Raw genomic sequence first — 55,684 nt, forward strand, 5'->3', positions numbered from 1 at the left:
CACTCCGCGGTCTCTTCCGGATCACGATCAGGCAACTGGGCAGTCAACCCACTAAGGATGTGTGAGGTCTCTTCTCCTGCAGCCACGTCCAACCTTCCTTTAGGCGCATCCATCGGCGCCTCAGGTCCGGCAGGGTAACTGCCCGTCGTGAACGCGTCGTGTGCGACATCTCGGTTTCAAACAGCCCGGTCCGATGCGCCGGGCAGGTCTTGTGAGCGCATGGCTGCCCGATGGAATCCGTCGGGGCGATCGCCCTGCAGCCAATGCACTCATGGCCACTCTAGCTTTGACGGCGCTGCTATGCGTAGCCGCGGGCCCGGACGGGCGTTGTATGTCACACCGCGGCGCGTTCCGTGACGGATGCCACGCGATTGTCACAGCTTCGAAACACCCCGGGTGGTGCGGAATATGGTGGATCGCAGGGACAATGGCTTGAAGCACGCGCCCAAAGGGTGTTGGCTGTTAGTAATGGAAGTCACTTCAAAGGAGGAAACGTGAGCGAGGCCGACGCCGCCACATCGGTAAATGTGGCGGAAAGATTGGGTTTCAAAGATGGGGATCTGATTCAGGAACGCGGCTACGACGACGACGTCGATTTCGACTTGCGTGACGACATTGAAGATGTCACGGGTTCAGAGCTGCTGGATGAAGACGACCACGATGTCGTCGACGCTGTGATCTATTGGTGGCGCGACGGCGACGGAGACCTGGTTGATGCACTGATGGATTCGCTCACCACCCTCAAGGAAGGCGGCGTGGTGTGGGTGCTGACCCCCAAATCAGGTCGCGAGAATTATGTTTCACCGGCTGACATCCAGGATGCCGCCCCGACGTCCGGCTTGCACTTGACCACGTCGGCCGGGGTTTCCAAGGACTGGAGCGCCACCCGCCTGGTGGCTAAGAAGAACAAGTGACGGAAGTCCAGGAATCTTCCGCCCTCTCGGTCGTTCCGGAGGTTGGCCTGCCGGCACCGGACTTCGAGTTGTCCAACCAGTACGGTGAGCCGATCCGGCTTTCGGATTTCAGGGGCCGCAACGTAGTAGTGGTGTTTTATCCGTTCGCTTTCTCCGGCATCTGTACAGGCGAGCTCTGCGAAATCCGCGACAACATTGCGTCCTTCGAGGACTCCGACGCGACGGTGCTGGCTGTTTCCGTGGACAGCAAATTCGCTTTGCGGGCCTACGGTGAGAAGGAAGGTTACGGATTCGACCTGCTGGCAGACTTCTGGCCTCATGGCGCCGTCGCTTCGCAGTATGGGGTTTTCGATGCCCAGAGCGGAATGGCACTGAGGGGCACCTTCATCATCGATTCCGAGGGTATCGTGCGCTACGTGGTGGTCAATCCACGTGGCCAGGCGCGGGATCTCGCGGAATATCGCACAGCCCTGTCGGCCCTTTCGAGGACATAGCGTGGCCAACGCACGGCCAGGGGTGGGCATGACAGGGTTTGCCAGCATGGCGCCGGTGTCCGACGATGCTTTGGCCCCGGACGAGGTGGCTGCCCTGAAGGAAGCCTCCGCCGTCCTTGCCGGCAGGCGGTTGGCCATGCTCACGGGCGCCGGACTCAGTACGGATTCCGGCATCCCGGATTACCGTGGTCCGGGCTCGGCTCCGAGGAAGCCCATGACCTACCAGGAGTTCATTGGCAGTGTGGAGAACCGCCGCCGGTACTGGGCCAGGAACCATCTTGGATGGTCGCACCTCCGGCATGCCGATCCAAACGCCGGCCATGCCGCAGTCGCCTTGATGGAGCAGCGCGGTCTCTTGACCGGGCTCGTCACCCAGAACGTTGACAGGCTCCACGAGGACGCAGGAAGCGTCAATGTAGTGGACCTCCATGGGCGGTTCGACCAGGTCATCTGCCTTGACCAAGGACACACGTTTTCCCGAAAGCTGCTTGCGGCCATCCTGGAGGAACTCAATCCGGGTTTCATAGAGGCCGCACTGGAGGCAGGCGTGGTGGAGATGGCCCCTGACGCCGACGCAATCGTCGAGGATCCGGAATTGATCACGTCCTTCGTGGTGGCAGTGTGCCCCGTATGCGGAGGAACCCTGAAGCCCGACTTCGTCTATTTCGGCGAGAACGTCCCCAAGGACAGGGTGGATCGGGCCTATGCCATGGTGGACAGCGCGGACGCCTTGCTCGTTGCCGGGTCGTCGTTGACCGTGATGAGCGGACTGAGGTTCGTTCGGCACGCGTCCAAAGCGGGCAAACCGGTGGTGATCATCAACAGGGGAACCACCCGTGGAGACGGGTTGGCAACGCTCAAGCTTGATCTCGGCGTCAGCGGTGCCCTGGAGTACTTGTCTCGTGATTTGCCTGATCTGCAGGTCCCCGGGAGCACGATTGGTGTTTCCACCGGATGATCAGGTAGAGTCATTGTTCGTTGGTTGGGACGGCAAGGAAAGAAAGCCGCCAGAACCAAGGTAAGGGTCTTTAGCTCAGCTGGTAGAGCGCCACGTTTACACCGTGGATGTCATCGGTTCGATCCCGGTAGGACCCACCGAACAACCCCGTCATTTCACGCTGAACAGCGTGAAATGGCGGGGTTCTTTTGTTTCGGCCGTCTTTGCCTCCCTTTGCCAGGGCGGAGGTCCATCCTCCTAAAATGTCAGGGCCTCCGCTTAGCGTTCTCTTTCATGGAGCACGTCTTTATTCGTAACAACCCCGACGGCACTCCGGCTGCGGTGGTCAGGGGTACCAGGGAATGGCAGATAGCGGTTGATCCCGTGAGGTGGTTTGAGAGGGTTCCGTGGTGGGAGGACGCTCGTCGGATGCCAAGGGGACAAGGGCGCGTGGACATCGAAGTGTGGCAGGTCCAGGTTCGCCTGGGAAGCAACGCCACGTCGATGCTCGCCACCTGGGAGCTTGTGAGGGACGGAGCCGGCGGGGGATGGCGCCTGAGGGGCGGGGAACTGGCCGTCGCCTGACCTTCCCGGCAAATGGATGAGCTCTCCACCGCGACTATTGGGGGATGCCGCGGTGGAGAGCTCGAAAATGAATATACATTGAACTTTTGGGTTTGGAAAGCTGCGCAGTGGCAACTCTGTCTCTGTGTCGGAAACTGCCTGCCACCGCCACGATCGACCCGCTCATCTTGCCACTATGATGGGAATTGTTCAGCAGACTGGACAGCCGGTTGAGATCGACAAAGGAGAATCATGGCCGATTCCCGTACCACCCGCCCGGATGGGCTGGGTTCTTCATCCCCGGCGCCGGCGGTAACCCGCGCGGCAGCAGTACTGGAGGCCCTGGCGGATTCGCCATCGGGTCGCCTGACGCTCAGTGACTTGTCCCGGGAGCTTGGCATCCCCAAGTCGTCCACGTCCAACCTTCTGCTTGCGCTTGAGGAGGCCCGGCTGATCACCCGTCAAGGTGCCGATTTCGCGTTGGGACGCAAGCTGGTGGAGTTGGGCGCCGCCTATCTCAGCCGCCTCGATGAGGTGCAGGAGTTCTACAAGTACTGTGAGCAGGCGCCAACCCTTTCGGGCGAAACGGTCCGGGTGGCCATGCTTGATGGCGACCACGTTATCTACCTGGCACGTTATGAGGGGCACCCCGCCGTCCGATTAACCTCGAACATCGGCGACAAGATGCCTGTTTCACTGTGCGGGGTTGGCAAGGCGCTCATCGCCCAACTGCACGACCATGACATTGAAGCGATGTTCCCCGATGGCTCGGAGCTCCCGGTCATGACTGCGAACTCCCTGCGAACGGCCGAGGAACTCAAGGCCCAGATTTCCACCATCCGCAAACAGGGCTTCGCCTTCGAGGATGAAGAGTCCACCGTGGGAGTTGTCTGCCTGGCCGTGCCGGTACCCACCCATGGTGCGCACGGCCCAAGCCTGGGCCTCTCCGTCACGGCGCTGAAGGCGACCTATTCGGATGAGCAGGGTGCGCTCATGGTCAAGGAACTCAAGGAGCTGGCGCGTTCGCTGGGCAACCCCATGGGCTAGCGCTCGAATACTCGCATTAAATCTGATTACAACCTTGGCATGTGATCCAACTCGCTGTACGCTGTTCAGCATAGTGACCTTGGCGGTTGATGCCATCACTATCTCGCCGGGCCAACGGGGGCCTGGCGTGATGTTGAGGGAGTGCTTGTGATTACTCGAACCAATGCAAAGCTCGCAGCAGAAGCTGACGACGCTGTTGTTGAACCGGAGCAGCTGCGCAGGGCGACGCTGGCCAGTTCCGTAGGCTCCGCCCTGGAGTACTACGACTTCTATATTTATGGCCTGGCTTCTGCTTTGATCTTCGGGCCGTTGTTCTTCTCTCCTCTGGGACCTGACGGGGCATTGATTGCCTCCTTTGCCACCTACGGCGTCGGGTTTGCGGCGCGTCCGTTCGGTGGCTTGTTCTTTGGCTACATTGGAGACCGCTTCGGCCGGAAAATGGTCCTCATCCTGACCATCGCCCTGATGGGTACGGCAAGCTTTGCCATCGGCCTCCTGCCCACGTTCGAGCAGGCCGGAATGCTCGGGGCTGTCCTCCTGGTTACCTTGCGGATCATCCAGGGCCTGGGGGCGGGCGCTGAGCAGGCCGGCGCCACCACGCTCATCTCGGAAGTCGCGCCGCGCCGCCGTCGTGGTTTCTTTGCTTCCCTGCCTTTCGTCGGAATCCAGTTGGGCACCCTGCTCGGAGCCGGAACTTTTGCGCTCATCGCCATGGCAGACAAGTCGGTGTTGCAAGGTTGGCTGTGGCGCGTACCCTTCCTCGCCAGCTTCATCCTCATCGCCGTCGCCATCTTCATTCGCCTCAAGTTGAAGGAAACGCCGGCGTTCCAGGAACTCGAGAAGCACAAGAACGTCGTCAAGAACCCCATCGGCGCACTGTGGAAGCACTCGAAGAAGAACGTCCTGGTGGGAATCGGACTCCGGATGGGGGAGAACGGAAACTCTTCCATCTACTCCGCATTGCTGGTCTCGTTCATGAGCATGCCGGCGGGCGTCTTCGCCGGCAACAACTCCATCGGTCCTGTCGGCCTGCTCATTGCCGCGGGTTTCGCGGCGATCCTGGTGGTAACTTTCGGTGCTTTGTCGGACCGTTTCGGCCGAGTGCCCGTTTACCGCTACGGGGCCCTGTTCCAAGCCATCATTGCCGTTCCCGCCTTTTACCTGGTCACCCTTGGCAACGTCACCTTGGTGTGGGTGGTCATGGCGGTTGGCATTGCGATCGGCGTCCAGTCGATGCTCGGTCCCCAGTGCCCGCTGCTTCCTGAACTGTTCGGATCCCAATACCGCTTCACGGGTGTTGCCATGAGCCGTGAGATCTCGGCTGTCATCGCCGGTGGTGTGGCTCCACTGCTGGGCGCCGTACTGCTTGCGGCAACCAATCATTCCTGGCTGGTCCTCGCTGTGTATTCGTTGGTCCTTGCCCTGATTTCCTTTGTCACCACGTTCTTCACACCGGAAACGGTTGGCCGTGACCTGGTCAGCACGGAAGACGCCAAGTAGCAGCCGAAGCAGTGCAAAAGGCCCCCGCCCCGTGAGGGAGCGGGGGCCTTTTGGCTGCCCTGCTGGCTTAGTAGAAGTGCACCGGGTCCACGAGGTGGGGCAGTTCGCCGCCGTCGATGAACGTGCGCAGGTTGCTGCAGAAGCGCTCGGCGATGAGCCGGTTTTCCGCGGTGCTGAGCGCCGAGGTGTGCGGGGAGACGAGCACCTTCGGGTGGTTCCAGAGCGGGCTGTCCTGGGGAAGCGGCTCGACGGCGAAGACGTCCAGGCAGGCGTAGGAGACCTGTCCGTTGTTGAGGGCTTCGAGGAGCGCGTCCTCGTCCACCACGGTGCCGCGGCCGACGTTGACGAAGACGGCTCCAGGCTTCATGGCCGAGAAAATCTCCGTGCTGAACAGCTTTTCCGTGTAGGGGGTGCCGGGCAGCGTGTTCACCACGGCATCGGCGTCGGCCACCAGCCCGGCGAGCCCTTCGTTGGTGGTCACTTGGTCAATGCCCTCGATGGCTTCGACGGTGCGCTTGGTGCCACTGACCCGCATGCCCAGGGCCCGGGAGATACGGGCTGTTTCCATGCCGATTTCGCCGAGGCCGGCGATGACCACCTTGGAACCGTTGGCAAGCTTGGTAGGCGTACGCAGGGCGGGCCAGACCTTGGCGGCCTGGTCCTGTGCCATCTCGCCGCTGCGCTTGAAGCCATTGAGGATGCCGAAGGCGGAGAATTCTGCGAGGGGCAGTGCGTGGACACCGGCGGAGGTGGTGACGTGGAACTTACGGAGCGTTTCGGTGTCGAGTCCTGACGCCTTGACGGCTCCACCGGCGCCGGCTGCCATGGCATGGATCCACTGCAGGTGCGGGTTGCTTTGGGCTATCCGCGCCAGTCCGGCGGGGCTTTCGTTGGGGAAGCCGTAGAGGACCTGTGCTTTGTTGAGCATGGCCCAGTAGCGTTCCTCCTGCTCAGGGGTGCGCTTGAAGTCCGGGTCGCCGGCGTGGTCGGCGGGGAAACGCTCCGGAGGCAGCAGGTCCGGCTCGTACAGAACCGTCACGGAAGGGTCTATGGCACGGATCTGCTCTACGTACTCAGCCTCGAGGGGTACAGCGATCGCGATGGTAAGTTCATCAGTCGTCATAGTGTTCATCATACTGAATGGAGGCTAGGATATTGAACAGAGTTCCATCATTTGGGCACATCAGCCGAGGCACCAGTGCCTGTTGCACAAGGAAGTGAGGATCGGCTCCATGACGAGTAAGAGCGTGGGATTTGTAGGTTTGGGTCTCATGGGTGGCCCCATGGCCGCCAACATCGCTGCGGCCGGCTGGGACGTGACCGCATGGAACCGCTCGAGCGCAGCGTTCGACGATCTGGACGGCATCGCACGCGCAGAAAGCGTCGCCGATCTGCGTGACCAGCCCACCCTGATCTTCATGCTCCCCGACTTGCCCTTCATCGAGGCTGCCGCCTCCGGCCTGCTCGACTCCTGGCGGGCGGAGCCACCCAAGCCGGGGACCGCCGTCGTCGTCATGAGCAGCGTCTCCCCAACGGAAGTGCAGCGTTTCGGCGAAACCGTGGAAGCGGCCAGCGGCGGCAATGCCGTGGTGGTCGACGCCCCCGTCAGCGGTGGCACGGTGGGTGCCCTCAAAGGAACCCTCGCCATCATGGTGGGTGCCTCCGAGGCGGATTTCCAACGGCTCCAGCCACTCTTCGCCACCATGGGCACCACTGTTCGACGGATGGGTCCCCTGGGGTCGGGCTCGCTCGCCAAGGCGTGCAACCAGCTGATCGTCGGAAGCACGACGGCGGCACTCGCCGAGGCGGCGGAACTCGCCGAACGTTCGGGCATGGATGTGGCAGCGCTCTACGACGTGTTGTCCGGAGGCCTGGCGGGCAGCCGTGTCCTGGAGGTCGTGGGACCCCGGCTCGCGGCCAAGGACTACACGCCCACAGGCCCGGCCAAGTTCATGCACAAGGACCTCGGATTCCTGCTGGACAGTGCCAAGGCAGCAGGTTCCGCGGTTCCCATGGCCACGGCCGCCATTGAACTCTACGCCGAACTGAAGCGGCAGGGCCTGGGGGACCAGGACCTCGCCGTCGTGCGGCAGGCAATAGCCAACCTGGGCGTGGCATCTCCCGCGTCGCAGGCCTCCAACTAAACCGGCACCAACCAAGAAGGAAAACAACGAACCATGAGTGGATTATTCGACCTGACCGGGCGCGTCGCGTTGGTCACAGGCTCCAGCCGCGGCATCGGCAACGCGCTGGCCCGTGGCTTGGCGGATGCCGGGGCGACGGTGGTGCTCAACGGCATCAGCACGGAGCGCCTGGAATCTGCGCACCAGGCCATGGCCGCTGAGTACCCGGAAGGGCGCGTACACAGCCGTGCGTTCGACGTCACCGATGCCGCTTCCGCCGCCGAAGGCGTGGAGTGGATCGAGAAGAACGTCGGTCCCCTTGACATCCTGGTGAACAACGCCGGAATCCAACACCGCGTCCCGATGCTGGACCTGGACGTCAAGGACTGGGACCGGGTCATCACCACGGACCTCACCAGCGCCTTCCTGGTGGGCCGCGAGGCTGCCCGCCACATGATTCCCCGGGGCCAGGGCAAGATCATCAACATTTGCTCCGTCCAGACGGACCTGGCCCGTCCCACCATTGCACCGTACGTCGCTGCCAAGGGTGGCTTGCGCAACCTCACCCGTGCCATGACGGCTGAATGGGCGGCTTCCGGCCTTCAGATCAACGGCATCGCCCCGGGGTACATCCACACTGAAATGACGCAGAACCTGGTTGACGATTCCGACTTCAACTCCTGGATCCTCGGCCGCACGCCGGCCAACCGCTGGGGTACCGTTGCCGACCTGGCAGGCCCCACGGTATGGCTCGCCTCGCAGGCTTCGAACTTCGTCAACGGCCAAACCATCTTTGTCGATGGCGGAATGACGGTGGTGGTCTGATGGGCATCGCACTTCCTTCCTCCGGACCGGCAGTGGTTGCCCACGGCAAGGGCGACCTCCGCATCGAAGACATCCCGCTGGCGACTCCGGCAGCTGACGAGTCGGTCGTGGAGATCGCCTACGGCGGCATCTGCGGATCAGACCTTCACTACTGGCTGCACGGGGCTGCCGGTGAGTCCATCCTCAAGGCACCCATGGTGCTGGGACACGAAATCGTTGGCGTGGTTGTGCAGCAGGCAGCCGACGGAAGCGGTCCGGGCGTCGGTACGCCCGTTGCTGTCCACCCTGCCACTCCGGCACCGGGCGATGTCAGGTACCCCGAGGACCGGCCCAACCTCTCCCCGGGATGTACCTACCTGGGCAGTGCGGCTCGTTACCCCCACACCGATGGCGCCTTCAGCCGCTACGCCAACCTTCCGTCCCGCATGCTGCGCGAATTGCCGGCGTCCCTGGACCTGCGGACAGCCGCCCTGGTTGAGCCGGCGAGCGTCGCGTGGCACGCCGTCGCCCGCGCCGGTGATGTGGCGGGCAAGAGCGCCCTGGTGATCGGCAGCGGTCCGATCGGTGCCTTGACGGTCGCCGTCCTGAAGCGGGCCGGAGCGTCCCGGATTGTCGCCGTCGACATGCATGACAAGCCACTGGAAATCGCCCGGGCCGTGGGCGCCGATGCTGTCCTGAAGGGTGACGACGCCGAGGCAATCGCGGCAGTGGACGCGGACATCGTCGTCGAATCCTCGGGCAGCCACTTCGGTCTCGCGTCAGCCATCAAGGGTGCCACCCGCGGCGGCAAGGTGGTGATGGTGGGTCTCTTGCCATCCGGCCCGCAGCCCGTGTTCATTTCGCTGGCCATCACCCGCGAGCTGGAATTGCTGGGCTCGTTCCGCTTCAACGACGAAATCGACCAGGTCATCGCCGCGTTGGCTGACGGTTCATTGTCGGTGGATCCGGTGGTCACGCACGAGTTCGACCTCGCGCACGGACTGGAAGCGTTCGAAGTCGCCAGGAACTCCGCCGAATCCGGGAAGGTCCTCCTGAACTTCCAGGACTAGTTCCGGGCTACCGGCACGAAGACGCGGGGCTGGCCGTCCCAGCTGGGGGCCAGCTCCGCGATAGTCTGCTTCATGATCCTGCCGGAGGCTTCGCGGGCGCCCTTGCCGTCCCCGGAGTTGATGGCATGGGCAACGTCGATGTGCCACTGCAGTGCTTGCTGCTGCGGGTGCTCGGGCATCAAACCGTGGACCGTCCGGCCCGTCAAGGTCTCCGTTACCTGGCCGATCAGGTTGGCGAACATCTCGTTGCCGGATCCGGAAAGGACCAGGGCGTGGAACCGGATATCCAGGTCCAGGAACGTGGCCATGTCTCCGGCATCGCCGGACTTCTTCATGGCCAGGGAGATGTCCACGAGCTCCTGCCGGAGCGTTGCCGGGGCGTTTCCGGCGGCAAGTTCGGCAGCCACGGGCTCGACGGCGGAACGCAACTCTGCGAGCGACCTCAACTGCGCGCCGCGTCCTTCGCCGGCAAGGCGCCAGCGGATCACCAACGGGTCGAAAGGGTTCCAGCGGTGGGCGGGCAGGACCCGGATGCCTACGCGCTTGATGGTCTCGACAAGGCCGAGGGATTGAAGGACCCGAACGGCTTCGCGCACCACCGAGCGCGATACGTTCAATTCGTCTTCCAAGTGTTCCGCCAGCATGACGTGCCCTGTCGGCAGGGTACCGCCGACGATCCGGGTACCCAGGTGCTCGACGGCGCGGTGGTGGAGGCTGGTTGACATAGAGGTAAGCATAGTGGCGGGCGAAGGTCCTGCGCGCGCAGCGTGCGTGGGTGGCGCCCGGGATCCGATGCCCGGACGGAACGGCCGCAACCTAGACTGTTTATGACGCGGCAGTGTCCCACAACGTGGGCGATGCTTCCGGCCCACGGCTTAAATACGTATGGTTTATTACAGCCCCTGTTTATCAAAATCGCTTCCTGCATGCCCGCAGGACTGACTGCACACGATCGAATTGGAGTTTTGATGTCAGCACACATCGGTGTCACCGGCCTAGCGGTGATGGGCGCCAACCTGGCCCGTAACCTTGCCCGCAACGGCTTCACCGTGGCACTTCACAACCGCTCCGTGGAAAAGACCGACGCCCTGCTGGAGAAGCACGGATCCGAAGGCGACTTCATCCGCACGGAAACGCTGCAGGAACTCGTCGACTCGCTGGAGAAGCCCCGCCGCGTCCTGATCATGGTCAAGGCCGGCGCTCCGGTGGACAACGTGATCGAGCAGCTTGAGCCTTTGCTCGAAGCCGGGGACATCATCATCGACGCCGGCAACTCGCACTACGAGGACACCCGCCGCCGCGAAGCTGCCCTGGCCAAGAAGGACCTGCACTTCGTGGGCGTTGGCGTCTCCGGCGGTGAGGAAGGTGCCCTGAACGGCCCGTCCATCATGCCTGGCGGTTCCCGCGAGTCCTACGATGCCCTTGGCCCGCTGCTGGAGAAGATCTCCGCCAAGGTCGACGGCGAACCGTGCTGCGCGTGGGTGGGCACCGATGGTGCCGGCCACTTCGTGAAGATGGTCCACAACGGCATCGAGTACGCCGACATGCAGGTCATTGGCGAAGCGTTCGACCTCCTGCGTTCCGGTGCAGGCATTGAGCCGGCCGAGCAGTCCAAGATCTTCGCTGAGTGGAACAAGGGCGACCTGTCCTCCTTCCTGATCGAAATCTCCGCCGAGGTCCTGGGCCACGTCGATGCCAAGACCGGCAAGCCGTTCGTTGACGTCGTGGTGGACGCTGCCGGCCAGAAGGGCACCGGCCGCTGGACGGTCATTTCCGCCCTGGAACTCGGTTCGCCGGTTTCGGGCATTGCCGAGTCCGTGTTCGCCCGGGCCCTGTCGTCCCAGGCAGAACAGCGCAAGCTGGGCCAGGAACTGCTCGCCGGTGAGGAAGCCGCCGTCGAAATCCCCGAGACGTTCATTGAGGACGTCCGCCAGGCGCTGTACGCCTCCAAGCTGGTCTCCTACGCCCAGGGCCTGGACATGCTGACCTCCGCCGCGAAGGAATACGGCTGGGACCTCAAGCTGGACGAGATCGCCTCCCTGTGGCGTGCAGGCTGCATCATCCGTGCGGAACTGCTCAAGGACATCACCAAGGCCTACGCAGCCGAAGAGAAGCCGGCCAACCTGCTGTTCGCGCCGGCGTTCACCAAGGCCATCGCCGAAGTCCTTCCGGCCTGGCGCCGCGTGGTGGCCACCGCTGTCCAGCTGGGCATTCCGGTACCGGTGTTCTCCTCCTCGCTCGCGTACTACGACGGCCTGCGCCGCAAGCGCGTTGCCGCTGCCCTGATCCAGGGCCAGCGCGACCTCTTCGGTGCACACACCTACGGCCGCGTAGACGCCGAAGGCACGTTCCACACCCTGTGGGGCGAAGACAAGTCCGAAATCTCGGCCGTCGACACCCACTGATTGCAAAACCGCCGAAGGCCGGTTCCTCCCTTATAGGCTGGGAGGAACCGGCCTTTGCCGTATTCAGGGTTGAGGAGCACCAGATGAGCGAACCCACCGCCTTTGTCACGGGCGCTTCCACCGGAATCGGCTACGCAGCTGCCTTGGCCTTGCGAACGGCCGGTTTCACCGTCTACGCAGGGGCCCGACGAGTGGAGAAGATGGAGCCGCTGAAGGTTCAGGGCATCCACGTCCTTTCCCTGGACGTCACCGACGACGCATCGATGGTGTCCGCAGTCCGTCACGTGGAGAATGCGCAAGGACAGGTGGATGTCCTGGTGAACAATGCCGGCTACGGGTCCTACGGCTCCTTGGAAGAAGTCCCGCTCTCCGAGGGCCGGCGGCAGTTCGAGGTCAACGTCGTGGGCCTGGCACGGATGTCCCAGCTGGTCATTCCGGGTATGCGGCGAAAGGGCGCCGGCCGGATCATCAATATCTCATCCATCGGCGGGAAGATGTACGAGCCACTCGGCGCCTGGTATCACGGGACCAAGTTCGCCGTGGAGGGCATGAGCGATTCATTGCGCCTGGAACTTAAACCGCACGGCATCGATGTGGTGATCATCGAACCGTCCGGAACGGACACGGAGTGGGGAACCATCGCCGGTGAAGGCCTCATGCTGGCTTCCGGCAGCGGACCCTACAAGGACCAGGCACACGTCATGGCTGCCGCGCTGGCTTCCACCTCGGGGCAGGTGCTGTCCACACCGCCGGACGATGTGGCCAGGGCCGTCGCCAGGGCGGCAACGGCAAAACGCCCCAGGACCCGATACCCGGTGGGCAGGGGAGCCTGGAGCGTCCTGGCGTTGCGAAGGATACTCCCGGACCGTGTGTTCGACACGGTGCTGTGGAATTCCTATCAGAGGTTTGTCCGCTAGATCCGGTACTCGATGTAGTACTCGGCCGGGTCGACGGCGGGCTTGGTTTCGGACTTGGCGTCGCGGTGCCGCCACGTGGCCGGGACGCCGGTGATGATGGACTCCGGCGGAGCGTTCTTGACCACCACTGCATTGGCACCCACGGCGCTGTCCGCGCCAATGGTGATGGGTCCCAGGACCTTGGCGCCTGCGCCGATGGTCACGCGGTCGCCGATGGTGGGGTGGCGCTTGACCTTGGCCAGGGACCGTCCTCCGAGGGTTACCCCGTGGTAGATCATCACGTCGTCGCCGATTTCGGAAGTCTCGCCGATCACCACACCCATGCCGTGGTCAATGAAGAAGCGGCGGCCGATGGTGGCTCCGGGGTGGATCTCGATACCGGTGAGGAAGCGTGCAAGCTGCGAAATCAGGCGGGCCGGGAAGCGGAGGGCCGGGTTCTGCCACAGCTTGTGGGTTAAGCGGTGTGCCCAGATGGCGTGGAGGCCGGAATAGGCAAAAAAGTTCTCAAAAGAGCCTCGAGCCGCCGGGTCGTGTGACCGGGCGGCGTCGAGGTCTTCCTTAAGCCTTGCGAAGAAACTCACAAAGACCTTTCTACAGGAATGAATATTGGCGGGCGAAGAATCAGCCGCGGATATCGTCAAACAGGACAGTGGAGATGTAACGTTCGCCGAAGTCGCAGACCACGGCAACGATCAGCTTGCCTGCGTTTTCCGGGCGCTTGGCCAGTTCCAGTGCGCCCCAGACGATGGCTCCGGAGGAGATACCGCCCAGGATGCCTTCGCGGGCACCGAGTTCGCGCGCAACGCGGACAGAGTCTTCCAAGGTGGCGTCAAGCACTTCGTCGTAGACGTTGGTGTCCAGGATTTCGGGGACGAAGTTTGCTCCGAGGCCTTGGATCTTGTGCGGACCGGGTGCGCCACCGTTGAGGATGGGGGAGTCCTTGGGCTCCACGGCCACGATCTGGACGCCCGGCTTGCGCTCCTTAAGGACCTGCCCGACGCCGGTAATGGTTCCGCCGGTGCCCACGCCGGAGACGAAGATGTCCACTTCGCCGTCGGTGTCGGCCCAGACTTCTTCGGCAGTGGTTTCACGGTGGACCTGCGGGTTGGCCTCGTTGGCGAACTGGCGTGCCCAAATGGAGTTCTCGGTGTTGGCCACGATTTCCTGGGCCTTTTCCACGGCGCCACGCATGCCTTCGGAACCCGGGGTCAGCACGATCTCGGCGCCGTAGGCGCGAAGCATGACACGGCGCTCGGTGGACATGGTCTCCGGCATGGTCAGGATGACCTTGTAACCACGGGCGGCACCAACCAGGGCCAAAGCGATGCCGGTGTTGCCGGACGTACCTTCAACGATGGTTCCGCCAGGCTTCAGGGCGCCGGACTTTTCGGCGGCGTCGATGATGGCTACGCCGATGCGGTCCTTGACGCTGTTGGCCGGGTTGTAGAACTCGAGCTTGACTGCGACAGTGGCGCCAAGTCCTTCGGTAAGGCGGTTCAAGCGGACAAGCGGGGTGCGTCCAACCAGCTGGGTGACGTCGTCGTAGATCCTTGCCATGAAAATGTATGCCTATCTCTCAAGAGGGAATGCTGAGGTCAGCCTAACCAGCAGCGCCGAAACCCTGCTAAGCAATTAGCCATGCAGAGTAATATTTCCGGGCTTTTGCCAGCTTCGGGTTAATAATCACCTGGCAATAGCCCTGGTTGGGGAACTTTGCGTAGTAGTTCTGGTGAATATCCTCGGCTTCGTAGAAGTCGCCCAAGCGGCTGACCTCCGTGACGATCGGATGCTGCCACAGGGACTGCGCACGTTCGATCGCTTCTTCGAAGAGGATCTTCTCCTCGGTGGTGGTGTAGAACATGGACGAGCGGTACTGGGTGCCGACGTCGTATCCCTGGCGGTTCAAGGTGGTGGGGTCGTGCAGGGCGAAGAACATGTCCAGGATGACTTCGGCGGGCACCACGGATTCGTCGAAGGTCACTGCCACCACCTCGGCATGGCCAGTGGTTCCGGAGCAGACCTCGTAGTAGTCGGGATTGCGGAGATGGCCGCCGGTGTAGCCGGAAACGACAGACTGTACGCCGCGGGTTTTCTGGTAGACGGCATCGAGGCACCAGAAGCAGCCGCCGCCAAGTACGAAAGTTTTCATGGTCTCTTCAATGGATCGGACGGACTGATGATTCCCGCAATACCTTACGGGACGGTGACGGAGATCGACAGGATGCTGGGGTTGGTGGCAGGTCACACCCTGACCGATCCGTTGCGGTAGGTAAGAATAAGAGTATGGAAGCAGTAGACACCGCCCATTCCGTTGCGGACTCCAGCGACGACGCCGGAACAGTTGAAGACAACGGTGAACCGACACTGGGCCAGGTGCTCCTGGCTGTGGAGGAACTCTGGCCGGAGTCCCTGGCCGAAGACTGGGATGAGGTTGGCTTGGTTGTCGGGCGGCCTGACTCCCCGGTAACCAAGGTCCTCTTCGCTGTGGATCCGACGCTTGAAGTGATCGACGAGGCCATTGAGTGGGGTGCCGAACTCCTGATTACCCACCATCCCTTGCTGCTCAGGGGCGTGAACTCGGTAGCCGCCACTACTGCCAAAGGCCTGGCCGTCCATCGCCTGATCGAGGCGGGAACCGGGTTGCTGACGGTCCATACCAATGGTGACTCAGCCGTCGGGGGAGTCTCCGATGTGCTGGCGCACGCCTTCGGCCTGGACAACGTCAGCCCGCTGACCACGGCCGCGAACGGCCTGCCCGAGGAAGGCATCGGCAGGGTTGGCGATCTGCCCGAACTCATGACCCTCGGAGATTTTGCCGCCCGGGTTTTCGGCGTGCTGCCGGCCGTTGCAGGGGGCGTGCGCGTGGCGGGTGACAAGGACGGATTGGTGCGGCGCGTTGCGGTGTGCGGCGGCGCCGGTGACAGCCTGTTCGATGCCGTTCGGGCCAACCAGGCCGACGTTTACGTGACTGCCGACATGCGGCACCACCCGGCCTCGGAAGCCCGCGAGGCGGCTGTGAACGACCGGCCATACCTTATTGACGTTTCGCACTTTGCCAGCGAATGGCTGTGGCTGCCGGTGGCCGCCGAAGCGTTGTCGAACGTACTTAAGGATCAAGGACACGATGTGGAGATCCGGGTCAGCAGCGCCAACAGCGATCCCTGGGACTTCATCCTGACTCCCGGCGGGGACTAGCATCAACAAGACAGCGGCCGGCACTGACCAGCGGTGCCGGCAACAGACAGGTGGAGGTAAGCGTGGCGAAGGCAGCACCGGCAGAACAACTCAAATTGCTTGAACTGCAGGGCCTTGATGCCAAGCTGAAGTCGCTGGCGGGCCAGCGGAAGGTACTGGAAAACGATCCCCGCATCACCGACCTGCAGGACGCCCTGAATGTGGCGAACGGCGAACTCGGTGCGGCGAAGCTCGCCGTCCACGATTCCGAGGCGGAGTTGCGGCGTTCGGAAGCGGATGTGGAGCAGGTGGTCAGCCGCATCGAGCGCGACGAAGCCTGGCTCAACAGCGGCACCGGACTGTCCAAGGACCTGGTGGCGCTGCAGAACGACATCGCTTCCCTGAACAAGCGCCGGTCGGACCTGGAAGATGTGGAGTTGGAGATTCTTGAGCGCCTCGACGGGCTCCGCGAACGCCAAGCTGCCCAGCAGGCGATAGTGGATGACATCCAGGGTTCCTTTGGGAGCATCCGGGCCGAACTGGACCAGGAGATTGCCCGCATCGCGTCGGAGGAAGCAGTCGTCCGTGGCGAACGGGCTGCCTTCGCGGAGGCCTTGGACCAGGGCATGGTGGCCATTTATGAGAAGACCATCGCCAAGCGCGGCGTGGGTGCTGCCCGCCTTTTCCATGGAAAGTCTGAAGGCTCGGGGATGACGCTCAGCCCCGGCGACCTCGCCGAAGTCAAGGCCGCGGCCGAGGACGACATCGTCTTCTGCCCCGATTCCGGCTGCATCCTGGTCCGCTCGGCGGAGTGGAACTAGCCCGCCAGGATGATGTTGAGGGCATGCGGCTTGCGGGCCGTGCCCTCAACAAGTTCGCTGGTCCACACCTCGCTGGCTGCCTTCAGGAGTTGGGCGGGGGTGGCGGGAGCTTTTCCGCGCCTGGTCAGCAGGTGCCGGGCCAATTCACCGCGGGTGTGCTTGGCGAAGTGGCTCACCACCGTGCGCTTGCCCTTGGCTTCAGTGAACACGTTGACGGTCACCGTTTGATCTGCCGGTGGCGCCCAAGCGGCCGCATAGGTACTGGACCGGCAGTCAACCAGCAGCTCGCCTTCGGAGCGCTTGGCGAGGGCGGCAGCCAGCTGCGGCTTCCAGTACGAGGCGAGGCGTCCGACGTCGGGCAGTGCGGTTCCCATGGACAGCCGGTAGGCGGGCACATGGTCGCCAAAGCCGATGGCGCCCCACAGGGCGGAAACCACCAGGATTGATTCGGCAGCCTTGCGGCGCTGCGTGGGGGTCAGGCTGTTGTACCCGAGGGCGTCGTACAGGACGCCGGAGTAGACCTGGTGGGCTGGGGCGGCCGGTTCCGAGTGCAGCCTGGTGTTGCGTTCGACGTCGTCACGCAGCGAGGCGCCGACGCCGAGTAACGCGAGGGCGTCTTCATGCGCGCTGACGGTCCCCAGCGCCTCCAGGACCCTGGCCCGGGAGGTGTTCAAGTCCGGGAAGCTCAGCGCCTCCCAGTCGATGGAGGGTCCTTTGGCAGCGGGTGTCTTGCCTTCGGAAGGCGGCAGGAGAATCAGCACCAGTCGATATTACCGGTGTCCGGGCGTGGCTCCCGACGCCGGTAGACTGTACGGCGGATGGGTTGACCAGGCGGCCGCGCGCCACGAAAGTGGCTCGAGGAACGTCCGGGCTCCACAGGGCAGGGTGGTGGGTAACGCCCACTCGGGGTAACCCGCAGGCAAGTGCCACAGAAAACAGACCGCCTGCGCCGACCGGTGCCTGCACCGGTTGGTTGGCAGGTAAGGGTGAAACGGCGGTGTAAGAGACCACCAGCTCCCTGGGTGACCGGGGAGGCTAGGTAAACCCCACCCGGAGCAAGGCCAGACAGGACACGTTCGAGGGCTGCCCGCCCGAGTGTCCGGGTAGGCTGCTGGAGGGCGTCGGCAACGGCGTTCGTAGATGGATGGCCGCCACTCCCTTGCCGGTAACGGCTCGGGATGACAGAACCCGGCGTATCGGTCAACCCATCCACATACCCCCTGTCAGTGGTGGTCGTGCCAGCCGCTGAGTTCTTCGAAGATGGGGACGTCCTCCGCGGTCAGGTTCCAGTACTCCTCGCTCTTGGGCACGGATGCGGCATCCGGCTTGTACGGGGGACTGGTGAAGGAAAGGTGCGGCCTTTCCCATGCCACGTCGCGCCGGACCACGCGGGCGGGTGAACCCACGGCGATGACGTTGTTGGGGATGGTTCCGGTCACGATGCTGCGGAACCCAATCACGGAACCGTCGCCCACGCGTGCGCCGCCCAGGGCCACAGCCTGGGCCCCAAACCACACGTGGTTGCCAATGACAACGTCCCTGGCGGGGTTGACGCGACGGCCCGTGGCGACGTCGAAGATGGGATGCCCATCGTCGGTCCGGAATTGGGTGCTGCTGGCGATCATGACGTCGTCACCGAACATGACTGCGGCTCCCTCCACTGCGCTGACCACGGCGACGCTGGTGGTGGTGAAGTCTGCGCCTGTGCGTACCGTTGAATCCTGGCCGACTCGGACGTTCATGCTGAACGGCGACTTGTTGCTGGGACCGATGACGAGCGTGCCGTTGTCGCAGTCGAAAACGGCCTGCAGCTTGGCAATACGGGCGCCTTCCGCGACGATGATGCGGTTGTTCCTGCCTCGAAAGGTCACCGCGATGCCGGTTTCAATGGCCCTGGAACACTCGATGCTGTTCCCGGACCCATCGCTGTGGTCAGCCAGTACTGAGAGTTTGTTCACCTTGGCAGCGTACCGGGAGCTTTTTGTGCCCTCAGACGCAGCGTTGCCTAGACCGCGACGAGCCTGACGTCGCGGCTGCCAGCATTGATGGTGACCTCCAAGGACTTCACATCAAGGGGGACGGTGGCCAAGTGGCGCAGGTGCAAGGTGCCCCCAACAGGGACCACGTGGTGGCGTGTCGATTCACCGATCACTGATGCTACGGCTGTACCTGCGGGCGCGGAGACCGTAGCCGTCAGCTCACGTGTGGAGCCGGGAATGTTCTGCCGGTACTGCGGATAGGGGATGGCTTCCGCGAAAGGGTTACCTGAATCTGTGACCAGGATGTTGTCGCGATGGGTGCTTGAAGCGTCGGCCGCGCCCAGCCCCGATGCCGTCAAAACCAACAGCGAACCCTGGTCCCTTTGTTCCACGAGATAGTCCAGTATGGCGGTGAACGCCTCCATGGACTGCCGGTCTTTGACGCCCAGGTTGTTGGCGTGCCACATCATGACGATGCCGGCCCTCCACGCCCGGGCCCGGTCCACCAAAGCCGTTGCCCGTCCTGGCTCCGTGTAGAGGTCCAGGCTGTAATGGTTCTGCCCATCCCGCAGCACGCCATCCAGGGGACGGTAATAACTGTCCGGGAGATACCCGGAGGCCAAGGCATGGAAGTCGTGGATCAGCCTGCCAGCTGCTGTTCCGGCCCAGGCTGCCACCGTCCTGGACGGCATATGGCCGTCATAGCGGATGCTGGAACCGCCCGGGGGAGCGAAGCAGTCGATCGGAATGCGGGGCAGGAAGCGGCCGAGATCCTGCAGTGCCCCCACGATTTCCTGGTGCAAGGCGTCGTCCCCGGACGCGTCCCTGTGGGTGGCGCCATGGTTCCACACCTCGCCGCCGTGCTGCAGGCAGTAGTGCTGGATGTTCTGCCAGGTATCGCTTTCGGTGGGTACGCTTCCGATCCGTTGGGTGGTGGTGACCCGCGTGAACGGCAGGTTGCGCTCAACCAGGAGCGGCAGCACTTTGTCCCTGAAGTCGCGTGCGCCGTCGTCGAAACGCAGGGCCACGGCACCCCGGCCGCCTGTGCCGATCCGGCCGCCCTTCCGGGCCAGGAGCGCTTGGCGGAGCAGCTCGCGCCGCACTGGATGAGTCACACCCGGGAGTCTACGCGACACTCGTGTGAGTGATTTCACGCATCCGGGCGGCCACTGCGCCGGGATCCAGCCCTAGAATGGTTACTGAACGTAGAAGTTCTGCCGCCGGGTCTGCGTTCGCAGCCGGCGGATTTTCTTTGCTCTCGTTCAAGGCGCCGTGGGTGGACCGAAGCCCGCAGCGCATGTGCCGCAGGACTACTCCGGGCGGCCGACGCCATCTGCATACGAAGACGTATGTGGTTGACCCAAGGAAGGTAGTTCTGTGAGCCAGACGTCAGATTCTTGTCTTGATAAGTGGATGGGCCGGGAGGCCCTCGCCGAGGCCATGATTCCGGTGATCGGCCGGCTGTACCGGGAAAACAACGTGGTCACCAGCATCCACGGCCGGAGCCTGATCAACAAGTCCACCATGAACATCCTGAAGGCCCACCGCTTCGCCCGCCGGATGAGCAATACAGAGCTGCTGCTCGAAGAGACCGCGCCCCTGCTGAATGCCTTGGCTGAGCTGGAGCTCGGCGCTGCCGCGATCGACATCGCCCGACTGACCGAAAAGTACCGTGCAGAGAACGGCGCTGTCTCCCTGGATGAGTTCCTTCGCGCGGAGTTGGCTGACGTTGTGGGCAAGCGCGGCGCGGACGACCGCACCAGCACCGACGTCGTCCTCTATGGCTTTGGCCGTATCGGACGTCTGCTCGCCCGCCTCCTGATCGAAAAGGCAGGCGGCGGACACGGGCTGCGCCTCCGTGCGATCGTTGTGCGCAAGGGCGCCGAGAACGACCTCGTCAAGCGCGCCAGCCTGCTGCGCCGCGACTCCGTCCACGGTTCCTTCGAAGGCACCATCCGGGTGGACGAGGAAGCCAACACCATCACGGCCAACGGCGTCCAGATCCAGGTGATCTACTCCGACAACCCCGCCACGGTGGACTACACCGCCTTCGGCATCAAGGACGCACTGGTGGTGGACAACACCGGCCGCTGGCGCGACGCAGATGGCCTCTCCCAGCACTTGCAGAGCAAGGGTGTTGCCCGCGTCCTGCTGACCGCCCCCGGCAAGGGCGACCTCAAGAACATCGTGCACGGCATCAACCAGGCCGACATCACCGACGAAGACAAGATCGTCACCGCAGCCTCCTGCACCACCAACGCCATCACCCCCGTGCTGAAGGCCCTGAACGACAAGTTCGGGATTATCCACGGGCACGTGGAGACCGTGCACTCGTTCACGAACGACCAGAACCTGATCGACAACTTCCACAAGGGCGACCGCAGGGGACGCTCCGCTGCCCTGAACATGGTGATCACGGAAACGGGCGCCGCCAAGGCCGTAGCCAAGGCCCTCCCGGAGTTGCAAGGGAAGCTCACCGGCAACGCCATCCGCGTTCCCACGCCGGATGTGTCCATGGCCATCCTCAACCTCAACCTCGCCAACGGCACCACGCGCGATGAAGTGAACGACTACCTCCGCGAGATGTCCCTGCACTCGCAGCTGCGCAAGCAGATCGATTACATCGATTCGCCGGACGTTGTTTCCACTGACTTCGTAGGGTCCCGCCGGGCCGGCATCGTGGACGGGCTCGCCACGATTTCCAACGACAAGAACCTGGTTGTCTACGTCTGGTACGACAACGAGTTCGGCTACTCCTGCCAGGTTGTCCGCGTGATGGAGGAGATGGCCGGCGTCAACCCGCCGTCGTTCCCCGCCCGCGACATCGTGGCCCCCATCGCGGTGCTTGAGGCAGCCAACGCCTAAGCCAAAGTGTTACCTGGGTTTCCCGGCTGGGTTACTGGAATCAGCCGGGAAACCTGCTCACAATGGGGTCATGGAAAATGAATCTACGTTGGAGCACGAAACCACGCTTGAACACGCCTTGGACGTGGCCAAGGCCAACCACAAGCAGGCACAAAAACTGCTGGACCAGGCCGTCGCGGCCAATGCTGCCGGCGATGTCACGGACGAGCGCGTTGAGCAATTGCGGGGACTCCTGGCAGTGGCAGCCGAGGACCTGCAGCGCGTGATGCGCGAGCAATAGGCCAGCTATCCTCCATCCACAGTGTGACTCTCCCTGCACACTGTGGACAGCGGCTTCGTTGTCGGTGTTTTGTCCTACGCTCGAAGGGCAACGTCACCCCGATTGAACGGAGCCCCTTGAGTATTACGTGGTCTGCCTACAAGCGTGCCCGCCGCCGGTCCCGGCAAGCCTGGGCCATCCTCGGGCTGCTGGCCGCCACCGTGGTGGGTGGACTGACGTGGTTTTTTACCGCCGGGCAGTTCGATGCTGTGGGCCCGTGGGTCGCAGGCCCAACGGAGGCGCCTGTCTTTGACGCCGCCTGGATGAAGCCGCTCCCGGGCGCCGTCCGCGTCCAGGCCCAGAAAGCGTCTGAGGCCCTGGACCAGCTCGAGGTGAAGGGCAGGTCGTCGAAGAGCGACTATGACCGCACCGCTTTCGGTCAGGCCTGGCTGGATGTTGACCGCAACGGCTGCGACACCAGGAACGATATCCTCCGCCGCGATCTCGCAGGCGTCGAGTTCACCACTGGTTCCACCTGCAAAATCGCCGCGGGCGAAATGCAGGAGCCCTACACTGGCGCGTTTGTGTCATTCCGGAGGGGCCAGGACACCAGTTCACTCCTCCAGATCGACCATGTGGTGGCGCTGGCCGACGCCTGGCAGAAGGGGGCCAAGCAGTTGTCTGCCCAGCAACGCCAGATGCTGGCCAACGATCCGCTGAACCTGATTGCCGCTGACGGACCCGCAAACGTCAAGAAGGGCGCAGGGGACGCCGCAACCTGGCTGCCTCCCAACAAGAACTTCCGTTGCCATTATGTGGCCCGGCAAATATCGGTGAAAACGGCTTACAAACTGTGGGTCACACAGGCCGAGAAGGACGCGATGAAGCGTGTCCTGGCTTCGTGTCCGGAGCAGCAGGCCATTTACAACGAAAGGTGACCATGCCCCAGTTGCCAGGTGCCGCCGTCGTCGATCCTCTCCAGAACCAAGCGCTGTAGTGAGCTTTCTCGTGGCAGTGCGTCCAAGCCCTCAAGCCCACGGTGCCGGAACGTGAAGTAGACGGCATCGGTTGGTGCGTCCGTGCAGCGGTCCAGGGTGAAACGCCTGGCGAAGGACGCGATGTTGCTCTCCGGAAGGTGGTTCGCCAGGTAGGGATCAAGCATCCATGACTCGCAAGTGGCTGTTGCAACGGGCTTGTCGGGAAAATGGCCGGCGAAGAACAATTTCGCGTCCCTGAAACTGGCGTCAACGGCGGCTGGCGCGAGAGCCCCGGCCTCGGGAATGTGGACGCCCAGCACCCAAGACCTTTCCTGGCCGTCTTCAGCCTCGGGTGGCTGCCGTCGGACCAAGTGAAACTGCAGCCTTCCCAGCCGGAAGAGATTCCCCGCCATGTGCAGGGTCAACCAGGACCAGGTGTCCAGCCCAAACCGGCCGTGGACACGCCTGTTGATGCGCAGTTGGAGTCCCACGTCCGCCAGGGACGCGGCTGACACCTCAGGAGTAATGCCCAAGCCGAGATGATAGGAATGCACCAAAGGCGCGAACCGGAGCAACGCAGTAATCCATTCGGACTCCGTGGGTCCGTTGGAGATGACGCTGTCCGAGGGGAAGGTTCCCAGCCTGGCCTGCAGCGCCTCGAGAGCCTGCTGGACGCCGGGGCCCGGAGTTGCCGCAAGCAGGTCCGCGCATTCCCGCGCATCCTCGCCTGTGATGTCGAGGAGTTGGAACAGCTCCGCGCGGTCTCCGGTTGCCATGGGTTAGTGCCCGAACGGATCGGGGTCGACCCCGGGCATCCAGGTCAGCCCCGGGACTCCCCAGCCGCTCTTCTTCGCCTGCTTCATGGCTTTCTTCGCATAGCGGTCCACGAGGCGGTTGACGTACAGCTTGCCGTCCAGATGGTCGAACTCGTGTTGCATGACGCGGGCGAACCAACCCGTTGCCTCGAACTCGACCGGGTTTCCGTCGCCGTCGAAGCCCTGGACGCGGGCCCACTCGGCCCTCTGGAGAGGGTAGTGCTCACCGGGAAAGGACAAGCAGCCTTCAACATGCTCCTCGGGATCCGGAAGGGCGCCCGACACCTTGGACAGGGTCAGGACGGGGTTGACCAGGACGCCTTGGTCCGGCGCGTCGTCATCATTGGCGTACTTGTAGACGAAGATCCGCTTGCCCACTCCGACCTGGGGTGCTGCCAGGCCCACCCCGTTTGCGGCGTCATTCGTTTCGAACATGTCCGAGATCAGCTGGCGGAGTTCGTCGTCAAAGACGTCCACTTCGCTGGCCCGGCGGTGGAGGACAGGCTCGCCCCAGATGGTGATTGGCAGGACCGTCATGTCTGTACTTCCTTAGTCAGTGGCTGCGACCCCTGGTGACTCCGGCAGGAACCACCAGCGGACCAACAAACAAAGGCCGCACCGGATATCCGGTGCGGCCTTTGGGAACCGGCTTTCCAGCCAATCCCGGTGGGGTGAGCGACGGGGGTTGAACCCGCGACCTCCTGGACCACAACCAGGCGCTCTGCCAACTGAGCTACGCCCACCATGCGCCTCTGGGTCTGACCGTTTGACCGGCTTTCCGTGAAGGCAACGACAAATAGCTTACCTGCTGTTTGGGGGTTCAAAGTCCACTTTTGCCGGTTTCACCGAAAAAACCCCAAAAAATGACGCAGATCACACGTCGTCGGCGGCCTTGAGGGTCTCCGCCGAGGCTGTCGTCTCCTTGGAAATGCGCTGCGCGGTAGCGGTGTCCGGTCCGGGGGCAGGCACAAAGACAGCTTCGCGGTAGTACCGGAGTTCGTCGATGGAGTCCTTGATGTCACCGAGGGCCCGGTGGCCACCATGCTTCGCCGGTGTTTGGAAGTAGGCGCGTGGGAACCAGCGGCGGGAGAGTTCCTTGATGGTGCTGACATCGATGACGCGGTAATGCAGGTGTTCAATCACGTTGGGCATGTCGCGGGCGAGGAACATGCGGTCGGTGCCCACGGAGTTGCCGCCAAGCGGCGCCTTGCGGGGATCCGGAACCCATTTCTCGATGTACTCCAACACCAGGGCTTCGGCCTCGGCCATCGTTTTGCCATGGGGGAGTTCATCAAGGAGCTTGGAGCGTGTATGCATGTCGCGGACGAAGTCGTTCATCTGTTCCAGCGCTGCGTCGTCAGGTTTGATGACGACATCCACGCCATCTCCAAGAATGTTGAGCTCGGAGTCGGTCACGAGCGCCGCTACTTCGATCAAGGCGTCGTTGACGAGGTCCAGGCCGGTCATTTCGCAGTCGATCCAGACGATGCGTTCATTAGTAATAGGCACGCGCCCAGCCTATCGGTCAGGTTCCTGCCAGTGCTCCGATGGTACGATTTTTGGGCACGGCAGTGTCATTTCTTCCTGCTGTGACCCACCTCCGGAGATTCGTAATTCCGTCCCGAAACATCAACGGGCAAACGATTGGATGAAATCACATGACGGTGCCCGTACCCGCCGCCCAGAAGGCCGGGAGAGCTGCGGCGCCCGTGGGGACCGCAGCAGCCGAGGTGGACAACCCCCGTTCCCCGCTCATCGCCGGTTTCATCGGATCCATGTTCCTCGTCTTCGGTTCCCTGGGAGTCGGTTGGCTCGCGCCGGTATCGGAATTGAGGCGGCTGCCGCTGTTTATTTGGATGCGGACCGAGGGCCTCGGTGTTGGGCTGTCAATCGTCCTTCTGGCCATCGGTGGAATGTTGTTGGTCAGGGCATGGCTAAGGCTTGGCCAGCGCGTCAGGGTGTGGGGGCTGGAAGCCCGCAAGGCTACCCTGAAGGCCGTGGTGGCCTGGGGCCTGCCCATGATGTTCACGGTTCCCCTCTTCAGCAGGGATGTGTATGCCTACATTGGCCAGGGCCGCCTCATGGTAGAGGGGATCAACCCCTATGAGAATGGCATCTCCGCCCTGCCCAACTACTTCCAACTGGGCGCCGACAAAATGTGGACCGAGGCGCCCGTTCCGTACGGGCAGTTGTTCCTGTGGATCGAACAATTCGTTGTCTGGGTGACGAATGTCCAACCTGAAGCCTGCATTATGCTGTTCCGGCTCGTGGCGGTGGCAGGCGTCATTCTTTGCATCATCTACGTCCCCAAACTGGCTGAACTCCACGGAGTGAACCCGCACCGCGCACTGTGGCTGACTGCGGCAAACCCCTTGTTCCTGACCAACTTCATTGCGAGCGTCCACAACGATGCCCTGATGATCGGCTTGGCACTTGCCGGATTGTATTACTGCGCAACCCGCAGGGTGGTCCTCGGTATCGCGCTGGTGGCCCTTTCCATCTCGGTCAAGCCGATCACCGTCGTGTTCCTGCCGTTCATTGGATTGTTGTGGGCGGGCAAGGGAGCATCCTGGCCCCGGAAGTTCCTGTTCTGGTTCCTGACGGCGGCCCTGACCCTGGGCATCCTTTACGCCATGGGCCTCGTCAACGGCTACGGGTTCGGTTGGATCAAGGGCCTGTCCGCCCCGGGCAGCGTGTGGATCTGGTATGCCCCCATCGGCCTGATCGGATTGATTGTGGCTTCCATCTTCAACGTCTTCGGACTTGATGGCTGGGGCATGGCCAAGTGGGTGTACGACGCCGGAAAGCTCCTGATGCTTGTTGCTGTGGGGTGGCTGGTGTTCCGCGGAGATTACGACCGGCTGATGCGCCGTCTCACTTTGGCCTTCGCTGCCATCGTGCTGCTGGCACCCATGATCCAGTCCTGGTACGTCGTGTGGCTGATTCCGCTGTTTGCCGTGACCGGGATCCGCAACGACTGGCAGGTCAAGGCGGTGTATTTTGTGGTTTCCTTCTTCATGGTCTACGCCATCTCCGACCAATTGGACGTCTTCCCGTACCTGCAGAGCGAAGATCTTGGCTTGGCGTTGACCCTGGCCCGGAACGCCGCAGCCATCATCGCGTTGCTCTTTGCCGTCTACCTGATCTTTGTGGACCCCAAGACCAAGAGCCTGTTCCGCAAGCGTGACGAGCCGGGGCTCCGCCCCATCATTTGAGGCCGCCCTGGCCCCTTGGCCTTGCGGACAGCAACCGCAGTGCTTCCCGGGTGGAAAGGGGACTGAGCGCGGGAGCGTTCTCGGCCGCGAAAGCCCTCACCCAGGCGGGGTCCGTTTTGCTGAACTCCCGCAGCGCCCAGCCGATGGCCTTGCGGATAAAGAATTCCTTATCCGCAAGATTGGCCTGGATGACCACGGACAGCAACGCGGTGTCAGTCTTCGCTTTGGCGCCAAGTTGCGCCGTGATGGAAGAGCGTCGAATCCACATGTCCCGGTCTGCGGACCACTTGACCAGCAGCGGCCTCATGATCTCCGGATGCGCCAACAACAGGGCTCCAATACGGTGGGCAACGCCGTCCACCAGGTCCCACCAAGCCCCGGTCCTGATGATTTCCTCATACACGGGCAACATGCCTAGATCTTCCTTCACCAGCGGAAGACCCGTCAGGTCGATGGCGGCGTATCGTTCCTCCCGGGCCTCCGCGTTGCGCCACAATTCCAGCACTGCCCGACGGACATCTTCCGGTGACGCGAGCGGAAACTGTTTGGCGGCTTCTTTGGTGATCCGGCGGACTTCGGGGACCCTCACCCCCAGCGATGGCATCTCGGACTTCATGTACGCCTGGGCGCCCCGTCCACGATCGGCGTCCGCCGCCGACCGGAGGGCTGAACGGATCGCCTCAAGGAGTTCGGTGTTGTGCATGCCTCAACTGTAGGACGGGACACCACACATGTTCCTTGGGCGTAGCCCGGCCCGGCATCAAGCCACGGCGTCCGCCAGCTCACCGGTCTCCGTGTTCACCAGCATCCTGTCCGGATCCTCGGATCCTTCCGTGCCAACGGCGTCTTCGCTGTCTGCAGGGGGAGTGGGTCCGTCCATGGCGGATTCCCAGTCCTCGCTGGAGCCATCGGGCCGAGGAGCCGTTGCCCCGGCTGCGAGGTCCAGACGGGTATCCGTTGGGGCCATCTCCGGTGCCGGGGAAGTTGCGCTCATCCGCGTAAAGTTCGCCGAGCCCCACATGAGGTCGTGCCCCACGGCCTCGGCATCCACCTCGGCCACGTGGTAGATCTTGCCCTCGTGCTCCCATTGCCTGAGCCGCAGCCGGCCCACCACAATGACGCGCTGGCCCTTTTTGAGGCTGCAGCCCACGTGCCCGGCCAAGTAGCGGAAGGACTGTACCGTGTACCAATTGGTATTGCCATCCACCCAGGCGTTGTTTGCCCGGTCGTAGCGCCGCTCTGTCGTCCCCAGCCGGAACGAAGCGGTGGATGTGCCGCGGATGGTGGTGGAACTCTTGACTTCCGAAGCTACAAAGCCGCGGAGGGTGATGACGTCGTTCATTTGCGGTCCTTCCCGAAGTGGAGATTGCCTTTCCGGCTCCTTCAGCTTCGGCCAGCCGCAAGCGTCGAGGCACTCCCTCGGGCGCCTATGTGCATAACCGGACCCAGACCGACGTCTGTGGAGGGCCAGTGCCGGCTGGGGCGCGCGTCTGGCGGCCAGGGGAAGGAATGCACTGTAAACTCTTTGTGGCGCCAAACAGCCCATGCTGTCCGGCGATCCCGTACGCCCCAGTAGCTCAGGGGATAGAGCAGCGGCCTTCTAATCCGCCGGTCGGGGGTTCGATTCCCTCCTGGGGCGCAAGCATCCCCCGGAACTCACCACGAGTTCCGGGGGATCGTTGCTCATTGACCCGGCTTCCCCGCCTCAAGAAGCTCTTTGAGGTTCTGCAGGACCATGCCCCATGTGGCGGTGGACTGCTGCACTTCCTCTGTGCTCCTGTTGTTTCCCTGCACGATGGTTACCGACGTTCCCTGACCCGCGTCCGCCAGTCGATACTCAACGGTGTGGTAGTTTTCCGGAGCGTCGGGCAATCCCGTTGAAGGGCTGAAGTGTGTCGTTTTCACGCGTTCCATGGGCTCGAACTCCAGGACGGCGCCTTTGTCCTCGTAGGAGTTGCCGTTGTATTCACCCGAGTAAGTGATGGGATCGCCCACCTTCCACGTGGTCTCCACGTTGGTGCCAAGGAAGTACTTCCTGATGATGGCGGGGTCGGTCAGGGCCCTCCATACGTCCCCGCGCTCCGCCGCGACCGTCACTGTGGCTTCCGCATCCGGAATCTGTGCGTTCACGGTGCGCCTCCTTCGTCCATAGATGCGTCCGTTTGGTCCAAACCCGTAGGTCAGGGCAACGCTACGCCCGAAGGGGCGTCCGCGGAATGGCAGAATGGCTGTGTGATGAATGGGGGAGCACAGTGAACCGGCAAAGCGACACGTCCAAACGGCTGGGCGGGGTCTTGCTGTCCTCGCTGGTGGTTGCTGCGGCACTGACCTCCTGCGCGCCGGCACAGCCCTCCAGCACTATCGCACAGCAGACCATCAACCCAGCGCAGCCTGCCACCGCCCAGGCCGTATCGCCAACCGTCCCGCCGGCATCAACGGCCGCGGGGACAACTGCCGATCCTGCTGTGACGGCAACCGCCCAAACCGTGGAAACTACGCTCAAGAACCTCGTGTCCACCACCCCCAAGCCCAGCCAGGAAGCGGTGCGGGCCGCCTTGGTGGCCGCGGGTATCCCAAAGAACAACATTGAGGTGTCCGCCGGCCGGACACCCACGGGCCTCGATGTCGATGCCATGGAAGCGGCGGCCCTTGCCGGAAGCAGTTGCGTCATGGGACAGATCCGTGATGGTGCCGTCGTGGTGACGGTACTTCCTGTCCTGGCCACTGGAAAATGCTTCATCGGAGACGCCAGATAGCTTCACCCGCTTCGACCGAATGTGAGTTCTGCCCGCCAAGCCACTAGATTTAACGGCATGGCGGAATTCATTTACACGATGACCAAGGCCCGCAAGGCCGTTGGCGACAAACTTATTCTGGACGATGTCAGCATGTCGTTCTTCCCCGGTGCCAAGATCGGCGTCGTTGGCCCGAACGGTGCTGGTAAGTCCACCATCCTCAAGATCATGGCCGGACTGGACACTCCCTCCAATGGTGAGGCCCGCCTGAGCCCCGGTTACACCGTGGGTATCCTCTTGCAGGAACCGCCGCTGAATGAGGAAAAGACGGTCCTGGGCAACGTCCAGGAAGGCGTAGGCGAAATCTACGGCAAGATCCAGCGCTTCAACGAGATCTCCGAAGAAATGGCCAACCCGGACGCCGATTACGACACCCTCCTTGAGGAAATGGGCAAACTCCAGGAAGCCATCGACGCCGCCGACGCCTGGGACATCGATTCCCAGCTCGAGCAGGCGATGGACGCACTGCGCTGCCCGCCGGCCGACTCGGACGTCACCGTCCTGTCCGGTGGTGAGCGTCGTCGCGTGGCGCTGTGCAAGCTCCTCCTCCAGAAGCCGGACCTGCTGCTCCTGGATGAACCCACCAACCACCTCGACGCCGAAAGCGTGCTGTGGCTGGAACAGCACTTGTCCAAGTACCCCGGGGCCGTCCTGGCCGTCACCCACGACCGCTACTTCCTTGACCATGTGGCTGAGTGGATCGCCGAGGTCGACCGCGGACACCTGTACCCCTACGAGGGCAACTACTCCACTTACCTGGAGAAGAAGAAGGCCCGCCTCGAGGTCCAGGGCAAGAAGGACGCCAAGCTCGCCAAGCGCCTCACCGAGGAACTGGAATGGGTCCGCTCCAACGCCAAGGGCCGCCAGACCAAGTCCAAGGCCCGTCTTGCCCGCTACGAGGAGATGGCAGCCGAGGCAGAGCGCACCCGCAAGCTCGACTTCGAAGAGATCCAGATCCCGCCGGGACCGCGCCTGGGCAACCTGGTGATCGAAGCCAAGGACCTGAAGAAGGGCTTCGACGACCGCGTCTTGATCGAAGACCTGTCCTTCTCCCTGCCCCGGAACGGCATCGTGGGCGTCATCGGTCCCAACGGTGTGGGCAAGTCCACGCTGTTCAAGACCATTGTGGGGATGGAACCGCTCGACGGCGGCGACCTCAAGATCGGCGACTCGGTCAAGATTTCCTACGTTGACCAGTCCCGCGGCGGCATCGACCCCAACAAGACCCTGTGGGAAGTTGTTTCCGATGGCCTGGACCACATCCAGGTGGGCCAAGTGGAAATGCCTTCGCGTGCCTACGTTTCTGCCTTTGGCTTCAAGGGTCCGGACCAGCAGAAAAAGGCCGGTGTCCTTTCCGGTGGTGAGCGCAACCGCCTCAATCTGGCCTTGACGTTGAAGCAGGGCGGAAACCTCCTGCTCCTTGACGAACCCACCAACGACCTCGACGTGGAAACGCTGAGCAGCCTTGAGAATGCCTTGCTCGACTTCCCCGGTTGCGCTGTGGTGGTCTCCCACGACCGGTGGTTCCTCGACAGGGTGGCGACGCACATCCTGGCCTACGAAGGCGACGACGAGAACCCCTCCAAGTGGTACTGGTTTGAGGGCAACTTCGAGTCCTACGAGGAGAACAAGGTTGAGCGCCTCGGCCCAGACGCCGCGAAGCCGCACCGTGTGACCCACCGTCGCCTGACCCGCGACTAGGACGCCGGTAACAAAAACGGCCGTCCCGGAACGGGCGGCCGTTTTGTTGTTCCGGGGAAGGCGGAAATCAGGGAATCCGGACCATGCCTTCCTGCGCCACAGTGGCCACGTGCACGCCATCGCGGTTGAAGATGCGGCCCGTGGAAAGTCCGCGGGCGCCCTGGGCGCTGGGGGACTCCTGGACGTAGAGGATCCATTCGTCCACCCGGACCGGGCGGTGCCACCACATGGCGTGGTCCAGGCTGGCCACGCTCATTCCAGGTGTCATCCACGCCAGGCCGTGCTTCCGCAGGATCGGTTCCAGCAGGGTGTAATCGCTCGCGTAGGCCAACGCAGCTACGTGCAACTGTGGATCGTCCGGCAGGGGTCCCATGGTCTTCATCCACACCGCGTTGGTGGCCACGTGCTCCGTGGGCGGTGAGACGTACAGTGCTGGGTCGATGTGCCGAACATCGAAGGGTCGTTCGGAGGACATGTGGCGGGCCAGGGGATGGTCATACCGGGAGAGCAACTCCGCGGTGCTCGGAAGCGATTCCGGATCCGGGATCCCTTCCGGCATGACGGCTTGGTGGTCCAGGCCGTCGTCCTGGACCTGGAAGGACGCGATCATCGAGAGAATCGGCACACCGTCCTGGTAGGCGTGCACCCGGCGGGCAGAGAAGGACCGGCCGTCCCGAAGCCGCTCGACGCCAAAAGTGATGGGTTTGTTGGCGTCTCCGGGGCGCAGGAAATAGCCGTGCATGGAGTGGGCAACGCGCCCGGGGTCCACGGTCCGCATGCCGGCCATCATGGACTGGGCCAGTACCTGTCCACCAAAGACACGGTGCCGGGGTTGCTTCTGGGACGGGCCCAGGAAGATGTCCTCGGTGGTGCGGGCTCCGTCGAAGTCGCCCAAATCCAGCAGGTCGATCAGCACTTCCATGGGATCTCCGGAGGGGGCCTCAGCTTCAAGGCCCGCGTTCGTCTCAGTCATGGTTCGACTCTAGACGGCACCCCAACCCCTCTCAACCGCGGACATGCCGGTAGAGTCGTTGATGTGACAGACGTCTTGACCCAGTCCTTCCGCTTTGCCGACCCCCGCGATCTCACCGATCTGCGCACCTACGTGACGCGTGCCAAGAGCATCGAAGACGGCGCCATCCGGCTGCAGGCAGCAGGCCAGGTGCTGGCCGCCTATGTTTGCGTCCTGCGGCCCCGGATCCTTGGCGAGTCGACTCCTACCGTCCTTGGCCTGCGGACCATGGCGCTGGCTGAGGAGGCAGAGGCCGACGTCACCGTTTCGATCGCTTCGATCCTGGACCGGCTTGCCCGTTCCGGCGCCGACGACGTGGACCTGCCCATCCCGCCGTCCACCGTTTCCGAGTCGTGGGCAGGCGTCGGTGCCCCAAGGAGCGGCTGGGAGGCCCAAGGCCCGGTTTCCGACGCAGAACTGAAGGCCGCCGCCGAGGCCGGAATCGCGGAAGTGGCCGGTGTGGTGCCCGCGATGGCGGGTGCCGCCGTCGTCAATTCTGCGCGTGCGGCAGTTTGGAGCCGCAGCCTTCCCGGCAGGGAGGACATCCCTGCCGGCGCTGCCTTCGCTGCTTTCGCCCTGGGATTCCTCGGCGAGGGCGAACAGCAGCTGTTCCGCAACGGCCGGTGGTTCCGCCTCAGCGGGCCGCGCGGGCACGTGCTGGTCCGCACCGGCGCAGGCCTGGGTTTCCAGAACCAGGGCTAGACGGCTGACGGGCTGTTCACCATGGTGAGCGCTGCCCGCTCCATGTAATCCCACAACGTGCCTTCGTGCAGTGGGGACAAGCCGAGCGAATCCACAGCCGCACGCATGTGGAACAGCCAGCGGTCCTTCGCTTCCGGGGTGACCCTGAACGGCATGTGGCGCATCCGGAGGCGGGGGTGGCCACGCTCCTCGCTGTAGGTGGTTGGCCCACCCCAGTACTGCTCGAGGAACATGAGGAAGCGCCGTTTGGCAGGTTCCAGGTCCTCCTCGGGATACATGGGCCGCAGCAAGGGATCCCCGGCAACGCCGTCGTAAAAGACATCGATGAGCTTCACGAACGTCTGGTGTCCACCCACGGCGTCGTAGAAACTGTCCGTGTAGGCAGGCTGGCTGAAGGGATCGTTGCGCATCAACTGGGGGCGCTCGCCGGCCTGCGGGGATGCTGGCGTCGATGCCGGTTCGCGTCCGGCGGTCATGTCATTCACTGGCCTTCTCCTCAGGCTTCTGGGCGGAACCTATTGCTGCTCCGGCAGGTACTTTGGCGTCTTGGTTGTCATCATCGGGCGTGGGTGCATCCAACGGGACGTAGTCGCCTTGGGACCGGTTGCCTACCCGCAGGATTTCGCCGTTGCGCAGATACCAGATGGCTCCGTCTTCGGCCCGGACACGGGTGATGCGCAGACCCACCGACTCGACCGTGCCGATCACTTCGCTGGTCACGATCACATCGCCGATCCCGTACTGGTCCTCAATCGTGATGAAAATGCCCGCGAGGAAGTCACGGATCAACTGCTGGGCACCGAAACCGATGGCCACACCCAGGATGCCCACGCTGGTCAGCAGGGGAGCGACATCCACGTTCATGTATTTCAGCACGTAGATGATCACGATGACCACCACAATGACGCTCACCAGGCTGGTCAGCAGCGAACCAATGGTTTGCGCACGTTGGGACCGCCGTTCGTGGTCAAGCGCCCGGATGGCGGGTTGGACCCACTTGAAGTGCGGCTTCTTGAAGAGCGAGCTGCCGGCGGCAACCCTTCGGGTGATCCGCAGGATGATGAAGCGCGCCACGGTCCACACCAGCAGGCCAACGCCCACTGTAATGAGGATCGAGACGTAGTCGATCTTTTCCGGCTCGATGGTGAGGGTTTCCATGGGGGGAATGAAGGTCAAGGTCCAATAGCTCCTTGTGGTCGGCCCGTGTTCGCCTGGCGCAGAACACTCTGTCCACTACCAACACTAGCGTCGTAGCGTTGCCGCATGCGCATCCTGGTTCTGGGCGGTACCGCCTTCCTCTCCGCCGAAATCGCCCGTCAGGCCGCGGCCTCCGGGAACCACGTCACCTGCCTGGCGCGGGGCACGTCGGCAGCAGCGCCCGACGGCGTCAGCTGGGTGCGGGCCGATCGCTCCGAGGGCGCGGCAGCCTTTGCGGACGTCTCCGGGCAGTGGGACGCGGTGATTGACGTTTCACGCGACCCCGTCCAGGCGAAGACGGCGCTGGAGGTGTTGGGGCCGGACGCCGGCCACTGGACCTTCGTTTCGAGTTGTTCGGTATATGCAGACCATTCTGTTCCGGGGGCCGATGAGAGCGCTCCACTGCTTGAACCCCTTCCGGCGGGCCAATCCGGCAGCCCGGAAACGTACGGAGAGTCCAAGTCGGCGATTGAGCACATGACCCGTGCCTTGGCAGGGGAGAAAGCCCACATCGTCCGGGCCGGCCTCATCGGCGGACCCGGGGACCCCTCGGACAGGTACGGATATTGGCCCGCGAGGTTGGCGGCAAACACCCAACCCGTCCTGGTTCCGGACATCCCCGCCGCCGCTACACAGATCATCGATGTGCGGGACCTGGCGGCCTGGATCCTGCAGTCGGCAGGACGCGGGCTGGTCGGAACGTACAACGCCATGGGTGACGTGGTGCCGTTTGGTCACTACGTCACGGAATCACAACGTGTGGCCGGCAACCCGGCGGAACTGGAAACAGTGCCGGAGCAATGGCTCGTGGACCACGGCGTAGCCTACTGGGCCGGCCCCGACTCACTTCCACTCTGGCTTCCGCCTGGCCACGAAGGATTCCAGGCCCGGAGCAACGCGGCGGCCATCGCCCAAGGAATGATCCTCCGGCCGTGGCAGGAGACGCTCGGTGACACGCTCGCGGACGAACGCGCCAGGGGCCTGGACCGCGACCGCAGGGCCGGACTCAAACCGCACACCGAACGCAGTCTCGTGTCACTCTGGCGGGCCGAAGCGCCTTAGTCCACTGCCGGCGTCGTGGTTGGCCGGTGCAGCACCGGGAAGTTGACGCTGCGGGCGATGAAGCAGACCTGGTTGGCCTCATGGTGCAGTTGCGGCATCAGCTCTTCGTGGGCCGGATCGGCCAGGGTGACACGTGGCTTCAGCGTCACGTTCTCAAATTGGCCGCTGCCATCGCGGTTGAGCTTCATGAGCCCTTCGGCGTTGTCCTCGTAGGCGGTTACCACCACGCCGTGTTTGACGGCCACGTGCAGGAAGGACAGCATGTGGCACTGCGAAAGTGCAGCCAGGAGAAGTTGTTCCGGGTTGTAGCGTGTCCGGTCTCCGTGGAAGGTGGGGTCCGACGAGCCGCGGAGCGTGGGCAAACCAGGGATCTCCACATCATGGTCCCGTGAGTACCCGCGGTAGGTGGACGTGCCGTCCCCGAGGTTTCCGGTCCACCGGACGGTCAGCGCGTAGTGGTGTTCATTGAGGGCCATGCGGACAGTCTAGCCAGCGGCCGGAGACTGTCCGCACGGACCGTGGCGGACCTTAGCCGACGTCGGCAGCCCGGGCACGCAGTGCCCGCGCCACGGCGTCGCGGTTCTCCAGCATCATGCGGCGCAAGGCGGCGCTGTCCTCGGGGAGTTCGGCAAGAAACGCGTCCGTCCGGTCGACCGTGGCCTGGGTGGTCAACTGGGCAGGATAGAGGCCCACCACGATCTGCTGTGCCAGCGCGTGTGTACGTTCCTTGACGATTCCAGGGACCGCCTCGAAGTACTTCTCCGCGAAGGGTTCAAGGAGGGCCGTGTCAGGTACCCGCATGAAGCCGGCCACCGCCGAAGCCTGCAGGGCGTTGGAGAGCTCTCCCTTGACCACGATCGACTCCCAAGCGGCTTCCTTGGCCTCCGGGGTGGGAATGGCTGCTTTGGCTTGTGCGGCGGCGTTCTGGCCGTTGGACGTGTTGTCCCGCGTCAGCTCTTCGTCGATGCGTTCCTGTCCCTGGCGGCCACCGGCAACCAAAGCCGTCAGCAGTTCCCACCGCATGTCCTGGTCGATGGTGAGTCCCGCCAACGTTTCCGTTCCCTCCAGGAGGGCCTGGATACGGTCCAACTGGGTGTCGCTGCGGGAGATCTGGGCAAACGACTTGGCGAACTGCAGTTGCGCGTCGGATCCCGGTTCCACGACGGAGGCGAGCTCCCAGAGCTTGTCTGCAGCGGCAATGGCCGTTTCCTGCTTGTGCCCGGCGGCCACGAAGTACGTCAACGTCGTGGCGAGCTGGCGGAGCTGGACCAGGATCACGGAGGAATCCGTTTCGTGGGCGATATTGGCCAGGATGAGGTCCACGTAGCCGCGGGCAGGAGTTTCGCCGTCCCGTGCAGCGTCCCAGGCCGAACCCCACACGAGCGTCCGTGGCAGGCTCGAGGCGAAGTCCTTGAGGTGTGCCTTGGCTGTTGCGAGGGATTCGGGATCCAGGCGGACCTTTGCGTAAGCGAGGTCGTCGTCGTTGAGGAGCACCAGGTCCGGGCGGGTGCGTCCCACCAGGCCAGGAACTTCCGTGCGCGCACCGTCGACGTCCAGCTCTTCACGGTGGATCCGCTCCAGCTTTCCGTCCACAAGGTTGTAGAAACCCACGGCCAGGCGGTGCGGACGCAGCGTTGGCTGCTCGGTGATGGCTGTTTGCAGGATGGCAAAGCCCGTGATGATTCCGTCCGCATCGACTGTGAGCTCGGGCGCCAAGGTGTTGACGCCTGCCGTCTCCAGCCACAACCGGCCCCACTGGTCCAGGTCCCGGCCGCTCGCGGCCTCGAGTTCCACCATGAGGTCCTGGAGCTCCGTGTTGGACCAGGCGTGCTTGGCAAAGTACGCCCGCACACCGGCCATGAACTGTCCGGGTCCCACCCACGCCACCAGTTGGCGGAGCACGGAGGCGCCCTTGGCGTAGGTAATGCCGTCGAAGTTGACCTCCACGTCCTGCAGGCTGTTGATCTCGGCGAAGATCGGGTGCGTGGTGGGAAGCTGGTCCTGCCGGTAGGCCCAGGACTTCTCCACCGAGGCGAAGGTGGTCCATGCACGGTCGAACTCAGTGTTTTCCACGGCCGCAAGGTGGGACATGTATTCGGCAAACGACTCATTCAGCCAGAGATCGTTCCACCAGCGCATGGTCACCAGGTCGCCGAACCACATGTGCGCCAGTTCGTGCAGCACCGTGATGGCGCGCCGCTCAACCTGCGCTTCGGTGACTTTGCCGCGGAAGACATAGCCCTCCAGGATGGTCACGGCGCCGGCGTTTTCCATGGCTCCGGCATTGAATTCGGGGACGAAGAGCTGATCGTACTTTTCGAACGGGTAGGGGCAGCCGAACTGGGCCTCGAAGAACTCGAACCCTTGCCGGGTCAGCTCGAAGATGTTCTCCGCGTCCAGGTATTGCATGAGTGACTTGCGGGCAAAGACGCCCAGCGGCACAACGCGGCCGTCGGAGCTTGTGACCTGGGAACGGACGGACTGGTAGGGCCCGGCGATCAACGCGGTGACGTAGGAGGACAACCGTGGCGTGGGGGCGAATTCCCACACCGACCGGGCCGCGCCGTCCTCACCCGCGTCTGCCTGCACAGGCGTCGGAGTGGGGGAGTTGGACACCACGTCCCAGTGGGATGGCGCTGTAATGGTGAACGTGAAGCTCGCCTTGAGGTCCGGCTGCTCGAAAACGGCAAACATCCGCCGGGAGTCCGGGACCTCAAATTGCGTGTAGAGGTACACCTCCCCGTCAACCGGGTCAACGAACCTGTGGAGGCCCTCGCCCGTATTCATATACGGTGCGTCGGCAACGATGGTGAGTTCATTCTCTTCGCCGAGGTTGGGGAGCTGGATGCGCACTCCGTCTGAGACGTCGGATGGTTCCAGTTCGATTCCGTTCAGCGTCACGCTGTGGACTGCGTCCGTAATGGCGTCGATGAATGTTGATGATCCAGCCTGCGCGGAAAAGCGCACCACGGTGGTGGATCCGAAGACTTTGGCGCCCTTGGTCAGGTCCAGGGTGACGTTGTAGGACTCGACGTTGAGCAGTTCCGCGCGCTTCGCGGCTTCGTCGCGGGTCAGGTTAAGGCCTGGCAAGTGTGCCTCCAGAAGATTGGGGTGGCCGGCCGGGATCATGATCCGGTCGCTGGTGTGAAGCCATTCTTTCACTCTGTCGCTTGTTGGCAAGCTTGTTGGCAAGGAGGAGTCCGCACAGTGTCGCCACCACGGAGTAGCGTTTAAGCATGGGAACGTTCCGGGATTCGCTCGACACCCGCGCACTTCGGTTCGCGCTGGCCTTTCCGCTGCTGCTTGCCGTGGGATTCGTGGTGTGCGCCCAAATGTTGCGGAACAGCCTTCCGGATCCCGTCGCCGTGATGTGGAACGCCGACGGCGGCAGTTCCTTCGCGCCGTTCGGAGCCTATGTGGCAGGCGGCGCAGGACTCATCGTCCTGTGCGGTTGGGTCGCCTTCCTCCAGTCCGTTCCCATCTCGCGGCCCGTGGTCATGCGCCGCGTCATGATGGGACTGGGGCTGATGGTCAGCCTGTTCATCACCACGGTCCTGGCGGCGGGCCTTGTGGGGCAGTCCGGAGTCGGCGACGCGAGGTTGTCACATGTCGACCCGATCGTTTTGGCGATGGGCAGTGGCGCCGCGCTCGCGCTGGGTGTGGTGATGATGTTTGCCTTCAAGCCGGATCCCCGGTGGACGCAGGAGGATGACCACGCGCTCGAAGCCGAACGCCTGCGTGCTGCCGATCCCGATCTGGCCCGGGACACGCTCCGGATGTGGGTTCACGCCCGGAGTTCGGTCTTCATCATGATCATCATCTCCGCGCTCTTCCCGGCCGCTTTGATCGCAGTAGCCATTCCATGGCTGGGGGCCTTGCTGGCAGCGGCTGGACTGGTGGGCGCCGGCTTCCTGTTCGCACGCGTCCGTGCGGACAGGGGAGGGCTGCAGGTATTCGCCGGTGGCCTGGTCCCCGTACTGAACGTTCCCGCCGTCGATATTGCCGCGGCGGCTCCCACCGACGTCAAGGCCGCTGACTACGGCGGTTGGGGCTGGCGACACCACGAAGGCGCCACCGCCATGCTGGTCAGCAGCGGGCCGGCCGTCGTCGTTCGACGGCTTAACGGTGGACGGGTGGCACTGAGTGCCGGTACATCGGTTGCCGCGGACAAACTCGCCGGCATCCTCAACCGCGCTGCCGAACGGGCACACCAGGACGGGCAGCCCCAGCAACCGGGCTCGCGGTAACCTAGGTAACGCATCCCTCCCCGCCGCGCCTTGGCCAATGCTGAGCAGTTGCCCAGTGCTGTGCCGCCCGCGCCACAAAGAACGGACTTCCTGTGACTACACCCCGCGTCCACATCGCCACGGACCACGCCGGCATGGAACTCAGCGCCCACCTGGTCAGCCACCTCACCGCCAAGGGCTATGAAGTTGTGGACCACGGACCCAAGGAATACGACGCCCTGGACGACTACCCCTCGTTCTGCATCAACGCAGGCGTAGCCGTGGTGGCGGACCAGGAAGCCGGAGTCCACGCGCTGGGGATCGTGCTGGGTGGCTCCGGAAACGGTGAGCAGATCGCGGCCAACAAGGTCAAGGGCGTGCGCGCGGCGCTCGCCTGGAACCTCTCCACGGCCAAGCTCGCCCGCGAGCACAACGATGCCAACGTGATCGCAGTCGGCGGCCGCCAGCACACGGTTGAGGAAGCAACGGAACTCATCGAGGCCTTCCTGGCGGAACCGTTCAGCAATGACGAGCGCCATGTCCGCCGCATCGGCAAAATCGCGGTCTACGAGACCACCGGCGAAATTGTCGAATAGTGCCTGAAGGGCATTCCATCCACAGGCTGGCGCGTCAGTTCCAGGATGTCTTCGGTGGCCGGCGCCTTCGCGTGAGCAGCCCGCAAGGGCGGTTCGCCGAGGGTGCGGCGCTGCTGGATGGACACGTCATGGTGGACGCGCTTGCCCACGGCAAGCAACTGTTCCTGAAGTTCGACCATGACCTGTTCCTTCATGTGCACCTCGGCCTTTACGGGGCGTGGAACTTCGGGGGAGACAGTTCCTTCGCTGGTGCGTCCAGCATCGGCGCGCCACGACGGATCGGTGAGCGTGAATCCGGGCCGGCCGGTGCAGACACGGACTATTCCGGACCGCCGGAGCCGGTGGGGGCCGTCCGCGTCCGCCTTGTCTCCGACCACGGCTGGGCGGACCTTCGCGGCGCTACGACGTGTGCCGCCATTACGTCGGATGACGCAGCCAAGGTGCTCGGCAGGCTGGGCCCGGACCCCTTGCGGAATGGGCCTGGCGACCGCGATGAGTTCATCCGGCGGCTGCGGAAGCGGAAGACCGCCGTCGCGCTCCTGATGATGGACCAGTCGGTCCTGGCCGGCGTAGGCAACATTTACCGGGCCGAAGTGCTGTTCCGGCAGGCAGTGGACCCGTGGAAGCCCGGCTCTGCCGTGGATACGGGCACCGCCGGCCGCCTGTGGGATGACGCCGTTGCGACCATGTCCGACGGCGTCCGCGACGGCCGGATTGTCACCACGCCGCCGGCACTATGGACAGATGGAGCGGAAACGGCGCCCGACGCCGATGCGCACTTCGTCTACAAACGCGAAGGACTGCCCTGCCGTGCCTGCGGGACGGTAGTGGGCATGGCGGAAATTGGTGCCCGCAAGCTCTACTGGTGCCCTGGCTGCCAGATTTGAACTCCGGAAGTACCAAAAAGAGCCCCGATCCTGAAGGATCGGGGCTCTTTTGTTTTCCCTGGAGGGGAAATTCCCTGGAGGGGACGACGGGAATCGAACCCGCGTAATCAGTTTGGAAGACTGAGGCTTTACCATTAAGCTACGTCCCCGAAAGGATCTCCTGTTCAGGACATCTTCCCGGCGGCTGTTCAAGCCGGGTACAACTAAACCTAATTCCGGCGACGGTGTCAAATGTGCATTCCTGGCCCGCTTGCCCGTAGACTGTCCTGTGCGTTCGGGGTGTAGCTCAGCTTGGCTAGAGCGCCTGCTTTGGGAGCAGGAAGTCGCAGGTTCAAATCCTGTCACCCCGACTCTGTGTTTCGTGTCCATTTCTTGGAACGCGACAGAACCCCATACCCATCAATCCAGGAGTACTTAGACTGTGAAGAGCGCTGTCGAGAACCTCACCGCCACGCGGGTCAAGCTCAATGTTGAGGTTCCCTTTGAGGAACTGAAGCCGAGCATCGATGCCGCGTACAAGACCGTTGCTTCGCAGATCCAGGTTCCCGGATTCCGCAAGGGCAAGGTTCCCTCCAAGCTCATCGACCAGCGCGTCGGTCGCGGATACGTCCTGGAGACTGCCATCAACGATGGCCTGAACGGCTGGTACCAGGCCGCTGTGCAGGAAACCGGCGTTCGCCCGCTGAGCCGCCCCGAGGTTGAGATCACCGAGGTTCCGGACCCGTCCGCAACCGACGGCGAGCTCAAGTTCCAGGTGGAGGTTGACGTCCGCCCCGAGATCGAGCTGCCGGACTACGCAGGCATCAAGGTGGAGGTCGCAGCTGCTGAGTCCTCCGACGCCGACGTCGACAAGGCCCTTGACGAGCTGCGCGGCCGTTTCGGCACGCTGAAGTCCGTCGAGCGTCCTGCCAAGAACGACGACTTCCTCACCATCGACATCACCGCCACGATCGACGGCGAAGAGATCGACTCCGCATCCGGCCTGTCCTACCAGGTTGGCGCCGGCACCATGCTCGAGGGCCTGGACGAGGCCGTAGAGGGCCTGTCCGCTGACGAAGAAGCCATCTTCGACACCACGCTGGTTGGTGGCGACCACGCCGGTGAAGCCGCCCAGGTCAAGGTTGTCGTCAAGGCCGTCAAGGAGCGCGAGCTCCCCGAGGCGAACGATGACTTCGCACAGCTGGCTTCCGAGTTCGACACCCTCGCTGAGCTCCGCGAGGACCTCGCCAAGCAGGCAGCCGACTCCAAGGTTGTCGGCCAGGGCGTCGAGGCCCGTGACAAGGTCCTGGACAAGCTCGTTGAGCTCGTTGAGGTCCCCGTTCCGGATTCGGTTGTGGAAGAGCAGCTGGAATCGCACTTCAACCCGGAGAACGCCCACGGCGAAGGTGACCACGACACCGAGGAGCACCGCGCCGAGGTCAAGGCCAACACCGAGCGTGCGTTCCAGAACGAAATCATCCTTGACGCCATTGCAGACAAGGAAGAAGTCAACGTCAGCCAGAACGAGCTGATCGACTACATCGTCACCACCGCCAGCCAGTACGGCATGGACCCGAACCAGTTCGCCCAGATCATCGATCAGAGCGGCCAGGTTCCCATGATGGTTTCCGAGGTCCGCCGCCGCAAGGCGCTGGCCGTCGTCCTTGGCCAGGCTGAAGTTGTGGACTCCGAAGGCAACAAGGTGGACCTGACCGACTTCGTGCGCCCCGCCGGCGAAGCCGTGGAAGAAGCTCCCGCAGCTGAGGCTGCTGAAGAAGCCGATACCGTTGCCAGCGATGACCCCGCAGCAGTGAAGTTCTAGTTTCAGGCACTAACCGGCCCCGGATCATTCGATCCGGGGCCGGTTTGCTTTAAGGCCGTCCAAGGCGCCGTCCACAAACGTGCGCCGTCAGCGAACAGTGCGATTCCGGCGAACAAATCACCCCTGAATACGGTTAGTGTCCATGTAGTGAAGTTCAGTGATGTCACTGGCACCAGCGAGAGGTAAGTACTTATGTCACAGCAATCAGAGGCTCCCCGGATGGCAACTGTCGATCCCGCGGCCCAGGACAACTACATCTACAACCGCCTGCTGAAAGAGCGCATCATCTGGCTCGGCTCCGAAGTCCGCGATGAGAATGCCAACGCCATTTGCTCACAGCTTCTCCTGCTCTCGGCCGAAGACCCTGAGAAGGACATCTACCTTTACATCAACTCGCCTGGTGGTTCGGTAACGGCAGGCATGGCCATCTACGACACCATGCAGTTCATTCCGAACGACGTCGTCACGGTCGCCACCGGCCTGGCCGCTTCCATGGGGCAGTTCCTGCTTTCCTCCGGCACCAAGGGCAAGCGGTACGCCACCCCCAACGCCCGCATCCTGATGCACCAGCCTTCCGGCGGCATCGGTGGAACGGCCTCGGACATCAAGATCCAGGCTGAGCTGATCCTGCACATGAAGAAGGTCATGGCGGAACTCACCGCCGAGCAGACGGGCCAGACCGTGGAAACCATCCTCAAGGACAATGACCGCGACAAGTGGTTCACGGCCGCGGAAGCACTGGAGTACGGCTTCTTCGACAAGATCTCGGCGCACGCCGGCTCGGTGGCCGGTGGCGGCGGAACTGCCAATCAGTCCGACGCGGCGTCCTCCACCGAAAACTAGCCGGCACCACGAACCACTGAAAACCCAGGAGTAAACAATGAACTACAACTTCGGATGGTCTGCCGGCAACCTCCCCTCCAGCCGCTACGTCCTGCCCCAGTTCGAGGAGCGCACCCCCTACGGCTTCAAGCGCCAGGACCCTTACACCAAGCTGTTCGAGGACCGCATCATCTTCCTCGGCGTACAGGTGGACGACGCCTCTGCTGATGACATCATGGCCCAGTTGCTGGTCCTTGAATCAACGGACCCGGACCGCGACATCACCCTCTACATCAACTCGCCGGGCGGTTCGTTCACGGCAATGACCGCCATTTACGACACCATGCAGTACATCCGTCCGGAGATCCAGACGGTCTGCCTGGGCCAGGCAGCCAGTGCTGCGGCCGTCCTTTTGGCAGCCGGCACCCCTGGCAAGCGCCTTGCCCTCCCGAACGCCCGCGTGCTGATCCACCAGCCGGCACTGTCAGGCGGCCAGGGAGGCCAGGCCTCGGACCTGGAAATCCAGGCCGCGGAGGTCATGCGCATGCGTACGTGGCTTGAGGAGACGCTCGCCCACCACTCCGGCCGCACGGCCGAGCAAGTCAACAACGACATCGAGCGCGACAAAATCCTCACGGCCGAGGAAGCCCGGAACTACGGCCTTATTGACCAGGTACTGGACTCCCGGAAGATCAAGCCCCAGGCAATCGCCCGGTAGCATCCGGAAAACGACGCCGGTGCGGTTCGCGAAATATGGACCGCACCGGCGTTCTGTTTCCACCCAAGCGGCTCATTGTGACCTAGAGTGGAAGAAGTCACGGTGATGCCAACCGCGGTCTGGCCGCACAATGGAGCAAGGCGCGGAGCCCCATCACCCGCACGCAACGAAGGGATTCACACATGGCTCGGATTGGCGAGAGCACGGATCTGCTGAAGTGTTCTTTTTGCGGAAAGAGCCAGAAGCAGGTTCGCAAGCTGATTGCCGGGCCCGGCGTGTACATCTGCGACGAGTGCATTGAACTCTGCAACGAGATCATTGAAGAGGAACTCGCCGAGGTCTCGGACCTGGGCAGCTTCGAACTTCCCAAGCCGCGCGAAATTTTCGACTTCCTGCAGGAATACGTGATCGGCCAGGAGCCGGCCAAGCGGTCGCTGGCTGTAGCTGTCTACAACCACTACAAGCGCATCCAGGCAGGCCATGCACCGAAGACCGGCAGCCTGGGCGAGGGACCGCACCACGAGGACGTGGAGATCGCCAAGTCCAACATCCTGCTGATCGGCCCCACCGGCTGCGGCAAGACCTACCTCGCGCAAACCCTGGCCCGCCGGCTCAACGTACCCTTCGCGGTAGCCGATGCCACGGCCCTCACCGAGGCCGGCTACGTTGGCGAAGACGTCGAAAACATCCTGCTCAAGCTCATCCAGGCCGCTGACTACGACGTCAAGAAGGCCGAGCAAGGCATCATCTACATCGACGAGATCGACAAGATTTCACGCAAGAGCGAGAACCCCTCCATTACCCGTGATGTTTCGGGCGAGGGGGTTCAGCAGGCCTTGCTGAAGATCCTCGAAGGCACAGTGGCCTCAGTGCCTCCGCAGGGCGGCCGCAAGCACCCGCACCAGGAATTCATCCAGATCGACACCACCAACGTGTTGTTCATCGTGGCTGGCGCGTTCGCAGGCCTGGAAGACATCATTGGTTCCCGTTCGGGCCGGAAGGGCATCGGCTTCGGCGCCCCGCTTAACGAGGTCAAGGACAACGTGGATACCTACGGTGAGGTCATGCCGGAGGACCTGCTCAAATTCGGTCTGATCCCGGAGTTCATCGGGCGGCTCCCGGTGATCACCACGGTGTCCAACCTGGACCGTCCCGCCTTGATCCAGATTCTCTCGACGCCCAAGAACGCCCTGGTGAAGCAGTACCAGAAGATGTTCCAGCTCGACGGCGTGGAACTCCAGTTCGACGACGACGCCTTGAACGCCATCGCCGACCAGGCCCTCGAACGTGGAACAGGAGCCCGCGGCTTGCGCGCCATCATGGAAGAAGTCCTGTTGCCGGTCATGTTCGACCTCCCCAGCCGCGACGACATCGCCACCGTGGTCATCACCGAGGACGTGGTGGCCAAGAAGGCCCAGCCAACCATGATTGCCCATGACGTGGTGGCGAAGCGGCGGAATAAGTCCGCCTGACCACCCGTTGCACCAAACAGCGGCCCTGTCCGCTTTTCACGTTTAGCGTGCCCGTTGCCACCTTCCTGAGGAGATTTCCTGTGCCTGAACAGACCGAGCAACCCGTCAACAAGGCCGATTTCTGGTTCGACCCCGCGTGCCCGTTTGCATGGATCACATCCCGCTGGATCGGCGAAGTGGAGCAAGTCCGTGGGATTGAGACCCAGTGGCATGTCATGAGCCTGTCCGTCTTGAATGAGGGCCGCGACTTGCCTGATGACTACCGCGAACTCATGGACAAGAGCTGGGGTCCGGTCAGGGTGATCATCGCGGCGCAGGAGTTGCACGGCAGCGAGTACGTCAAGCCCCTCTATGACGCCATGGGCGAGGAAATCCACCACGAGGGCAACAAGGATCGTCCGTCGGTGATCCGGAAAGCCCTGGCCGAAGTGGGCCTTCCCGCAGAACTGGCGCGCTACGCTGACTCGGACGAATTCGACCCCCAGCTGCGTGCCAGCCACGAGGAAGGAATCTCACTGGTGGGGCAGGACGTAGGAACGCCCGTGGTTGCCTTCAACGGTACGGCTTTCTTCGGCCCCGTCTTGACCCGCATTCCCCGTGGCGAAGACGCCGGTAAGATCTGGGACGCAACCGTGGCACTTGCCGGCTACCCGCATTTCTTCGAGCTCAAGCGCAGCCGCACCGAACGGCCCGAGTTCAACTAGGGTGACCCGTTCGGCCGCTATTTGAGGAAACGCGAAGTCCTGCGGTCGGCCAGGATCTTGCCGTTTGTTTGGCACGTAGCGCAGTACTGGAGGGAGGTGTCCGCGAAGGACACCTCCCTCACTGTGTCTCCACACACCGGGCACGGCTGTCCCGTCCTGGCATGGACCCTGAAATTGCTCCGTTTGGTGTCCTTGAGTTCACTGGACGGTTTGCCGGCCGCCGCCGCGACGGCGCCCACCAGCACTTCCTGCATGGCCCCATAGAGTCGGCCAACCGTCTCCTCATCCAGGGACTTGGCAATCGCGAAGGGGGAGATCCTGGCAGCGTGCAGGATCTCGTCGCTGTAGGCGTTGCCGATTCCGGCGATCACGGCCTGGCTCCGCAACAGTCCTTTGATCTGCTGGGAGCTTGAACGGACTATTCCAGCGAACGCTTCGACGTCGAAGTCGGGACTCAGCGGTTCAGGGCCCAGCGTAGCGATGCCGTGGACATCCAAGGGGTCACGGACCACGTAGATGGCCAGGCTCTTCTTTGTTCCAGCTTCGGTGAGGTCCAGTCCGATGTGGGTGTCGTCGATTCCGCGGTGCAGGAGCAGGCGGGCAGCGATGTTGCTCTTACCCATGCGCAGCGTTGCCGTGGACGGGTGCTCGGTGTACCGGACCCAGCCGGCCTTCGCCAGGTGGAAGACGAAGAACAGTTCGTCGGCATCGACGCAGACGAACTTGCCAAAGCGCCGCACCCCGCGGATGGTCCGACCCTCCAGGGCCGTGTAGGGGGGATCTGCCGTCTTCAGCGCGGCAATGGAGTTGATGCGGACACTCGTCAGCACCGCTCCGTTCAGTTGCGTGTCCAGGTAGGTGCACAGGCCGTGCACTTCGGGCAGTTCCGGCATGGGAATACTCTGCCACACGCGACGGCAAAAGGTCCCGGAAACTACAGGATTGTAGTTCTTTCGGAAGCCTTGTGGATCGGCCCGGGCAGGACAACAATGGTCTTACCCACTTCGAAAGAAGAGGGACACGGAAACCGAAGATTCAGTGATATGCAACCGACGCAGCCTTTGGCAAAGTCGGACGCAAGCTACCAGTGACGTGGTAGGAAGACCTGAAATTCCAAGGATTCCGCCAGACTGTCAAGTCGTCACCGGACAGCCGAAAAGTCGAAGCCCCACCAACGGCAAAACGCTGATGGGGCTTCCCCTTTGCCCAAAAACTCCCGGGCGATGGCTGCTACGAGGCGGGTGTCTCTTCCGGCTGCGCAAGGACGACGTCGCTGACCGTCAGATCGCCTTCAGCGGACTGCAGGGTGATCTCCTGGGCGTTTGCGGCGGCCTTCAAGTCACCCAAACCGGCCTTGAGCTGCGCCACGAGCACTTCCGTTGCCGAAATATTGGCAGAAAGCACTTCGGTCCGCTGCTTGACCTTGGCCTCGGACTTGGCCTTGCGGATGCCGCTGAGGGCCAGGCCCACCGTGCCCAGCATGGTGGTGTCGCCGTCGGCGATTTCCAGGGCGGAAGGCCACGCGGCGCGGTGCACCGAACCCGTCCGCCACCAGCTCCAGACCTCTTCGGTGGCGAAAGGCAGGAAGGGGGCGAACAGACGCAGGAGCGAGTCCAGCGTGGTGGCGAGGGCCGCAAGCACGGAGGCCTGCTCGGCTTCGCCGGCTGCACCATAGGCACGGTCCTTGATCAGTTCGACGTAGTCGTCCGTGAACTGCCAGAAGAACGATTCGGTGATCTGCAGGGCCCGGGCGTAGTCGTAGTTGTCGAAGGCCTTGGTGGCCTGGGCTACAACGTCCGAGAGCTGGGCGAGCAAGGCACGGTCCAGCGGGTTGCTCAGGACAGAGAGCTGGTTGGTGACCACGGAATTCTCCGTGGCGCCGAGGTTCAGGACGAACTTGGAGGCGTTGAGCAGCTTGATGGCCAAACGCCGGCCGATCTTCATCTGTGCGATCTCGTACGCGGTGTCTGCGCCAAGCTTGGCCGATGCTGCCCAGTAACGGACGGCGTCGGAGCCGTATTCGTTCAGGACATCGGTGGGAACCACCACGTTGCCCTTGGACTTGGACATCTTCTTCCGGTCCGGGTCCAGGATCCAGCCGGAGATCGCAGCGTGCTTCCACGGAGCGCTGTTCTGCAAGGCATCGGCGCGGACGGCCGAGGAGAACAGCCAGGTCCGGATGATGTCGTGGCCCTGCGGGCGGAGGTCGAACGGGTAGACCTTGGCGAACAACTCCTCGTCACGGCTCCAACCGCCCACGATCTGCGGCGTGAGGGAGGACGTGGCCCAGGTGTCCAGGACATCGGCGTCGCCGGTGAACCCGTTGGCCTGGTCACGGTGGGATTCCTCGTAGCCAGGAGCAGCATCGGCGGCAGGGTCCACGGGAAGCATTCCGTCGGACGGCAGGATCGGGTTGTCGTAGTCCGGGTTGCCCTGGGCATCGAGCGGGTACCAGACGGGGATCGGCACGCCGAAGAAGCGCTGGCGCGAAACGAGCCAGTCGCCGTTCAGGCCGGCGATCCAGTTTTCGTAGCGGGACCGCATGAAGGACGGGTGGAAGTCGATGTCCTGGCCGCGACCAATCAGCCGTTCGCGGCGGTCCTCGTCCCGTCCGCCGTTGCGGATGTACCACTGGCGGGAGGTGACCACTTCGAGGGGCTTGTCGCCCTTCTCGAAGAAGTTCACGGGGTGGGTGATCTTCTTCGGTTCGCCGTCCAGCAGATCCGCTGCGGTGAGGAGCTCAACCACGGCTTCCTTGGCCGAGAAAGCCGTCTTCCCGGCGATCGCCGCGTAGGCTTCCTTGCCTGCCTCCGTGGTGATCCATTCGGGAGTCTCGGAAATGATGCGTCCGTCGCGGCCCATGATGGCGCGCGTCGGCAGCTGCAGTTCGCGCCACCAGGTGACGTCGGTGAGGTCACCGAAGGTACACACCATGGCAATACCCGAACCCTTGTCCGCCTTGGCCAGGGGATGGGCTTTGACTTCGAGTTCGACGTCGAACAGCGGAGACTTCACAGTCTTGCCGAAGAACGGCTGGTACCGCTCGTCGTCGGGGTTTGCCACCAGGGCGGCGCACGCGGCAAGCAGTTCGGGACGGGTGGTCTCGATGAAGATCTTCTGGCCGTCTTCGGTGAAGAAGGGGTAGCGGTAGTAGGCGCCCGGGACCTCGCGGTCCTCAAGCTCAGCCTGCGCCACGGCGGTGCGGAAAGTAACATCCCAGAGGGTGGGGGCTTCGGCCATGTAGGCGTCACCCGCAGCGAGGTTTGCGAGGAAGGCACGCTGGGACACCGCACGGGAGGTGTCGTCGATGGTGCGGTACGTCAGGTTCCAGTCCACAGACAGGCCAAGGGTCTGGAAAAGGTTTTCGAAGACTTTCTCGTCTTCAACGGCGAGTTCTTCGCACAGTTCGATGAAGTTCTGGCGCGAAACGACGTCGAAATCGCGCTGGTTCTTGGCCGGCTGCGCAGGCGGACGGTAGTCGGCGTTGTACGGAATGGCAGGATCGCAGCGCACGCCGTAGTAGTTCTGGACGCGGCGCTCGGTGGGCAGGCCATTGTCATCCCAGCCCATGGGATAGAAGACGTTCTTGCCGGTCATGCGCATGTAGCGCGCCTGGACGTCTGTCTGGGTGAAGGAGAACATGTGGCCGACATGGAGCGAACCCGAGGCGGTCGGCGGGGGAGTGTCGATCGAGTAGACCTGTTCCCGGGTGGTGTCCGGGTTGAACTTGTAGGTTCCTTCCGCGAGCCAGCGCTGCGTCAAGGCAGCTTCGAGGCCTTCAAGGGCCGGCTTGTCGGGAACGTTAATGGGGGCGGTGGCGGGCGTGTCTGTACCCTGCGTTGATTCAGCCATGGACCAATTGTTTCATGGCCCGGAGTTACAGGACGCCTTCGGCGGGCCCTGCCCTCGATAGGGTGGTGCCATGACTTTGGGAGCACAGACACAGAACAAGACGGCAGTCGTTACCGGCGCCAGCACGGGCATCGGCGAGGCAACGGTCCGGGCGCTGAGTGGCGAGGGATGGAAGGTCTACGCCGTGGCGCGCCGGGCAGACCGTCTGGAAGCCCTGGGTGCCGCGACCGGCGCCGTTCCCTTCCCCGCCGATGTGACCAACGACGACGACGTCGCAGCCTTGCTTGCCGCCGTCACCGAGGGCGGGGGAGCCGATACCCTCATCAACATTGCCGGTGGAGCCCGCGGCGCTGACACGATCGGGAATGCGGACACCGAGGACTGGGACTGGATGTATCAGGTCAATGTGGTGGGCACCATGAAGATCACCCGCGCCTTCCTGCCCATGCTCCGGGAGAACGGCGAAGGCACGGTCCTGAACCTGACCTCCACAGCAGGTCTGGCAGCCTATGAAGGCGGGGCAGGTTACAACGCAGCCAAGTTCGCCCAGCATGCAGTGACCAACGCACTCCGGCTGGAGGAAGTGGGGAACAACATCCGGGTCATCGAGGTAGCCCCGGGCCTGGTCCAGACCGAGGAGTTCGCACTGAACCGTTTGGGTGACAAGGACGCAGCGGCCAAGGTGTATGCCGGGGTGGAGAAGCCGTTGACGGCCGACGACGTTGCGGACGTGGTCCGGTACGCCGTCTCCCTGCCGCACCACATCAACCTGGACGAGATCGTGATCCGCCCCGTGGCGCAGGCAGCCAACCACAAGCTCATCCGCAAGCAGGACTGATGGCCTAGCCGGCAGGAATACTGAGCTGGGCAATGAGGGCGGCATGGTCCGTGCCCGGAACGGTATGCACTGAGTAGGCGCTGTTGCCGATCCGGGGAGAGGTGACCACATGGTCGATGACCACGCCCGGCAACGGCGGGCCTTCCATGGGCCACGTGGGGGACAACCTTCCCCACGTGGCCGTGCCGACGTCCACCAGTTTGTTGCCGTCCCTGCCCCCGTCCAGCAGGGCTCTGAACTCGGCGTGGTCATACGTGGCGTTGTAGTCGCCCATCAGCACCTGGTTGCCTTGGCTCCCGGCCTGGCGGGAAACCTTGAGAAGGTCGCTCCTCCACTGCCTGATGCGCTCATCCACGGGCGGGAGGGTGTGGACGTTGGTCAGGGTCAGGGCCGCCTTGGCCCCGGAACCTTCCGCCACAACCCGGGTCGCCGCCATGCGGAAGGGAGTGTCGGGCAGAAGGCCCTCCGACGCCAAGGGGAAGACCGAATACACAGCGGCGCCGGATCCGTCGTCATTGGGGGTGCTGATCCTGTTGGACAGCACGGTGTCGAGGCCCTCGGCGCTGAGCCGGTCCTGCAACGTCGGGGAAAACTCCTGGAGTGCCAGCAGTTGGACACCGTGGTCACGGACCAGTTGCACGATTGTGGCCGCTTCGGCTTCACCAAATTCGGTATTGAGGCTCATCACCTTCAGCGGGACGGTGGCCGTCCCCTCTTTCAGTACCACCGGGCGGCCGTAGTCCAGCGGGAACAGCCAGAAGAGCTGCACAGCCAGCAGGGCCGCCGTCGTGATCGTCGTCCAGCGACGCCGACCCAGGAGGGCCAGCACCAGCGCAACAGCGGCCGGAACCACCAGCCACGGCGTGAAGGCCAGTGCCTGTACCACCAGCAACGGCCACTCAACCTCGACAGCCCGGAACAAGGACAAGCTGGCCACCGGAAGGGCAACAAGGGCGGCGGCAACAGACCAGGCAATCGAGGTCGTGCGGCGCCGGCGGCGGACAGCCGGGAGGGCGGCGGCAGGTTCAGTCATGTGGCCGAGTCTATGCAGCCATGCACCCTGGACCCGTCCACCCAGGGGATGACTTGGAAAGTAGTCGATGGTGCCCCGCTGCCGCTAGACTTTGATAACCAGCGTTGACCCGGCCATCACCGGTGAGCTTCCGGAAGAACAGTACTGGCCCGCAGTTGCGGACAGTTCCCAGTAGAACCGGACGGGTAAGCCCGTCACAGCAGTAATGAGAGGCCGGGACGCCCTGTTCCGGTAAGTGAGGTGGTACCGCGGTGCCTGGACTGTTGCGAAACAGGCCTGGAGCCGTCCTCGCATCCTGACAGTCAACCAGCTATCACCAGGATTCGAGATGACCCACTACCCCAAGGCCTCCGCATCGCCTTCCGGCGCCCAAGGCGTATCCGCCTCCGTGAAGTTCCCGGAGATCGAAGAGCGCATCCTCAAGTACTGGGACCAGGACGGCACCTTCCAGGCGAGCATCGACCAGCGCGACGCGGGACAAGACGGCAGCAACGAGTTCGTCTTCTACGATGGCCCGCCTTTTGCCAACGGCCTGCCCCACTACGGCCACCTCCTCACCGGCTACGCCAAGGACCTGGTGGGCAGGTACCAGACCCAGCGCGGCAGGCGCGTGGAGCGCCGCTTCGGCTGGGACACCCACGGCCTCCCCGCCGAGCTCGAAGCCATGAAGCAACTGGGCATGACTGACAAGACCCAGATCGAAGCCATGGGCATCGATAAATTCAACGACGCCTGCCGTGCCTCGGTGATGAAGTACGCCAACGAGTGGAAGGCCTACGTCACCCGCCAGGCCCGCTGGGTGGACTTCGACAACGACTACAAGACGCTCAACGTCGAATACATGGAGTCCGTGCTCTGGGCCTTCAAGCAACTGCACGAGAAGGGCCTCACCTACAACGGCTACAGGGTCCTGCCGTACTGCTGGAAGGATGAGACCCCGCTCTCCAACCACGAGCTGCGCATGGACGACGACGTCTACAAGAACCGCCAGGACCAGACCGTCACCGTGACGTTCCCCATCAAGGGCGGCGAGTCCGAGGTTTCGCAGGCGCTCGCAGGCGTGCAGGCGCTCGCCTGGACCACCACGCCCTGGACGCTGCCCACCAACCTTGCGCTCGCCGTCGGGCCTGATATCTCCTATGTTGTGGTCCCTGCCGGCCCCAACGGCGTGAAGGCCGCTTCACCCGAGGCTCCGGTGACGGGCAGCTTCCTTCTCGCGGCTGACCTTTTGGGTTCCTACGCCAAGGACCTGGGGTACGACGACGCTGCTGCCGCAACTGCCGCCGTCACGGCCACCTACTCAGGCTCCCAGTTGGAAGGGCTCGACTACGAGCCGCTGTGGAACGACTTCGCCGATACCGAAAAGTACGGGACGCAGAACGCGTGGCGGATCCTCGTGGCCGACTACGTCACCACCACCGACGGTACGGGCATCGTCCACCAGGCCCCGGCCTATGGTGAAGACGACCAGAAGGTCTGTGAAGACGCAGGCATCCCCGTGGTCCTCTCCGTGGACGAGGGTGCGAAATTCCTGCCGCTGTTCGGCCATGGCCGGCTTGCCGACATCGTGGGCTTGCAGGTTTTCGAGGCCAACAAGCCCATCACCCAGGTGCTGCGAGCCGACGGCCGCCTGGTCCGCCAGGCCAGCTACGAGCACAGCTACCCGCACTGCTGGCGCTGCCGCAACCCCTTGATCTACCGCGCGGTTTCCTCCTGGTACGTGGAGGTCACCAAGTTCAAGGACCGCATGTCCGAGCTGAACCAGGAGATCAACTGGATCCCGGGCAACGTCAAGGATGGCCAGTTCGGCAAATGGCTTGAGAACGCCCGTGACTGGTCCATCAGCCGCAACCGGTACTGGGGTTCGCCCATCCCGGTGTGGCAGTCCGATGATCCCGAGTACCCGCGCACGGATGTGTACGGGTCCCTCGCCGACCTCGAAGCGGACTTCGGCCGCCTGCCTGTCAACAACGAGGGCCAGGTGGACCTGCACCGTCCCTTCATCGACGAACTGACGCGCCCCAACCCGGACGACCCCACGGGCAAGTCCACCATGCGCCGCGTCGAGGACGTACTGGATGTTTGGTTCGATTCCGGCTCGATGCCGTACGGACAGGTCCACTACCCGTTCCAGAACGAGGAGTGGTTCGACACCCACAATCCCGCGGACTTCATTGTGGAGTACATCGGCCAGACACGTGGCTGGTTCTACATGCTCCACATCCTGTCCACGGCGCTGTTTAACCGCCCGGCATTCCGCAACGTCATCAGCCACGGCATCGTGCTGGGCTCCGACGGCCAGAAGATGTCCAAGAGCCTGCGCAACTACCCGGATGTGTCCGAAGTGCTGGACCGCGACGGTTCCGACGCCATGCGCTGGTTCCTGATGTCCAGTCCGATCCTGCGCGGTGGCAACCTGATCGTCACGGAGCAGGGCATCCGTGACGGTGTCCGGCAGGTCATCCTTCCGCTGTGGAATGTGTACAGCTTCTTCACGCTGTACACGAACGCCGCGAACGGGGGCGCGGGCTACGAAGCCAAACTGCGGTACGACGGCTACGCGGACACCCTTGACCAGTACCTCTTGGCAAACACCGGCGACTTGGTCCGCAAGGTGACAGAAAGCCTGGACACCTACGACATCTCCGGTGCCTGTGACGAGCTGCGCAGTTACCTGGACATGCTCACCAACTGGTACGTACGCCGCAGCCGCCAGCGCTTCTTCGACGAGAACGTGGATGCGTTCGACGCCCTGTACACGGCGTTGGAAGCTGTGTGCCGGGTTTCGGCATCCCTGTTGCCGCTTGTCAGCGAGGAGATCTGGCGTGGCCTGACCGGTGGCCGTTCCGTGCACCTTGCGGACTGGCCCGAGGCTTCGCTGTTCCCGGCCAATCCGGAACTCGTGGAGGCCATGGACCGCATCCAGCAGATCTGCTCCACCGGCTCCAGCCTGCGCAAGGCAGCCAACCTCCGTGTCCGCCTTCCGCTGCAGGAACTGACTGTCGTGGCACCCGGTGCGGACGCGCTGGAAGGTTTTGCCGCCGTCGTGGCCGATGAACTGAACTTGCGGTCCGTGCGGCTGCTGGACGCAGCCTCCGCCTCGCCCGAGGAATTCGGCATCGAGCAAAAACTCGTGGTCAATGCCCGCGCCGCCGGCCCCCGCTTGGGCAAGAACGTCCAGCAGGCCATCACGGGTTCCAAGTCCGGCGACTGGTCCGTGAACGACGCTGGAGTGGTGGTTGCCGGTGGACTCGAGCTCGAGCCGCAGGAATACACCCTGGAAACCGTGGTGGCGGCAACGGCCGACGGCGGTGCTGCCGCAGCAGCCGTACTGCCCGGCGGCGGGTTTGTTGTCCTGAATACCGAGGTGACGCCGGAGTTGGCTG

General features: G+C 63.3%; 53 protein-coding genes, 5 tRNA genes and 1 other RNA gene (1 of these 59 cut by a window edge). 35 read left to right on the forward strand and 24 right to left on the reverse strand.

Translation table 11 applies throughout. The annotated features are described in order from the left end of the window. The first annotated feature begins 494 nt into the window (after window positions 1-494). From ACIQTZ_RS02615 to ACIQTZ_RS02645, 7 genes are all read left to right on the forward strand, one after another. Entirely contained in the window at window positions 495-914 is a 420-nt protein-coding gene (locus tag ACIQTZ_RS02615) for a DUF3052 domain-containing protein (RefSeq protein WP_397321510.1), read from the forward strand. After that, window positions 911-1,408, forward strand: coding sequence for a peroxiredoxin (locus ACIQTZ_RS02620; RefSeq protein ID WP_400331673.1), 498 nt, complete (start codon window positions 911-913; stop codon window positions 1,406-1,408). Before ACIQTZ_RS02615 ends, ACIQTZ_RS02620 begins: the two co-directional genes overlap by 4 nt. A gap of 1 nt (window position 1,409) precedes the next feature. Then, a complete protein-coding gene (locus tag ACIQTZ_RS02625; protein WP_402977288.1) occupies window positions 1,410-2,366 on the forward strand; it encodes an NAD-dependent protein deacetylase in 957 nt (318 codons plus the stop codon). A 64-nt stretch (window positions 2,367-2,430) separates the two neighbouring features. After that, a tRNA-Val gene (locus tag ACIQTZ_RS02630) sits at window positions 2,431-2,503 on the forward strand. A 292-nt stretch (window positions 2,504-2,795) separates the two neighbouring features. After that, a complete protein-coding gene (locus ACIQTZ_RS02635; RefSeq protein ID WP_402977291.1) occupies window positions 2,796-2,930 on the forward strand; it encodes a hypothetical protein in 135 nt (44 codons plus the stop codon). A gap of 231 nt (window positions 2,931-3,161) precedes the next feature. Next, window positions 3,162-3,956, forward strand: coding sequence for an IclR family transcriptional regulator (locus ACIQTZ_RS02640; RefSeq protein WP_402977293.1), 795 nt, complete (start codon window positions 3,162-3,164; stop codon window positions 3,954-3,956). A gap of 141 nt (window positions 3,957-4,097) precedes the next feature. Then, window positions 4,098-5,456, forward strand: a complete 1,359-nt coding sequence (locus ACIQTZ_RS02645; RefSeq protein WP_400331682.1) for an MFS transporter — start codon at window positions 4,098-4,100, stop codon at window positions 5,454-5,456. A 67-nt stretch (window positions 5,457-5,523) separates the two neighbouring features. Here ACIQTZ_RS02645 and ACIQTZ_RS02650 read toward each other — a convergent pair whose 3' ends face one another. Further along, window positions 5,524-6,591 (reverse strand): D-2-hydroxyacid dehydrogenase, encoded by a 1,068-nt coding sequence (locus ACIQTZ_RS02650; RefSeq protein WP_402977296.1) that lies wholly within the window; start codon window positions 6,589-6,591, stop codon window positions 5,524-5,526. Window positions 6,592-6,688: 97 nt separating this feature from the next. Here ACIQTZ_RS02650 and ACIQTZ_RS02655 point away from each other — a divergent pair, with 97 nt between their 5' ends. Genes ACIQTZ_RS02655 through ACIQTZ_RS02665 form a run of 3 tightly spaced genes read left to right on the forward strand, consistent with a single transcriptional unit; the run spans window position 6,689 to window position 9,453 of the window. Then, window positions 6,689-7,600: an NAD(P)-dependent oxidoreductase gene (locus ACIQTZ_RS02655; RefSeq protein ID WP_402977298.1), complete on the forward strand. Its 912-nt coding sequence runs from the start codon at window positions 6,689-6,691 to the stop codon at window positions 7,598-7,600. A gap of 33 nt (window positions 7,601-7,633) precedes the next feature. Continuing rightward, window positions 7,634-8,404: an SDR family oxidoreductase gene (locus ACIQTZ_RS02660; protein ID WP_400331690.1), complete on the forward strand. Its 771-nt coding sequence runs from the start codon at window positions 7,634-7,636 to the stop codon at window positions 8,402-8,404. Then, the gene (locus ACIQTZ_RS02665; RefSeq protein ID WP_400331693.1) at window positions 8,404-9,453 is read left to right on the forward strand and encodes an L-idonate 5-dehydrogenase; all 1,050 of its coding nucleotides are present in this window, start codon (window positions 8,404-8,406) and stop codon (window positions 9,451-9,453) included. The genes ACIQTZ_RS02660 and ACIQTZ_RS02665 overlap by 1 nt, the downstream gene beginning before the upstream one ends. On the opposite strand, the gene ACIQTZ_RS02670 is transcribed toward ACIQTZ_RS02665, so the two are convergent. Next, entirely contained in the window at window positions 9,450-10,178 is a 729-nt protein-coding gene (locus ACIQTZ_RS02670; protein ID WP_402943076.1) for a FadR/GntR family transcriptional regulator, read from the reverse strand. The genes ACIQTZ_RS02665 and ACIQTZ_RS02670 overlap by 4 nt on opposite strands. Before the next feature lie 243 nt (window positions 10,179-10,421). Here ACIQTZ_RS02670 and gndA point away from each other — a divergent pair, with 243 nt between their 5' ends. Together gndA and ACIQTZ_RS02680 are read left to right on the forward strand one after the other, a co-directional pair. Beyond that, on the forward strand, window positions 10,422-11,858 hold the full coding sequence (gene gndA, locus ACIQTZ_RS02675; protein WP_402977301.1) for an NADP-dependent phosphogluconate dehydrogenase: 1,437 nt from the start codon (window positions 10,422-10,424) through the stop codon (window positions 11,856-11,858). A gap of 83 nt (window positions 11,859-11,941) precedes the next feature. Then, window positions 11,942-12,775, forward strand: a complete 834-nt coding sequence (locus ACIQTZ_RS02680; RefSeq protein WP_402977304.1) for an oxidoreductase — start codon at window positions 11,942-11,944, stop codon at window positions 12,773-12,775. Here ACIQTZ_RS02680 and epsC read toward each other — a convergent pair. The 3 genes from epsC to msrA all read right to left on the reverse strand — a co-directional run bounded on the left by epsC (window position 12,772) and on the right by msrA (window position 14,924). After that, window positions 12,772-13,356 (reverse strand): serine O-acetyltransferase EpsC, encoded by a 585-nt coding sequence (gene epsC, locus ACIQTZ_RS02685; protein WP_397321523.1) that lies wholly within the window; start codon window positions 13,354-13,356, stop codon window positions 12,772-12,774. The genes ACIQTZ_RS02680 and epsC overlap by 4 nt on opposite strands. A gap of 40 nt (window positions 13,357-13,396) precedes the next feature. Next, window positions 13,397-14,332 carry a cysteine synthase A gene (gene cysK / locus ACIQTZ_RS02690; RefSeq protein WP_397321524.1) on the reverse strand — a complete coding sequence of 312 codons (936 nt, stop codon included), beginning with the start codon at window positions 14,330-14,332 and terminating at the stop codon, window positions 13,397-13,399. 67 nt (window positions 14,333-14,399) lie between these two features. After that, entirely contained in the window at window positions 14,400-14,924 is a 525-nt protein-coding gene (gene msrA / locus ACIQTZ_RS02695; RefSeq protein ID WP_397321525.1) for a peptide-methionine (S)-S-oxide reductase MsrA, read from the reverse strand. Window positions 14,925-15,058: 134 nt separating this feature from the next. Between msrA and ACIQTZ_RS02700 the strand changes: the two genes are divergently transcribed. Together ACIQTZ_RS02700 and ACIQTZ_RS02705 are read left to right on the forward strand one after the other, a co-directional pair. After that, window positions 15,059-15,970 carry a Nif3-like dinuclear metal center hexameric protein gene (locus tag ACIQTZ_RS02700; RefSeq protein ID WP_402977311.1) on the forward strand — a complete coding sequence of 304 codons (912 nt, stop codon included), beginning with the start codon at window positions 15,059-15,061 and terminating at the stop codon, window positions 15,968-15,970. A gap of 62 nt (window positions 15,971-16,032) precedes the next feature. Then, window positions 16,033-16,770, forward strand: coding sequence for a zinc ribbon domain-containing protein (locus ACIQTZ_RS02705; RefSeq protein ID WP_402977313.1), 738 nt, complete (start codon window positions 16,033-16,035; stop codon window positions 16,768-16,770). Here the strand turns inward: ACIQTZ_RS02705 and ACIQTZ_RS02710 are convergent. Continuing rightward, window positions 16,767-17,531 (reverse strand): YaaA family protein, encoded by a 765-nt coding sequence (locus tag ACIQTZ_RS02710; RefSeq protein WP_402977316.1) that lies wholly within the window; start codon window positions 17,529-17,531, stop codon window positions 16,767-16,769. The two genes, ACIQTZ_RS02705 and ACIQTZ_RS02710, sit on opposite strands and share 4 nt — an antisense overlap. Window positions 17,532-17,589: 58 nt before the next feature. On the opposite strand from ACIQTZ_RS02710, the gene rnpB reads away from it, so the two are divergent. Continuing rightward, an RNA gene (rnpB, locus tag ACIQTZ_RS02715) (RNase P RNA component class A) lies at window positions 17,590-17,982 on the forward strand. Window positions 17,983-17,993: 11 nt separating this feature from the next. Here rnpB and ACIQTZ_RS02720 read toward each other — a convergent pair. Both ACIQTZ_RS02720 and ACIQTZ_RS02725 read right to left on the reverse strand, forming a co-directional pair. After that, complete coding sequence (locus ACIQTZ_RS02720; protein ID WP_402943060.1) at window positions 17,994-18,728, reverse strand: acyltransferase; 735 nt, start codon at window positions 18,726-18,728, stop codon at window positions 17,994-17,996. A gap of 47 nt (window positions 18,729-18,775) precedes the next feature. After that, window positions 18,776-19,864, reverse strand: a complete 1,089-nt coding sequence (locus ACIQTZ_RS02725) for a polysaccharide deacetylase family protein (protein WP_402977318.1) — start codon at window positions 19,862-19,864, stop codon at window positions 18,776-18,778. 262 nt (window positions 19,865-20,126) lie between these two features. On the opposite strand from ACIQTZ_RS02725, the gene ACIQTZ_RS02730 reads away from it, so the two are divergent. The 3 genes from ACIQTZ_RS02730 to ACIQTZ_RS02740 all read left to right on the forward strand — a co-directional run bounded on the left by ACIQTZ_RS02730 (window position 20,127) and on the right by ACIQTZ_RS02740 (window position 22,811). After that, window positions 20,127-21,614 carry a glyceraldehyde-3-phosphate dehydrogenase gene (locus tag ACIQTZ_RS02730; protein WP_400331720.1) on the forward strand — a complete coding sequence of 496 codons (1,488 nt, stop codon included), beginning with the start codon at window positions 20,127-20,129 and terminating at the stop codon, window positions 21,612-21,614. 70 nt (window positions 21,615-21,684) lie between these two features. Further along, window positions 21,685-21,894: a hypothetical protein gene (locus tag ACIQTZ_RS02735; protein ID WP_387437088.1), complete on the forward strand. Its 210-nt coding sequence runs from the start codon at window positions 21,685-21,687 to the stop codon at window positions 21,892-21,894. Window positions 21,895-22,010: 116 nt separating this feature from the next. Continuing rightward, complete coding sequence (locus ACIQTZ_RS02740; protein WP_402977321.1) at window positions 22,011-22,811, forward strand: HNH endonuclease family protein; 801 nt, start codon at window positions 22,011-22,013, stop codon at window positions 22,809-22,811. Here the strand turns inward: ACIQTZ_RS02740 and ACIQTZ_RS02745 are convergent. The 4 genes from ACIQTZ_RS02745 to orn form a co-directional block, all read right to left on the reverse strand. Continuing rightward, window positions 22,796-23,626, reverse strand: a complete 831-nt coding sequence (locus tag ACIQTZ_RS02745) for an acyltransferase domain-containing protein (protein ID WP_402977324.1) — start codon at window positions 23,624-23,626, stop codon at window positions 22,796-22,798. The genes ACIQTZ_RS02740 and ACIQTZ_RS02745 overlap by 16 nt on opposite strands. A 3-nt stretch (window positions 23,627-23,629) precedes the next feature. Next, complete coding sequence (def, locus tag ACIQTZ_RS02750) at window positions 23,630-24,202, reverse strand: peptide deformylase (RefSeq protein ID WP_402977327.1); 573 nt, start codon at window positions 24,200-24,202, stop codon at window positions 23,630-23,632. Window positions 24,203-24,332: 130 nt separating this feature from the next. Then, window positions 24,333-24,408, reverse strand: a tRNA-His gene (locus ACIQTZ_RS02755). A gap of 130 nt (window positions 24,409-24,538) precedes the next feature. Beyond that, window positions 24,539-25,174, reverse strand: coding sequence for an oligoribonuclease (gene orn, locus ACIQTZ_RS02760; protein ID WP_402977330.1), 636 nt, complete (start codon window positions 25,172-25,174; stop codon window positions 24,539-24,541). A 149-nt stretch (window positions 25,175-25,323) separates the two neighbouring features. On the opposite strand from orn, the gene mptB reads away from it, so the two are divergent. After that, entirely contained in the window at window positions 25,324-26,880 is a 1,557-nt protein-coding gene (gene mptB, locus ACIQTZ_RS02765; protein WP_400331734.1) for a polyprenol phosphomannose-dependent alpha 1,6 mannosyltransferase MptB, read from the forward strand. On the opposite strand, the gene ACIQTZ_RS02770 is transcribed toward mptB, so the two are convergent. Then, window positions 26,873-27,583, reverse strand: coding sequence for a DNA alkylation repair protein (locus ACIQTZ_RS02770; protein WP_402977333.1), 711 nt, complete (start codon window positions 27,581-27,583; stop codon window positions 26,873-26,875). The genes mptB and ACIQTZ_RS02770 overlap by 8 nt on opposite strands. Window positions 27,584-27,640: 57 nt before the next feature. Then, window positions 27,641-28,222 (reverse strand): single-stranded DNA-binding protein, encoded by a 582-nt coding sequence (locus ACIQTZ_RS02775; protein ID WP_402943040.1) that lies wholly within the window; start codon window positions 28,220-28,222, stop codon window positions 27,641-27,643. A gap of 224 nt (window positions 28,223-28,446) precedes the next feature. On the opposite strand from ACIQTZ_RS02775, the gene ACIQTZ_RS02780 reads away from it, so the two are divergent. Then, a tRNA-Arg gene (locus ACIQTZ_RS02780) sits at window positions 28,447-28,519 on the forward strand. Window positions 28,520-28,563: 44 nt separating this feature from the next. Here the strand turns inward: ACIQTZ_RS02780 and ACIQTZ_RS02785 are convergent. After that, complete coding sequence (locus tag ACIQTZ_RS02785; protein ID WP_402977336.1) at window positions 28,564-29,010, reverse strand: SRPBCC domain-containing protein; 447 nt, start codon at window positions 29,008-29,010, stop codon at window positions 28,564-28,566. Between the two features lie 86 nt (window positions 29,011-29,096). Between ACIQTZ_RS02785 and ACIQTZ_RS02790 the strand changes: the two genes are divergently transcribed. Beyond that, complete coding sequence (locus ACIQTZ_RS02790; protein ID WP_402943036.1) at window positions 29,097-29,636, forward strand: DUF6993 domain-containing protein; 540 nt, start codon at window positions 29,097-29,099, stop codon at window positions 29,634-29,636. Between the two features lie 57 nt (window positions 29,637-29,693). Then, window positions 29,694-31,376 (forward strand): energy-dependent translational throttle protein EttA, encoded by a 1,683-nt coding sequence (gene ettA, locus ACIQTZ_RS02795; protein WP_400269143.1) that lies wholly within the window; start codon window positions 29,694-29,696, stop codon window positions 31,374-31,376. 67 nt (window positions 31,377-31,443) lie between these two features. On the opposite strand, the gene ACIQTZ_RS02800 is transcribed toward ettA, so the two are convergent. After that, on the reverse strand, window positions 31,444-32,349 hold the full coding sequence (locus ACIQTZ_RS02800; protein WP_402977339.1) for an acyl-CoA thioesterase: 906 nt from the start codon (window positions 32,347-32,349) through the stop codon (window positions 31,444-31,446). A gap of 63 nt (window positions 32,350-32,412) precedes the next feature. On the opposite strand from ACIQTZ_RS02800, the gene ACIQTZ_RS02805 reads away from it, so the two are divergent. Next, window positions 32,413-33,090, forward strand: coding sequence for a hypothetical protein (locus tag ACIQTZ_RS02805; protein ID WP_402977342.1), 678 nt, complete (start codon window positions 32,413-32,415; stop codon window positions 33,088-33,090). Here ACIQTZ_RS02805 and ACIQTZ_RS02810 read toward each other — a convergent pair. Together ACIQTZ_RS02810 and ACIQTZ_RS02815 are read right to left on the reverse strand one after the other, a co-directional pair. Beyond that, a complete protein-coding gene (locus ACIQTZ_RS02810; protein ID WP_402943138.1) occupies window positions 33,087-33,566 on the reverse strand; it encodes a globin in 480 nt (159 codons plus the stop codon). The genes ACIQTZ_RS02805 and ACIQTZ_RS02810 overlap by 4 nt on opposite strands. A gap of 1 nt (window position 33,567) precedes the next feature. Beyond that, window positions 33,568-34,266 carry a mechanosensitive ion channel family protein gene (locus tag ACIQTZ_RS02815; protein ID WP_402977345.1) on the reverse strand — a complete coding sequence of 233 codons (699 nt, stop codon included), beginning with the start codon at window positions 34,264-34,266 and terminating at the stop codon, window positions 33,568-33,570. Window positions 34,267-34,353: 87 nt separating this feature from the next. On the opposite strand from ACIQTZ_RS02815, the gene ACIQTZ_RS02820 reads away from it, so the two are divergent. After that, a complete protein-coding gene (locus tag ACIQTZ_RS02820) occupies window positions 34,354-35,349 on the forward strand; it encodes an NAD-dependent epimerase/dehydratase family protein (RefSeq protein ID WP_402977348.1) in 996 nt (331 codons plus the stop codon). On the opposite strand, the gene ACIQTZ_RS02825 is transcribed toward ACIQTZ_RS02820, so the two are convergent. Next, window positions 35,346-35,825 carry an OsmC family protein gene (locus tag ACIQTZ_RS02825; protein WP_400331757.1) on the reverse strand — a complete coding sequence of 160 codons (480 nt, stop codon included), beginning with the start codon at window positions 35,823-35,825 and terminating at the stop codon, window positions 35,346-35,348. The genes ACIQTZ_RS02820 and ACIQTZ_RS02825 overlap by 4 nt on opposite strands. Before the next feature lie 52 nt (window positions 35,826-35,877). After that, window positions 35,878-38,478 carry an aminopeptidase N gene (pepN, locus tag ACIQTZ_RS02830; RefSeq protein WP_402977950.1) on the reverse strand — a complete coding sequence of 867 codons (2,601 nt, stop codon included), beginning with the start codon at window positions 38,476-38,478 and terminating at the stop codon, window positions 35,878-35,880. A gap of 107 nt (window positions 38,479-38,585) precedes the next feature. Here pepN and ACIQTZ_RS02835 point away from each other — a divergent pair, with 107 nt between their 5' ends. From ACIQTZ_RS02835 to ACIQTZ_RS02845, 3 genes are all read left to right on the forward strand, one after another. Further along, the gene (locus tag ACIQTZ_RS02835; RefSeq protein WP_400331760.1) at window positions 38,586-39,596 is read left to right on the forward strand and encodes a hypothetical protein; all 1,011 of its coding nucleotides are present in this window, start codon (window positions 38,586-38,588) and stop codon (window positions 39,594-39,596) included. 92 nt (window positions 39,597-39,688) lie between these two features. After that, window positions 39,689-40,171: a ribose-5-phosphate isomerase gene (locus tag ACIQTZ_RS02840; protein ID WP_400331762.1), complete on the forward strand. Its 483-nt coding sequence runs from the start codon at window positions 39,689-39,691 to the stop codon at window positions 40,169-40,171. After that, window positions 40,171-41,058 (forward strand): Fpg/Nei family DNA glycosylase, encoded by an 888-nt coding sequence (locus ACIQTZ_RS02845; protein WP_402977351.1) that lies wholly within the window; start codon window positions 40,171-40,173, stop codon window positions 41,056-41,058. Before ACIQTZ_RS02840 ends, ACIQTZ_RS02845 begins: the two co-directional genes overlap by 1 nt. 75 nt (window positions 41,059-41,133) lie before the next feature. Here ACIQTZ_RS02845 and ACIQTZ_RS02850 read toward each other — a convergent pair. Continuing rightward, window positions 41,134-41,207: transfer RNA gene (locus tag ACIQTZ_RS02850), tRNA-Gly, on the reverse strand. 126 nt (window positions 41,208-41,333) lie between these two features. Between ACIQTZ_RS02850 and ACIQTZ_RS02855 the strand changes: the two genes are divergently transcribed. The 6 genes from ACIQTZ_RS02855 (at window position 41,334) to ACIQTZ_RS02880 (ending at window position 46,575) form a co-directional block, all read left to right on the forward strand. Next, a tRNA-Pro gene (locus tag ACIQTZ_RS02855) sits at window positions 41,334-41,408 on the forward strand. Between the two features lie 71 nt (window positions 41,409-41,479). Next, window positions 41,480-42,859 (forward strand): trigger factor, encoded by a 1,380-nt coding sequence (gene tig, locus ACIQTZ_RS02860; protein ID WP_400331768.1) that lies wholly within the window; start codon window positions 41,480-41,482, stop codon window positions 42,857-42,859. 219 nt (window positions 42,860-43,078) lie between these two features. Continuing rightward, window positions 43,079-43,702 (forward strand): ATP-dependent Clp protease proteolytic subunit, encoded by a 624-nt coding sequence (locus ACIQTZ_RS02865; RefSeq protein ID WP_397321550.1) that lies wholly within the window; start codon window positions 43,079-43,081, stop codon window positions 43,700-43,702. A 37-nt stretch (window positions 43,703-43,739) separates the two neighbouring features. Next, window positions 43,740-44,399 (forward strand): ATP-dependent Clp protease proteolytic subunit, encoded by a 660-nt coding sequence (locus ACIQTZ_RS02870; RefSeq protein ID WP_387437112.1) that lies wholly within the window; start codon window positions 43,740-43,742, stop codon window positions 44,397-44,399. A 182-nt stretch (window positions 44,400-44,581) separates the two neighbouring features. Then, a complete protein-coding gene (clpX, locus tag ACIQTZ_RS02875) occupies window positions 44,582-45,871 on the forward strand; it encodes an ATP-dependent Clp protease ATP-binding subunit ClpX (RefSeq protein WP_397321551.1) in 1,290 nt (429 codons plus the stop codon). Between the two features lie 80 nt (window positions 45,872-45,951). Continuing rightward, window positions 45,952-46,575 carry a DsbA family protein gene (locus ACIQTZ_RS02880; RefSeq protein WP_402977355.1) on the forward strand — a complete coding sequence of 208 codons (624 nt, stop codon included), beginning with the start codon at window positions 45,952-45,954 and terminating at the stop codon, window positions 46,573-46,575. 17 nt (window positions 46,576-46,592) lie between these two features. Here ACIQTZ_RS02880 and ACIQTZ_RS02885 read toward each other — a convergent pair whose 3' ends face one another. Then, on the reverse strand, window positions 46,593-47,468 hold the full coding sequence (locus tag ACIQTZ_RS02885; protein WP_402977358.1) for a DNA-formamidopyrimidine glycosylase family protein: 876 nt from the start codon (window positions 47,466-47,468) through the stop codon (window positions 46,593-46,595). Window positions 47,469-47,805: 337 nt separating this feature from the next. Next, window positions 47,806-50,427 carry a valine--tRNA ligase gene (gene valS, locus ACIQTZ_RS02890; RefSeq protein ID WP_402977360.1) on the reverse strand — a complete coding sequence of 874 codons (2,622 nt, stop codon included), beginning with the start codon at window positions 50,425-50,427 and terminating at the stop codon, window positions 47,806-47,808. A gap of 70 nt (window positions 50,428-50,497) precedes the next feature. On the opposite strand from valS, the gene ACIQTZ_RS02895 reads away from it, so the two are divergent. Then, window positions 50,498-51,265, forward strand: a complete 768-nt coding sequence (locus tag ACIQTZ_RS02895) for an SDR family oxidoreductase (RefSeq protein WP_402977363.1) — start codon at window positions 50,498-50,500, stop codon at window positions 51,263-51,265. Window positions 51,266-51,269: 4 nt separating this feature from the next. Here the strand turns inward: ACIQTZ_RS02895 and ACIQTZ_RS02900 are convergent, their stop codons facing one another. Then, window positions 51,270-52,298, reverse strand: a complete 1,029-nt coding sequence (locus ACIQTZ_RS02900) for an endonuclease/exonuclease/phosphatase family protein (protein WP_402977365.1) — start codon at window positions 52,296-52,298, stop codon at window positions 51,270-51,272. A 328-nt stretch (window positions 52,299-52,626) separates the two neighbouring features. Here ACIQTZ_RS02900 and ileS point away from each other — a divergent pair, with 328 nt between their 5' ends. Further along, window positions 52,627-55,684 carry the 5' portion of an isoleucine--tRNA ligase gene (ileS, locus tag ACIQTZ_RS02905; RefSeq protein ID WP_402977367.1) on the forward strand. Its footprint extends 230 nt past the window's final position, so 3,058 of the gene's 3,288 nt are visible here — the first part of the coding sequence; it begins with the start codon at window positions 52,627-52,629; the stop codon falls past the right edge of the window.

The sequence above is a fragment of the Paenarthrobacter sp. NPDC090520 genome, assembly GCF_044769205.1.
Lineage (GTDB): Bacteria > Actinomycetota > Actinomycetes > Actinomycetales > Micrococcaceae > Arthrobacter.

What these genes read in the sequence shown, in the direction of transcription:
- ACIQTZ_RS02770 (WP_402977333.1), bottom strand. Translation starts at nt 27,583, where the DNA reads ATGCACAACACCGAACTCCTTGAGGCGATCCGTTCAGCCCTCCGGTCG.
- ACIQTZ_RS02900 (WP_402977365.1), bottom strand. Translation starts at nt 52,298, where the DNA reads ATGACTGAACCTGCCGCCGCCCTCCCGGCTGTCCGCCGCCGGCGCCGC.
- ACIQTZ_RS02655 (WP_402977298.1), top strand. Translation starts at nt 6,689, where the DNA reads ATGACGAGTAAGAGCGTGGGATTTGTAGGTTTGGGTCTCATGGGTGGC.
- ACIQTZ_RS02895 (WP_402977363.1), top strand. Translation starts at nt 50,498, where the DNA reads ATGACTTTGGGAGCACAGACACAGAACAAGACGGCAGTCGTTACCGGC.
- ACIQTZ_RS02800 (WP_402977339.1), bottom strand. Translation starts at nt 32,349, where the DNA reads ATGACTGAGACGAACGCGGGCCTTGAAGCTGAGGCCCCCTCCGGAGAT.
- ACIQTZ_RS02680 (WP_402977304.1), top strand. Translation starts at nt 11,942, where the DNA reads ATGAGCGAACCCACCGCCTTTGTCACGGGCGCTTCCACCGGAATCGGC.
- ACIQTZ_RS02700 (WP_402977311.1), top strand. Translation starts at nt 15,059, where the DNA reads ATGGAAGCAGTAGACACCGCCCATTCCGTTGCGGACTCCAGCGACGAC.
- ACIQTZ_RS02870 (WP_387437112.1), top strand. Translation starts at nt 43,740, where the DNA reads ATGAACTACAACTTCGGATGGTCTGCCGGCAACCTCCCCTCCAGCCGC.
- ACIQTZ_RS02660 (WP_400331690.1), top strand. Translation starts at nt 7,634, where the DNA reads ATGAGTGGATTATTCGACCTGACCGGGCGCGTCGCGTTGGTCACAGGC.
- ettA (WP_400269143.1), top strand. Translation starts at nt 29,694, where the DNA reads ATGGCGGAATTCATTTACACGATGACCAAGGCCCGCAAGGCCGTTGGC.
- ACIQTZ_RS02790 (WP_402943036.1), top strand. Translation starts at nt 29,097, where the DNA reads ATGGCAGAATGGCTGTGTGATGAATGGGGGAGCACAGTGAACCGGCAA.
- ACIQTZ_RS02735 (WP_387437088.1), top strand. Translation starts at nt 21,685, where the DNA reads ATGGAAAATGAATCTACGTTGGAGCACGAAACCACGCTTGAACACGCC.
- ACIQTZ_RS02640 (WP_402977293.1), top strand. Translation starts at nt 3,162, where the DNA reads ATGGCCGATTCCCGTACCACCCGCCCGGATGGGCTGGGTTCTTCATCC.
- ACIQTZ_RS02820 (WP_402977348.1), top strand. Translation starts at nt 34,354, where the DNA reads ATGCGCATCCTGGTTCTGGGCGGTACCGCCTTCCTCTCCGCCGAAATC.
- clpX (WP_397321551.1), top strand. Translation starts at nt 44,582, where the DNA reads ATGGCTCGGATTGGCGAGAGCACGGATCTGCTGAAGTGTTCTTTTTGC.
- pepN (WP_402977950.1), bottom strand. Translation starts at nt 38,478, where the DNA reads ATGATCCCGGCCGGCCACCCCAATCTTCTGGAGGCACACTTGCCAGGC.
- def (WP_402977327.1), bottom strand. Translation starts at nt 24,202, where the DNA reads ATGACGGTCCTGCCAATCACCATCTGGGGCGAGCCTGTCCTCCACCGC.
- ACIQTZ_RS02665 (WP_400331693.1), top strand. Translation starts at nt 8,404, where the DNA reads ATGGGCATCGCACTTCCTTCCTCCGGACCGGCAGTGGTTGCCCACGGC.
- ACIQTZ_RS02865 (WP_397321550.1), top strand. Translation starts at nt 43,079, where the DNA reads ATGGCAACTGTCGATCCCGCGGCCCAGGACAACTACATCTACAACCGC.
- ACIQTZ_RS02650 (WP_402977296.1), bottom strand. Translation starts at nt 6,591, where the DNA reads ATGATGAACACTATGACGACTGATGAACTTACCATCGCGATCGCTGTA.
- ACIQTZ_RS02825 (WP_400331757.1), bottom strand. Translation starts at nt 35,825, where the DNA reads ATGGCCCTCAATGAACACCACTACGCGCTGACCGTCCGGTGGACCGGA.
- ACIQTZ_RS02670 (WP_402943076.1), bottom strand. Translation starts at nt 10,178, where the DNA reads ATGTCAACCAGCCTCCACCACCGCGCCGTCGAGCACCTGGGTACCCGG.
- valS (WP_402977360.1), bottom strand. Translation starts at nt 50,427, where the DNA reads ATGGCTGAATCAACGCAGGGTACAGACACGCCCGCCACCGCCCCCATT.
- ACIQTZ_RS02885 (WP_402977358.1), bottom strand. Translation starts at nt 47,468, where the DNA reads ATGCCGGAACTGCCCGAAGTGCACGGCCTGTGCACCTACCTGGACACG.
- msrA (WP_397321525.1), bottom strand. Translation starts at nt 14,924, where the DNA reads ATGAAAACTTTCGTACTTGGCGGCGGCTGCTTCTGGTGCCTCGATGCC.
- cysK (WP_397321524.1), bottom strand. Translation starts at nt 14,332, where the DNA reads ATGGCAAGGATCTACGACGACGTCACCCAGCTGGTTGGACGCACCCCG.
- ACIQTZ_RS02775 (WP_402943040.1), bottom strand. Translation starts at nt 28,222, where the DNA reads ATGAACGACGTCATCACCCTCCGCGGCTTTGTAGCTTCGGAAGTCAAG.
- gndA (WP_402977301.1), top strand. Translation starts at nt 10,422, where the DNA reads ATGTCAGCACACATCGGTGTCACCGGCCTAGCGGTGATGGGCGCCAAC.
- ACIQTZ_RS02745 (WP_402977324.1), bottom strand. Translation starts at nt 23,626, where the DNA reads ATGGCAACCGGAGACCGCGCGGAGCTGTTCCAACTCCTCGACATCACA.
- mptB (WP_400331734.1), top strand. Translation starts at nt 25,324, where the DNA reads ATGACGGTGCCCGTACCCGCCGCCCAGAAGGCCGGGAGAGCTGCGGCG.
- ACIQTZ_RS02835 (WP_400331760.1), top strand. Translation starts at nt 38,586, where the DNA reads ATGGGAACGTTCCGGGATTCGCTCGACACCCGCGCACTTCGGTTCGCG.
- ACIQTZ_RS02810 (WP_402943138.1), bottom strand. Translation starts at nt 33,566, where the DNA reads ATGACCGCCGGACGCGAACCGGCATCGACGCCAGCATCCCCGCAGGCC.